This window comes from Microcoleus sp. D3_18_C2, from assembly GCF_036702395.1.
GTDB lineage: Bacteria > Cyanobacteriota > Cyanobacteriia > Cyanobacteriales > Microcoleaceae > Microcoleus.
Genome location: NZ_JAUBTG010000056.1, coordinates 1 through 40,440, shown reverse-complemented (window position 1 = coordinate 40,440; position 40,440 = coordinate 1). Strand labels below are relative to the sequence as shown.

At 45.7% G+C, this 40,440-nt stretch carries 36 protein-coding genes and 1 pseudogene; 22 read left to right on the top strand and 15 right to left on the bottom strand.

The window, feature by feature from the left end; all coding sequences use genetic code 11:
• Positions 1 to 77: 77 nt before the first annotated feature.
• The 6 genes from QUA88_RS24395 to QUA88_RS24370 all read left to right on the top strand — a co-directional run bounded on the left by QUA88_RS24395 (position 78) and on the right by QUA88_RS24370 (position 4,573).
• Positions 78 to 362, top strand: coding sequence for a hypothetical protein (locus QUA88_RS24395; RefSeq protein WP_333263622.1), 285 nt, complete (start codon positions 78 to 80; stop codon positions 360 to 362).
• Between the two features lie 72 nt (positions 363 to 434).
• Positions 435 to 1,142 (top strand): hypothetical protein, encoded by a 708-nt coding sequence (locus QUA88_RS24390; protein WP_333274265.1) that lies wholly within the window; start codon positions 435 to 437, stop codon positions 1,140 to 1,142.
• Complete coding sequence (locus QUA88_RS24385) at positions 1,143 to 1,670, top strand: hypothetical protein (protein ID WP_333263617.1); 528 nt, start codon at positions 1,143 to 1,145, stop codon at positions 1,668 to 1,670.
• 142 nt (positions 1,671 to 1,812) lie between these two features.
• Positions 1,813 to 2,685, top strand: coding sequence for a ParA family protein (locus tag QUA88_RS24380; protein WP_333263615.1), 873 nt, complete (start codon positions 1,813 to 1,815; stop codon positions 2,683 to 2,685).
• A complete protein-coding gene (locus QUA88_RS24375; RefSeq protein WP_333209002.1) occupies positions 2,682 to 3,128 on the top strand; it encodes a hypothetical protein in 447 nt (148 codons plus the stop codon). The genes QUA88_RS24380 and QUA88_RS24375 overlap by 4 nt, the downstream gene beginning before the upstream one ends.
• A 68-nt stretch (positions 3,129 to 3,196) precedes the next feature.
• Complete coding sequence (locus QUA88_RS24370; protein ID WP_333209000.1) at positions 3,197 to 4,573, top strand: DPP IV N-terminal domain-containing protein; 1,377 nt, start codon at positions 3,197 to 3,199, stop codon at positions 4,571 to 4,573.
• A 141-nt stretch (positions 4,574 to 4,714) separates the two neighbouring features.
• On the opposite strand, the gene hpsL is transcribed toward QUA88_RS24370, so the two are convergent.
• Positions 4,715 to 6,379 (bottom strand): hormogonium polysaccharide biosynthesis protein HpsL, encoded by a 1,665-nt coding sequence (hpsL, locus tag QUA88_RS24365; RefSeq protein ID WP_333208999.1) that lies wholly within the window; start codon positions 6,377 to 6,379, stop codon positions 4,715 to 4,717.
• Positions 6,380 to 6,791: 412 nt separating this feature from the next.
• On the opposite strand from hpsL, the gene QUA88_RS24360 reads away from it, so the two are divergent.
• Positions 6,792 to 7,493, top strand: coding sequence for an alpha/beta hydrolase (locus QUA88_RS24360; protein WP_333274261.1), 702 nt, complete (start codon positions 6,792 to 6,794; stop codon positions 7,491 to 7,493).
• A 282-nt stretch (positions 7,494 to 7,775) separates the two neighbouring features.
• On the opposite strand, the gene QUA88_RS24355 is transcribed toward QUA88_RS24360, so the two are convergent.
• From QUA88_RS24355 to QUA88_RS24340, 4 genes and pseudogenes are all read right to left on the bottom strand, one after another.
• Positions 7,776 to 8,672 carry a CoA-binding protein gene (locus QUA88_RS24355; protein WP_333055462.1) on the bottom strand — a complete coding sequence of 299 codons (897 nt, stop codon included), beginning with the start codon at positions 8,670 to 8,672 and terminating at the stop codon, positions 7,776 to 7,778.
• Between the two features lie 72 nt (positions 8,673 to 8,744).
• Positions 8,745 to 10,017: pseudogene (gene iscB / locus QUA88_RS24350) on the bottom strand (RNA-guided endonuclease IscB).
• A 331-nt stretch (positions 10,018 to 10,348) separates the two neighbouring features.
• Positions 10,349 to 11,578: a succinate--CoA ligase subunit beta gene (locus tag QUA88_RS24345; protein WP_333055463.1), complete on the bottom strand. Its 1,230-nt coding sequence runs from the start codon at positions 11,576 to 11,578 to the stop codon at positions 10,349 to 10,351.
• 338 nt (positions 11,579 to 11,916) lie between these two features.
• Positions 11,917 to 13,434, bottom strand: a complete 1,518-nt coding sequence (locus tag QUA88_RS24340) for a glycosyltransferase family 2 protein (RefSeq protein ID WP_333055464.1) — start codon at positions 13,432 to 13,434, stop codon at positions 11,917 to 11,919.
• Between the two features lie 246 nt (positions 13,435 to 13,680).
• Here QUA88_RS24340 and ebsA point away from each other — a divergent pair, with 246 nt between their 5' ends.
• The 5 genes from ebsA (at position 13,681) to QUA88_RS24315 (ending at position 18,619) form a co-directional block, all read left to right on the top strand.
• Positions 13,681 to 14,055: a type IV pilus biogenesis protein EbsA gene (gene ebsA, locus QUA88_RS24335; protein ID WP_190737140.1), complete on the top strand. Its 375-nt coding sequence runs from the start codon at positions 13,681 to 13,683 to the stop codon at positions 14,053 to 14,055.
• A gap of 1,655 nt (positions 14,056 to 15,710) precedes the next feature.
• A complete protein-coding gene (locus QUA88_RS24330) occupies positions 15,711 to 16,808 on the top strand; it encodes a phosphotransacetylase family protein (RefSeq protein WP_333055465.1) in 1,098 nt (365 codons plus the stop codon).
• Between the two features lie 245 nt (positions 16,809 to 17,053).
• Complete coding sequence (locus tag QUA88_RS24325) at positions 17,054 to 17,557, top strand: DNA recombination-mediator protein A (protein WP_190744281.1); 504 nt, start codon at positions 17,054 to 17,056, stop codon at positions 17,555 to 17,557.
• Between the two features lie 15 nt (positions 17,558 to 17,572).
• Positions 17,573 to 17,989 carry an MAPEG family protein gene (locus QUA88_RS24320; RefSeq protein WP_333055489.1) on the top strand — a complete coding sequence of 139 codons (417 nt, stop codon included), beginning with the start codon at positions 17,573 to 17,575 and terminating at the stop codon, positions 17,987 to 17,989.
• 138 nt (positions 17,990 to 18,127) lie between these two features.
• Positions 18,128 to 18,619, top strand: coding sequence for a YajQ family cyclic di-GMP-binding protein (locus tag QUA88_RS24315; protein ID WP_333208994.1), 492 nt, complete (start codon positions 18,128 to 18,130; stop codon positions 18,617 to 18,619).
• 91 nt (positions 18,620 to 18,710) lie between these two features.
• On the opposite strand, the gene QUA88_RS24310 is transcribed toward QUA88_RS24315, so the two are convergent.
• From QUA88_RS24310 to QUA88_RS24290, 5 genes are all read right to left on the bottom strand, one after another.
• Positions 18,711 to 20,357 (bottom strand): mucoidy inhibitor MuiA family protein, encoded by a 1,647-nt coding sequence (locus QUA88_RS24310; protein WP_333208992.1) that lies wholly within the window; start codon positions 20,355 to 20,357, stop codon positions 18,711 to 18,713.
• Positions 20,358 to 20,420: 63 nt separating this feature from the next.
• Positions 20,421 to 21,020: a Uma2 family endonuclease gene (locus tag QUA88_RS24305; protein WP_333263609.1), complete on the bottom strand. Its 600-nt coding sequence runs from the start codon at positions 21,018 to 21,020 to the stop codon at positions 20,421 to 20,423.
• 103 nt (positions 21,021 to 21,123) lie between these two features.
• Positions 21,124 to 22,014 carry a methylenetetrahydrofolate reductase gene (locus tag QUA88_RS24300; RefSeq protein WP_333263606.1) on the bottom strand — a complete coding sequence of 297 codons (891 nt, stop codon included), beginning with the start codon at positions 22,012 to 22,014 and terminating at the stop codon, positions 21,124 to 21,126.
• A 110-nt stretch (positions 22,015 to 22,124) separates the two neighbouring features.
• Positions 22,125 to 23,135: a tryptophan--tRNA ligase gene (trpS, locus tag QUA88_RS24295; RefSeq protein WP_333234038.1), complete on the bottom strand. Its 1,011-nt coding sequence runs from the start codon at positions 23,133 to 23,135 to the stop codon at positions 22,125 to 22,127.
• A 152-nt stretch (positions 23,136 to 23,287) separates the two neighbouring features.
• The gene (locus tag QUA88_RS24290; protein WP_333055471.1) at positions 23,288 to 24,487 is read right to left on the bottom strand and encodes an HlyD family efflux transporter periplasmic adaptor subunit; all 1,200 of its coding nucleotides are present in this window, start codon (positions 24,485 to 24,487) and stop codon (positions 23,288 to 23,290) included.
• A 387-nt stretch (positions 24,488 to 24,874) separates the two neighbouring features.
• Between QUA88_RS24290 and QUA88_RS24285 the strand changes: the two genes are divergently transcribed.
• The 3 genes from QUA88_RS24285 (at position 24,875) to QUA88_RS24275 (ending at position 27,800) form a co-directional block, all read left to right on the top strand.
• Positions 24,875 to 25,102 carry a secretion protein HlyD gene (locus tag QUA88_RS24285; protein ID WP_333055472.1) on the top strand — a complete coding sequence of 76 codons (228 nt, stop codon included), beginning with the start codon at positions 24,875 to 24,877 and terminating at the stop codon, positions 25,100 to 25,102.
• A gap of 169 nt (positions 25,103 to 25,271) precedes the next feature.
• A complete protein-coding gene (locus QUA88_RS24280) occupies positions 25,272 to 25,454 on the top strand; it encodes a hypothetical protein (protein ID WP_333055473.1) in 183 nt (60 codons plus the stop codon).
• A gap of 135 nt (positions 25,455 to 25,589) precedes the next feature.
• Positions 25,590 to 27,800 carry a peptidase domain-containing ABC transporter gene (locus QUA88_RS24275; protein ID WP_333263603.1) on the top strand — a complete coding sequence of 737 codons (2,211 nt, stop codon included), beginning with the start codon at positions 25,590 to 25,592 and terminating at the stop codon, positions 27,798 to 27,800.
• A gap of 439 nt (positions 27,801 to 28,239) precedes the next feature.
• On the opposite strand, the gene QUA88_RS24270 is transcribed toward QUA88_RS24275, so the two are convergent.
• On the bottom strand, positions 28,240 to 28,632 hold the full coding sequence (locus tag QUA88_RS24270; protein WP_333055475.1) for a Fur family transcriptional regulator: 393 nt from the start codon (positions 28,630 to 28,632) through the stop codon (positions 28,240 to 28,242).
• Between the two features lie 143 nt (positions 28,633 to 28,775).
• On the opposite strand from QUA88_RS24270, the gene purS reads away from it, so the two are divergent.
• The 3 genes from purS to QUA88_RS24255 all read left to right on the top strand — a co-directional run bounded on the left by purS (position 28,776) and on the right by QUA88_RS24255 (position 31,076).
• A complete protein-coding gene (purS, locus tag QUA88_RS24265) occupies positions 28,776 to 29,060 on the top strand; it encodes a phosphoribosylformylglycinamidine synthase subunit PurS (RefSeq protein WP_333055476.1) in 285 nt (94 codons plus the stop codon).
• 318 nt (positions 29,061 to 29,378) lie between these two features.
• Positions 29,379 to 30,080 carry a phosphoribosylformylglycinamidine synthase subunit PurQ gene (purQ, locus tag QUA88_RS24260; RefSeq protein WP_333055477.1) on the top strand — a complete coding sequence of 234 codons (702 nt, stop codon included), beginning with the start codon at positions 29,379 to 29,381 and terminating at the stop codon, positions 30,078 to 30,080.
• Positions 30,081 to 30,272: 192 nt separating this feature from the next.
• A complete protein-coding gene (locus QUA88_RS24255) occupies positions 30,273 to 31,076 on the top strand; it encodes a DUF4058 family protein (protein WP_333055478.1) in 804 nt (267 codons plus the stop codon).
• Positions 31,077 to 31,177: 101 nt separating this feature from the next.
• Here QUA88_RS24255 and QUA88_RS24250 read toward each other — a convergent pair whose 3' ends face one another.
• Positions 31,178 to 31,744: a hypothetical protein gene (locus QUA88_RS24250; RefSeq protein WP_333055479.1), complete on the bottom strand. Its 567-nt coding sequence runs from the start codon at positions 31,742 to 31,744 to the stop codon at positions 31,178 to 31,180.
• A 130-nt stretch (positions 31,745 to 31,874) separates the two neighbouring features.
• Between QUA88_RS24250 and QUA88_RS24245 the strand changes: the two genes are divergently transcribed.
• Positions 31,875 to 34,274: a calcium-binding protein gene (locus QUA88_RS24245; protein WP_333055480.1), complete on the top strand. Its 2,400-nt coding sequence runs from the start codon at positions 31,875 to 31,877 to the stop codon at positions 34,272 to 34,274.
• 336 nt (positions 34,275 to 34,610) lie between these two features.
• Positions 34,611 to 34,784, top strand: a complete 174-nt coding sequence (locus tag QUA88_RS24240) for a hypothetical protein (RefSeq protein WP_333208985.1) — start codon at positions 34,611 to 34,613, stop codon at positions 34,782 to 34,784.
• 298 nt (positions 34,785 to 35,082) lie between these two features.
• On the opposite strand, the gene QUA88_RS24235 is transcribed toward QUA88_RS24240, so the two are convergent.
• Complete coding sequence (locus QUA88_RS24235; RefSeq protein WP_333274252.1) at positions 35,083 to 35,997, bottom strand: M23 family metallopeptidase; 915 nt, start codon at positions 35,995 to 35,997, stop codon at positions 35,083 to 35,085.
• Positions 35,998 to 36,310: 313 nt separating this feature from the next.
• Between QUA88_RS24235 and QUA88_RS24230 the strand changes: the two genes are divergently transcribed.
• Positions 36,311 to 37,531 (top strand): HhoA/HhoB/HtrA family serine endopeptidase, encoded by a 1,221-nt coding sequence (locus tag QUA88_RS24230; protein ID WP_333055483.1) that lies wholly within the window; start codon positions 36,311 to 36,313, stop codon positions 37,529 to 37,531.
• A gap of 325 nt (positions 37,532 to 37,856) precedes the next feature.
• On the opposite strand, the gene QUA88_RS24225 is transcribed toward QUA88_RS24230, so the two are convergent.
• Together QUA88_RS24225 and scpB are read right to left on the bottom strand one after the other, a co-directional pair.
• On the bottom strand, positions 37,857 to 38,204 hold the full coding sequence (locus QUA88_RS24225; protein ID WP_015177249.1) for a DUF760 domain-containing protein: 348 nt from the start codon (positions 38,202 to 38,204) through the stop codon (positions 37,857 to 37,859).
• Positions 38,205 to 38,246: 42 nt separating this feature from the next.
• Positions 38,247 to 38,762 (bottom strand): SMC-Scp complex subunit ScpB, encoded by a 516-nt coding sequence (scpB, locus tag QUA88_RS24220; protein WP_333055484.1) that lies wholly within the window; start codon positions 38,760 to 38,762, stop codon positions 38,247 to 38,249.
• 886 nt (positions 38,763 to 39,648) lie between these two features.
• Here scpB and QUA88_RS24215 point away from each other — a divergent pair.
• Positions 39,649 to 39,867 carry a hypothetical protein gene (locus QUA88_RS24215; RefSeq protein ID WP_333055486.1) on the top strand — a complete coding sequence of 73 codons (219 nt, stop codon included), beginning with the start codon at positions 39,649 to 39,651 and terminating at the stop codon, positions 39,865 to 39,867.
• Positions 39,868 to 40,440 lie beyond the last annotated feature (573 nt).

Genomic DNA, 40,440 nt, shown 5'->3' with positions numbered 1-40,440 from the left:
CTTGAGGATTTACAGAAAGCCGCACAATTGTTTAAAGCACAAGGCCAAATGGCTTACTATGAAAAGGCAATGGAACTATGGTACAAGGTGATAGTCACAACAGGGTAAGGATTAAAGTTGTTGATGTTGGTCGTTCTGGTAATCCTGAGTATGATGAATATACCCAGGCACAGATTGAAGAGTTCCGCTCCACAATCGTCACAGTGCTGACAAGAAACTTGATGCCTACTGCTGATGATTTTATTGAGACAGTTTTAGGTGCTTTTCTTGCGTGTCATTACTGGCGCAAAGATTTAAGTTTTGTTGGTGCTGTTGAACAAGTTGTACAAGATATAGAAAGAACTATGGGAAGAGGATATTGACATGGGAAAGGCAAAACGCCTCAAGCAACTTGATCCTAAAAGCCAACCTTAGATGCTAGAAAGAGATTACACATGAAGAAACCTATGCAACCACCCCCAGGATTTATTATAGACTCCGATTATTTATTTGAAATTGCAAAAGATGGATACCAGAAAGCAAGTAAAGGTAATGAAAAGCATAAACAGAGGGATGCAATGGTCGCAATTGTTTTTTCTGCTCTGGCACTTGAGGCATTTATTAATGAGTTGCTAGCCATTGCAAAGATGGAAAAGCTGTCTGGATTTAGTGAGAATTGGCTTGATAAGTTAATCGATGCAATAGAGGAATCTAGCACAGACGGTATACCTGCCAAAAAGCCTAATGGTAAGTGGAAAAGTACAGGGGAAAAGTTTATGTTAGCCAGCGAGGCATTGGGAAGCAAGTTTGACAAAGGAAGTTCCCCTTACCAAGACTTTGCAGACTTATTCAAATTACGTGATTGCTTAGTCCATCTTAAGCCCGAAGATCTGATAGAGCCTGATGAAGATAAAATATATAAGTATGTAGGACGGAAACTCATAGAAAAGCTCCGAAGTAAGGGAATTTTTCAACAGCATACAAGTGTTCAGTCAATAACATTGCTAGTTAGCAATGCTAAGGCTGCTAAATGGGCTTGTGAAACTACTTCAAACATGGTTATTGCAATATTGGATAAATTGGATAAAACTGCCACATCAGATTTTACTCAAAATAATCAAGTATTGGCATTGTATAGGAAAACTTTTCAGTCTCCTACTTAGATGGCGTGGATATTCAGTTTATCGGCAGAGTGTGGCTCTGATGAAGCCAATGTTAATAAATTTGCTCAACACTTTGAGGGCATAGAATGGATGCTGTCAAATAATCGCAAATGTCTATGTCGAACAGATACTTTTCAAGATATGGATCGAAACTGGTGGTGTCGGGTTTATCCCAATAATGTTAGTGAAGCGGGAATAGATAGCCCTGAAAGTGCTTATGTGATGACTGAGTTAGGTATTTTATTTTATCTAAATCTACGGTTTGCTCCTTGCTTTCGCTATGCTTTGGTTGGGGTTGAAGTTGATGAATTCAGAACCTATAGTGAACTTATGGAGGATTTATCTAATTTATCTATTCCGGGATTAGTTTTGGCAAAGGAACTTACTCATGGGCTAGAAATATTACCAGTTTTTCGACCATTTAGTCCTAGTTATATATGGCAACCATATGAGGGGGAAGTCTATAATCCATTAATGGCATCCCCAGAGTTAAAAAATAAGCTGAATGAGCTTCTGGCTGTGAGTTGAATTTAATTCGTCTATCTAAGCCAACATAGGAGGAACTATTCGATATTTCATGTCAATTGACACATCAGGCCGATCGCCCTCTCCGCTAACCGCCACAATATGTTTTAATTTATATTTGAGCAAAATCTAAACAAAGCCAGCCATGAGTCCAAAATCCATAGCCGTAATCAACTTTAAAGGCGGTGTCGGAAAGACCACCGTCACCTGGAGCCTGGGAAATATTATATCCCAAAGCACAGACCTAGAAGTTCTAATGTTAGACTTAGACCCGCAAATGTCGCTCACAGAGGCGATCGGACTTAACGAAAATACAGGTCATTTAGATGACAAATTTGGTAAGTGGTACGAAAAATCTCTCAAGCATAGACTTACAATTTACGACGCCCTAGAAGTCTTTAAAAAAGCCGGACAGAATTTTAAATTTCCCGTTGGTTTCGACACCATTTATCAGATTGACGAACAGTTGCATTTTGTCCCTTCAGTTGAAGAATTGTATTGGTTGGATATCGATGGATTTGAGGGGAAAAGTGTTAAAGACTTCATCCGCCGATTCATCGGCAAAATCGCCAACTCTGCCAATCTCCCCAAATACGACTTGATGCTTTTTGACTGTTCGCCTTCCTTCAGTCTCCTCACCTACAGCGTACTCTCTTGCTGCGACTTAATATTAATTCCCGTCAATCCCGATTATTTTGGTTCTAGGGGATTGAGTTTAGTTTTAAACTCGCTTCAGAAACGGATTGAGCCTTATCCGTTTCCCAAGATAGCAGTCTTTATGAATAAAGCTAAAACCTATGGAGGATTGCTGACAAATGAAGTTCAGTTTTACATGAGAGAAGTAAAGAGACTTTGCGATGAGATATCCAAAGATAATAACATAGAAGTTAGATTTTTAGAATCGACGATTCGGGAAAGCGTCGGGCTAAAACGGGCGATTAATGAGGGAGAACTGCCGCGAGAATTAGTTAGAGAATTTGAAAAACTCTGGCGCGAGTGTGAGGAGTATCTGAAATGAGTAAAAAAGAAAGTTTGGCTGCTTCCGAACAAGAAAGCGGGGGGTTAGTTGAGGAAATTGGCGAACTTAAGGAAATCTTGCGGGACGTTGCTCGAAAATTAACCCGGCTTGAGACTCAAGTCAAGCGGGGAGTGATGTCTGCTGGCTCAAAAGCTTCGGATATCCCTAGGGGTGCTGATGTTAATAAACCTGCTAATTTATCGGCGGCTAATGTTCTAGAAGTTTATGAAGAACTGCGTTTACAAGCTAAGAATGGTAATGAAGAAGAGGTGAGGCAAAAGTTGTTGGCCATGAGTGCAACTGACTTGAACTTAATGTGTTGCGAGTTAGGGATGCCACCCAGCAGCAAGAATCCGTCCCGCAAAAAAATGTTTGAGCTAATTATTGGCAGAATTAAACAGAGTTTGAGGCTGTCGCGGCATATAGACCGACAAACACTTTGAAAATTAGCAGAGGAATCGATAAAATGCGTTTTAACTTGCATTTCCCTCTGCGATATGGAACAGGCAAGATGCCCGTTCCACAAAAGCTTGTTCCACAAGATTTTCAGTTGAGTGTGGGGACTAGGGGTTGGGAATCTTGGCCGCCCCTGAAAAGCTTGTGGCAAATTCTGCAACTTTTCAGCTTCCATAAATTATGGCCGATAAGTGCGATCGCCCTCATCTCCCTAACAGTCTTAATCAGCTTGTTTTTGAGCCTTCACAGCCCTCCCCCAACCGCAGCCCAAAAACCAAGGATACTAGCGTTTACCGCCCTCCAGATGCGGGGCAGCGAGCCCAGAAACAGTTTATTTGCCCTCAATGCTACCAGTTCCGGTCGCCGCGAACTTACACCTAATATAGATGTTAACAGTCCCCTCGTGTGGTCGCCCAACGGCCAGCGACTGGCTTTCGTTGGCGGATACAGCGACATCTATACAGTCAATGCTGACGGTTCTCGACTAACTAAACAGTTTGCTGAGGGTGGTTGCAAAGCACCTAATTTTGAAATAGCTTGGTTTTCCAACAGCCAGAAATTTATTTTTGCCCGTTCTTGCGACGGGTTTACCTCTGATACTCCCGGCAGTCAATCACTTTATACAAGCGACACTTCTGGCATCCAAGGAACTAAATTAGTTAGGAATTTGGAAGTAGGAGGAGAGCCGCCTAAAACAGAAATTTCATCAGAATTTTACCTTTCGCCGGACGGTCAGCAAGTAGCATTTGTCAAGGATAAAAATATCTACAAAATGAATGCCGACGGTTCGGTAATGACCAAACTAACTAAAAGTCCCGGCGAATATATATCCGGCGGCAGTCAACTTTTTTGGTCGCCCGATCGCACAAAAATTGCTTTCCTGTTCGGCGCTTATCCGAAACAGCAAATTTACACAATTAATGCCGATGGAACCAACCTCAAAAATTTGACAAACAACCCGCAACATCAGGTTTACAACGTCAAATTATTTTGGTCGCCAGACAGCAGCCGAATTGCTTACTATTACAATAAACTCGGCGATTTATCAGGCGAACAGCAAGATATTTACCTGATCGACATTAACCGGGGGACAGCCAAGAACCTCACCCAAAAACCCAGAAACTACGACGAAATTTCGTGGTCGCCGGATGGCAAATTTATTGCTTTCGTCGCCGGAGAGTTCAACAATCAAAAACTCTACACAATCAATGCTGACGGCAACCAGCTAAATCAACTAGCCACCAGGCTAAAACCGTCAAAAATTTCAGAATTAGCTTGGTATTCTGACAGCAATCAAATTGCTTTTATATATAATGAAACCGAAGGCGAAAAAAGCCACTTGTATGTAATTAACCTGGACGGTTCAGGATTGAATAAATTGACAAATGACAAAGATTTGTATCCTAGCAATCCGGTTTGGCAACCGCAGTAAACTTAAGAGCAACAATATGCTGTAGGGGTGAGTTTTAGCACAGATAAACCCAGCAGGGCGGGCTATATTGGCATTCCCCCGCAGCGAAAGCGGGTTACTTAACAAGAAAAAATCCACCAAACTCAACACTCAGAATAATTCTCAAATTGGGGAAGATGAAAGAATTTTTTTCTCCTTTAATGGCTGGTGAACTTGCAATTCATTTGACTCAACTTCCTGCTGTTTTTCATCCTGTACCTGTTTATCAATTTTGGGCAACTTTAAAATCGCTCCAGCTAAAACCCAATAATACACCGACACTGGATCTACATCCAGCGGATAGTATTGAGTATTGATCGTAATAAAGGCAACAAACACCCAAAAACTAGCTCCGTAACTCCGCAAACTTTTGTCCTTGACAGATCGGTAAGCTCTAAAAGTTAGAAAAGCTAAGTGTAAAAGCATCATCTGAAAACTAATCATTCCCGGATAACCTAGTTCGTATATCAACTTAGGTTGAAAAGTTTCAATTAGCTGCGTTGCACCAAATATTCGCGTTGAATTAGTTGCTCGTCCCACACCTCTGCCCAGAGGTCTATCAATGATAAAATTGTTGCTCTGCTCGAACTGATTAAAGAGAAACTGTTGGGGCGGTGCAGCATTCCAGCGACTAACAAAACTATCCCACCGCTGCTCGATAATTCCCGGGTTAATAGCTGCACCGACAAATAGCAGAATCGCCAGTCCTGCACCAATGGGAATAAATCGTTTTAAATTAACTAATTGACCGGTGAGAACTAGCAGGATTGCTGTAGCAACTGGAACCATAACTAAAGCAGCTCTTTGACCGGAAATAACTGCATTGGCAAATACTAATGCCATGCCAAATAAACCGATAACGCGCCACCAGAATGAAGGATCGCAAAAGGCAGAGGCAAAGGTTAAAAAAGCATTAGAAATTAAAAACCACGCCCACTGCCAAGGCGCGACAAAAGTTCCCGGCAAGCGGACAAACTTGACTTCTGGACTGAACACTAAAGAACCGCCGACAAAACATCTAGCTTCCAGCGTTGCTTTATATAATTCTGCTCCGATCATGCCTCTGGTTCCCGCACACTTTCCACTTTGCAGCAACAGGTACTGAATCAAACCGAGAAGGCAGCAAACGATCGCCAAAACGATGTGCATTCGACTAAAAAACACCAAATCCTTCTTAGTGCGGAGCAGATAATAGGTACAAGCAATCAGCGGTATATAACCTATCAATACTTTTAAGCCGAGAATTCCTTGCAGAATTGGTTTGTCGCCCCCCCTAGGGTTGAGCTGCATCTCCCCGTTGACAAAAATTAAAGTCAGCATTGCCATCATCAACAGGATGCTGAAGGTAGAAAGCATTTGTTTGGGAATGAACAGGGGCAACTGTTTCTTTTTGCAGCTTTGAATTAGGGCGATGAGAGCTGGTATGTAGAAAGCATCTTTGGCTACTTGAAATGCAGCATTCCCGCCGCCAATTGCGTAGGTAATTGTACCGCTGAAAGGCAGGTAAATTAGAAAAGTCCACAAAGCTTGACGGGGGTATTTGTAGGAAAGCAGCAAGATGGCTGCGGCTGCGCCTCCTGCAATAGCAATCTTAGGGCCGGCTACGAAAAACAGGGGAATGCTGAGAGCAACGGTGATTAAGCAGCTTATGGCGATCGCCTGCACCACTTCATTGCGCTTTTGGGAAATTTTGCGTTTTTGTGCAGTTACTTCTTTTTTGCTGAGCGCTGTGGTTTTTTCGCTGTGCTTGTGTTTGGATTTCTTGGATTTGCGCTTGGTTTTCAACATAATTTCTAAAAGGCACTTATGTAGAAGGCTGAAGGCACTCTGATGTAGAAGGCACTCTGATGTAAAAGGTAGAAGGCAGAATGAAGAGAATCAAAAATAGGTCGGCAGATATGGTTAGGGATGAGAATTAAATAAAATCCACTTTTCATGACTGTTGTGGGATGGGCCTAAGAGCCCGTCCTTTCTGGGCGGGCTCTTAGGCCCATCCCACAAGAAAAAAGGGAAATGATTTAATTGACGATCGTTACTTATTCTTAAAGTCAAGATAAGAAAAAGTCTCGGTCGAGATTGTCGGTGTGACGCGGGCACAAATTAGACTGGCGACCTTGTAGAATATAACTGCTGCATCTATACTGTACAATGTACAAAAATGTACAAATCTCGAAAAAATAATTTTAATGTTGCGGTGAATATGAAATTAACAAAATTTGTATCGATCGGCATTGCCCTACTTTTAGGAGCAAGCGGGAGCATATTATCTAGCAGCAGTAGAGCATTAGGGGCCGAAAAAGTTGTCCTCACATTTGGCCCGATCAGACAAGCCATCAACATCAGCGACTTAGAAGAATTTGCTAAAAACGGCACGACGACGCCAACCCTCCAACAAATTATCCGGTTCTCCAAAATGGACGCGCAATTACTGCGGGGGTTCATGGGTTTAGAAATTGGTTTAAAGCCTGCTAATCTGGCGAGGGTAGTTTACAGCACCCCAGGAGAAAAGATCACTGACGACATCGGTCAAGCAATTCGGACTCAGCGCCGCACAGAAAGCGGGAAAGCTTTGCGGGCAGCGGTGATCCTGGCATCCGGGGATGACGGTAAGGTATCGCTGCTAGAAATCCTGAAAAAGTATCCTCTCAAGGAGGTTTACGTAGATGTTGCCAGCCTTCGCACCGCTGTTGGGAAAGTTCAGAGTATAGCTGGAACTCTGCGAAGCCTGCTTGAAGATGTGACGCGATCGACAACTCGCACAACTGAAACAAATCCCACCGAAAGGCCGATCGAACCTCGCCCCAGCGTGCAGCCAACAACTCCGCCTCCAGCGCCGCGCCGCGCCGCGCCATTGCCAGCACCCCAACCGCAGCCTGTGATGCCGGTCAGAGGGCTTTGGTAAAAAAATCCTAAATTTGTCCTAAAGGCGGGTTGAAGCCGCTGTTGTGGCATTCTGCAGACACTTTTGATATCAAATCCACTCTTCATCGGAATAGTAAATCCGAGTTCACTGTTCACTGTTCACTGTTGACGGTTCACGGTTCACGGCGTCAACAGTCAACCGTCAACCGTCAACATCATGTATGAGTGTTACCGGAAATGATATGAGACCAAACCCGCCCCCGCCCTACCCTTATCCCAACCCCCAAGAGGGTTAGGACTTGTGTGAAAACTCCCAAAGCAATCAATTTTTCTTGAGCAATTTTTTGAGCAACTTAGGAATCTCGGAAGGTCGAGCCGCCACAGGTATGTCCGCCTCTTCAAAGGCAGCCATTTTGTTTGGGGCCGAAACTCCAAAGGCTTTCTGGGCAGCAGCCCTAGAACTGATCAGGATGCCGGCGTGGCCCAAAGACGGCCCCTTGGGAGCGTAGCGGCCGGCTAGATAAGCAACCACGGGTTTGTCGATCGCCGAGGCGATGTAAGAAGCTGCAGCTTGTTCACTCCACCCGCCAACTTCCCCCACCAAAACTATCGCTTCCGTACTGTCGTCTTCGTCCAAAATTTGCAGCCACTGCATAAAAGAAGAACCGACAATCGCGTCGCAACCAATACAAACCGCCATCGACTGTCCCAACCGGGCCTCCGTCAGTTCTAGGGCAACTTCGTAAGTCAAAGTGCTGCTGCGACTGATCACTCCCACCGGGCCGGGAGTGTAAAATTCCTTGGGGTGAGTTCCCAGCAGCAGTTTGTCGGGCACAATAATCCCCGGACTGTTGGGCCCGATTACCAAAGTTTCGGTGGCTTCTGCTTTTCTGACTAAGTGCACCATATCCAGAGGAGGCACTCCCCCTGTGACGATCGCGATTTGCCGAATTCCTCCGGCGATCGCTTCTAGAGCAGCATCCAGCACGGAGTAAGCGTCTACCAAAATTACCGCAGTGTCAACCTGACCCACTGCCGCCACTGCTTGTTCTACCAAATCAAAAATCGGAATTCCCTCCACTTCCTGCCCCCCCCGACCGGGACTAACACCGGCGACTACATTCGTGCCGTATGCTTTCATCATCAGGGCGGCGCGGGTGGACGCGGGAGATTCTGTAATGCCCTGTACTAGGACTTTGCTTTCAGGAGTTAAATTCATCTTTCTTCCCCCTTGGAGACTCCCGCTGTACCTGTACCCAGGTCAGCGGCGAGAGGAAAAGGGGGGCAAGGTTTATGCTGCATACGAATAACCATCTTTTCTGTGAATAACTGAACAATACTTGTGGCTAATCCCTGACACTAATTCGCTCGGCGGAAATATTGAATGAGCCACTGGTTCTTACGGCAACACGTCCAACGTATGTACCAATTTTCTTGCCAGAGGTTACAATCGCTTTGACAATATCTCCCGTTTGAAAACCTTTAACAAACTTAAACCGGGGAACATAGCGAGATGGAAAGCCGAATTTGCCAGTGCGGCACATTTGACGTGTCCCGTGACCAGTTGCTTTGATCGATAGTGGCTTGCTTGTTAAAATCTTCAATGACTCAACCTTTCCGACACAAGCTGCATCTAGCCAATGAGTTTTAGGTAAATTTAATTGAATGCGGTTGAACTTCGTTAAGCCACCACTACCTGTAGAAACAGGCAAGCCAGTTGTACGGAGTCGATTAAATAATGTCCAACGAGTCGAATTGACGGCTGCTGCGTCTTTTAACGGACGTTTTGCTTGAGATAGAATCCGCTTCAAAATCTCTGGCTTTTTAGACAAGAATTGCTCAACATCTTGAGTACCTTTCTTTTTGTTGCAAGCATCGCAAGCAAGGCAAAGATTAGAAATGCGATTAGCTCCGCCTTTGGCTTTGGGATGAATGTGCTCGACTTGTAATGGTGTATTTATTTCACCACAGTAAGCGCATTTTCTCTCCCATTTGTTCAACAAATACTCGCGGATATCATAGCCATGCAAAACGCCTTGTTGGTACTCGATTCCAGAAATTTCTGGGTTTTCTAATTGCTGTAAGTCAAATCGGACAAGCTCTTGAGCAATAGAAGCAATGGGGGCGAGTTTCATCAATCTAGTCACCCATGTCAGTGTTGTTTCGACGCGGTGCTGCAAACTTGGGGCTAGCCAACCTTTAGGGCGAGTCCTGTTTGAGAATCTAGCCCGACGATAGCGGGTATGGCGATTTCTCCTGACTCTACGCAATGAAAGGCGAGATTCAAGGCTGGCTTTAATAGCTTGTCCTCGGTGTGTTAGCTCTGCACCAAAGATTACGTTTTCTCCTTGTATTAACGCAATTCCAGTAGTTCGAGAGCCAGGATCTATTTTGAGAGTGATTGGTTTTTGCGGTACTGTTACCTCTACTTTCAAAATTAGCGTAAATGGATACCTTTTGAAGACAGCAGCTTTGCCAATAGTTAGCAATTTACGTGCCAATCCTGGGCGGATTGGATTGAGCGGTCGTTTTTTGGTATCAAGTACAAAAACCAAATTAGACATTTAAGTCCTCCCTTACGGGGTAATGTTTGCTTCGTCAATGTTTAAGGTCGGTAACTATCTTAAAAGCACTGGCTTAACCCTTACACCTGTTTAACTTTTAAGTTCTAGAGCGGAAGACTAGCACGCATCCTCCGGTAGGTACTTCAACACTTACCTTAAACGTAGTGGGCGAACCACTTAGACTGGTCAACTAGGCAATTTCTGTGCCCGCGCTGTCTCGGTACTCCGAGCAGCGCCGGGTGATTGACTTTTTCCCACTTGACACTCGATCTGTAAAAAGCAGAAGGCCTTCATCTGTAAAGAAATCTCATTTTTTGCCGATCGACTGCCCCTACTTGGCGGAGGATACAGAAGCGGCCGCAGCCTCATCCAAAGTGCTAGCTAGCTGCACCGGCAACTGTCCCAAACGCTTTTTAACAGCATCAGCATCGATCTCTACCAGTCGCAGCACAACTTGGATGTGGCGGTTAGCGCGAGCTTTCCGTTCCAAATAGCCGGCTACTGCAGCGATTATTTCCTCAGTCTTGGAGGCGCTGCCCAAAATATTTACAAGTATCACCTTAACGCTTTTATCCTGAGCGACTAACTCCAGACCCAACTCCACGCGATCGCGCAGGGCATTTGCTGCATAGTAGCGGTCTAGGGAACCAATATTCACAAAATTAGCTGGTTTTCCTCCTTGGTGGGTTACAGCATCTAGAGTTGCCATTGTCAGGCCCACTCCGTTGCACAAAATCGCAATATTCCCGTCTAGTTCGATTAATTGCAGGGATTCGGAATTCGAGATTGGGGATTTAGATTTGGGGTCAAACTCCGGCGACTGCTGAACCTTGGACTGGGAATGGGAGCGATCGCCCCCAGCATGGGGACTTCTTCTTTCCCGTGCCAACCCGCCCAAGAGCTTCTTCTCCGAGAGTGCTGCCAAATCTGGATGTCGTCCCAAGGCATCGTCGTTGGCGGTGACTTTACCGTCTAAAGCCATTACCTCTCCCCTTGGACTGATGCCGAGAGGATTGATTTCTACTAAATCTAAATCTTTTTCGACAAACAGTCGGTACATTTTTTCGACAATAGTGCTCACCGATTGAATCAAGTCTCCCTGCAATCCCATTTTCAGCGTGAGACGCCTCGCGTAGAATGGGGAAAATTCTTGATCTACGGCAACTTGCTGCATTTGGTCGATCGACCCTTCGACATCCATACCTCCTTGGCTCGACCCCAGAAGCACCGGGCGTCGCGCTACGGGGTCTAGGAGTACCGCTAAGTACAATTCTTGGTCGGCGTTGTACTTTGCTTCTGCCAGCAGGACTTGGGGATATTCATCCTCGATCGGCAAATTAAAAATTGTTTGGGCTGCTGCTACTGCATCGATCGTATTTTCTACAAACTTGATACCGCCGGCCCTGCCCCGTCCCCCAGCCCGCACTTGCGATTTGAGTACAACGGGGTAAGGAATTTTCAGTCCTTTGAGGTCAGCGGGATTGTCAATCCGCTGCGACGGCAAAATCGGAATTGCCATCTGGCGAAATAATGATTTAGCTTGGTACTCTAACAAATCCATTTATCAATTACGGGTGACGGGTAGTTGGCAACAAGCAATTCGTCCTAATTGGCAATTCATAATTAATAGATAGTAATTGGTTTTTTGTCAAGTTAAAAGTTAAAAATTCTCGCTTTTATCTTTTAATTTTAGACTTTTGTATGGCCGATTACTTATTCGCTATTACCGCTCGCCGATTACCTATTACCTAAGCTGTTTCAAAGTGTTTTTTTCTCGAAATTGCCAAATTTTACTCTTAGGATCTGGCAGGGAGATATTTGGCGAGCGTTGGTGTTTTTTTGTCTCGCAAAATCTTCGGACTTTCGGCCATACTGTGCCGAGATATTTCTGCGAATTGTTTACTTGAGGCTATTAACAGCGCCTTGATGGACGGTTTTGACCCATTTGAGCCGCTTGGGCCGTACCGCAATCCGAGCCGTTACAGTCCCTACCAGCAGCCAGTGGAACATATACACAGTACCCCGCAGCGTTTGCAGCCCGGTGAGAAAAACTCGCCTTACGTCAAATTTGGTTTCTTTGCGAGTGCGGCGCAAACCGACAAACATTCCCACCACCGACAATGTAAGGGTCATAAAAGTTATGGGACTGGCGATCGGCATCCGGCGCAGCGCAATTGACATCACAAAGTCGGGTAGGGCTACTGTGGGTAAGAAATATTGAGATACCCAAAATCCAAATAAATCCCAAGTTTTCCCAGTTCCCATGCGGTTCCGCAAAATTAGCCGCCAGTAGTCAAGATAACGCTGATAGCCACCTTCTGCCCAGCGATTGCGCTGATGCCACAGAGCGCGAGCGTTAGTGACTCCTTCTTCTGACACGGCTGGGAAAGAGAGAAATTCAATGTCCCAGCGGTCTAGGTGCAGCCTCACCGTCAAATCCAGGTCGTCGGTAATCGTCTCCTCGTTCCAGCCTCCGCAGCCTTCCAAGGCGGTGCGGCGCATGAATTGGCCGTTACCGCGCAATTCTCCAATGCCGCCGATCGCAATCCGCTGCTGCTGGAAAAAACTGTCGAGAGCCATTTCTGCTTCTTGGCCGCGAGTCCAAAAATTTACCGAAGCATTGGCGATGGCTTTTCTGACTTGCACAGCCCCTACCTTTTCTGCATCGAACACCGGCAGTACCAGGCGCAGCAAGTCTGGCGTTACCGTCGCGTCGGCGTCAAATATTCCCACAAATTCCCCGCGAGTCAGCGGTAACACTTGATTCAGTGCTCCCGACTTGCCGCCGCTGGCATTTGCTCCTCTGCGAAATACTTTGAGCTGGGGGTACTTTTTGGTTAGCTGTTCCAATACTAGCGGCGTGGCGTCGCTGCTGTGATCGTCGATCGCCCAAACTTCGTAGCGGTCGATCGGATAATCTACATTGCAGATGGATTCTACGAATCGGGCAATCACCGCTTCCTCATTTTTCGCCGCTACCAGCAGCGACACATAGGGCCAATCCTCTCGACTTTCATCCGCAAGAGGCGGCAGTGCGGGCTTGGGCTGGGCAAACAAAACTCGAAATGCTTGCATCCACAGCAGTCCCGTCAACCCCCACACTACCCACGCACCCCAAGAAATCAAGTGCAGGGCGATCGTGCCGGCCCAAATCGCAGCCAGCACTGCGGCAGCTTTTCCGCGCCTTCCCCGGTACAGATTTTGAGGAAAGGAGGGAGTTCCCGGCACAGACACCGCCACCGGGAGCTCTGCTTTTGTTTCCGCGTCAAACACCCTGTCGCCAATGTCTGATATAGCAAATACTTTGCTGAGCTTCGAGTTCGAGGTCAAACTCTTGAGCTCTTCTTGAGCTAAATCAGAGATGTCCAAGTTAAGCTCGCTGCGAGCGTCGTTTTCTGGCCAAGAACTCTCCTGCATAGGTTACTTGATTCAACCACCAATAGTTTTTGATTTTAGATATAAGCATCTACTGTATCAGTTTCTGGGCTTTTGTCGAAAGCGGACGGGAGGACAACCAGCGGGTTCGGTGATTGTACGGCCCTGGTAAACAGGTACTGCATAGAGTATTTAGCTTGACTTTTGCTTGCGATCGACCTGGAATATCTGCTAGTTTTTTCAGGGGATCTAAACTATCTGTTAGTAATAATTGTCTGAGGTGGAAATATGTCTATTCCTCAACTCAAGCCAGCCGATGACAAAGAAGTGAAAGTCTACGCGCCTTTCTGTCAAGAGCCCAGGCGTAAGTTTTTACCGCACGCTATTGGCCTCTACAAGCTCAAAACCTTGGAGGGAGCAAGAAAAATTGACGGCGGGGAGAGCGTGCCGTTTGTCGCTAGTTGGAATATCTCGTCGCTGCCGATCGACTTAACCCGCTGTCGGGTGTTGTTTGACGGCAATGCTGAACTCAGCTACGAAGTGACTATGCAAAGCTCTGAGTTTGTTAGTTGCTTAATTGAGGTTCTCCTGACTTTTCAGCGAACTCGTACTGTCGATTTTTCTAAAACGTTTTACCGCAAGCTGATGCGAATGGATGAATAACTTTCACCGCAGTCGCACTCCCGAAAGTCCGCAATTGACAATCAAGCAATTTAATCCGGGGCCCCCGGATTGATTCGTGGATCGAGAAAAAAGCTCCTCGCTCCCGATCGCCAGCCCCCGGATTTATCAGTGGGCTTGCTTTCTTCAATCTAAAATCTCAAATCTAAAATCTAAAATCGATAGTCGCACTCCCGAAAGTCCGCAATTGACAATCAAGCAATTTAATCCGGGGCCCCCGGATTGATTCGGGGATCGAGAAAAAAGCTCAGAATCCCGATCGCCAGCCCCCGGATTTATCAGTGGGCTTGCTTTCTTCAATCTAAAATCTCAAATCTCAAATCTCAAATCGATTGACGGGCGCTATAACTGACCCACCAATAGTGTAAAGCCACGACGGCAACATTACATGATTGGGGAGCCAATTTTATTTGAGAAGCGGAAATAGTAAGTGAGTTGTTGGATCGTTCTCAATAATCCCTTTGGGGGTCAGCACTTATCCCCATTGCTAAAGTAAATCTACCGCAGTTTTCAGTTGAGCGTGATACAGAGTTCGCTACCTGTATTTCATCCAATTGAAAACTACTGTACTTTGTTCTGGTAAAAGTCCAAAAGTCTATTTCGGACATGGGTGCTGTGCGAGTAAGCGCGAGCGAAGCTATCGCCGTTAGGCGAATCGCGCCGTCCGATTTCGTTCAAATTTTGCGACTCGGTAGCTGAGAGGAAAGCGCTGTAGATCCGCCCAAGGAAAATTAATCTACAGCCCTTGACGGCGATCTGCCTAGCATCGCAATCAGCCCAAAGGCTGCCGAAATTCCAGCCCGCGCCGCCCGACAATTTATGTGTTTAGAAGCTAGAATCCCGATTATAAGGAGCTTATTGCTCGCATTGCCAGTGTTCAGCTTTAACGCGGGCGATCGCACTAATAATGAATAACTAATAATACATATAGCAACCCTAAATCATTCGCGTAATTATTGTAGGGGCAATCCCACGCCCAGTTGCCCCGATAGATAGGGGGTAGGCACTCTTAGCACTACCCCTACAAATTTACATGAATTATTTATGATTGCTATATCGATTGTCGATTATATGCAAGAATGATCGGGCAAGCACCGGGCTTGATTCCTACAAAATACCTGTATTATAACAATCCTTGCAGGAGTCGTATTTTTTTTACCCCACCCCAACCCTCCCTTACGAAGCGGAGGGGGTAAGAAATTCACAAATGATGCGAGGATTGGTATATACCCAACAAAAACTGCACCAAGCCCTATTAATAGGTTATTCCTAGTCAAATTCCCACTTATACCCTGTTATATTTATTTGATAAAAGTCGGTATTAATATCTAATTATAGCAAGAAACATGACTAAAAATTTATAATTTAAAATTTTTGATTAAAAAAATATCAGCGATAAATAATTATCAAAAACTGCTGGCAAAACAAACAATTTAAAAACTGGTTTTCCAAAATCAAGTAAAAAGAATGGGAAGAAAATGGTTGCGAACAGGTAAATAAAAAATTTTCGCCAAAAAACAATCTGCCCAAAAGCGACAAAATCGAGTATAATCGAGTATAATATATTATTTCTAAATTGAGGCTCAGTTCAGAAATACTGTTGAAAAACTAAATTTATTGAAATAGACAGGTGCACATTGAGGATTGAAGGCGTACCCAAATTGACTAAATATTTGCTGATCGGTTCCACAAAAGCTTACAGTGGCAAGTCTGCCATCGCCCTAGGGATGGCACTCGGACTCCGGGGAAAAGGACTGGCAGTCGCCTACGGCAAACCTCTGGGAACCTGTTTGAGCTCGCCCGGAGCTGGGATAGAGGACGAAGACGTGCGGTTCGCCGTAGAGACGCTGAATCTCTCAGAAAGTCAGATGCCGTCAACACTGCTGTATTTGGATGAAGAGACGGTTCACAAGCGTTTGCGGGGAGAAGACAAGACAGATTACCGCCAGTCTTTAGCGCAATATTTGCAAGCTCCCAGCGGAGACTTGGCGCTGTTAGAAGGCCCAGCTAATTTGGAGGAAGGCAGTCTGTTTGACTTGTCTTTGGCTCAAATCGCTGAGACAGTTGATGCCTCTGTGCTGTTGGTAGCTCGCCCGATCGATCTGTATATAGACGATTTGCTGTCGGCTAAACAGCGTTTGGGTTCGCGGTTGCTGGGCGTGGTACTCAATGACGTTCCCTCGGACAAACTCGAATCGGTAACGGCGACTGTGCGGCCTTTTCTGGAGGCTGCGGGTATTCCAGTTTTGGGAATGCTGCCGAGAAGTGCTTTGCTGCGAAGTGTCAGCGTCAAAGAATTGGTGCACCAATTAAAAGCTGATGTGCTGTGCCGTCGAGACCGTTTGGACTTGATGGTGGAAACCTTGACAATTGGCGCGATGAATGTTAGTTCGGCTATGAAGTATTTCCGCAAAGCGAGAAATATGGCGGTGGTGACGGGGGGCGATCGCACGGACATTCAGCTAGCTGCTCTGGAGAGCTCGACTCAGTGCTTAATTTTGACAGGCCACTTGCCTCCTTCTCCCCTAGTGATTGGCAGGGCAGAAGAAATGGAAATTCCGGTTTTGTCTGTTGATTTGGATACCTTAACCACGGTAGAAATTATCGACAGCACCTTTGGCAGCGTGCGCCTGCACGAACCGATCAAGGTGGAATGCGTTACTCAGCTAATGGCAGAACATTTTGACCTTGATGGCATGATGGCATCCTTGGGCCTGGGCGATCGAGTCCATTAAGAAGAGAGCCGGAGCTGAGAGAAGAAGGTATTCGGCAGAGAGAACTTTTTGTTTAAATAAATAAAAAGGTAAAATTCTTAAATTCTCAATTTTTCTTGAATTCTACCTTGATCTCTGGCTTCCTCAACTCTCCCGCTCCTCTAGTCTGATCCCGTAAATCAGCAATTCTTAACTTCTTTTTGGCGGCAATGGCTAGTGAGTCTGCTAAAATCCACAACGTAGTTTTATTTAATTTAATAAATTCTTTGAGTCAATCAATTGAGCTACCCAGAGTAGATGATTTTTTACAAGAACTTGCGGCGATCCAGCAAACCGGCTCCAAGCGGATTGCTCTTTTGGGTTCTCGCCACGTTCCTATTACCCACCAGCAGCTAATTGAGATGCTGAGCTACGCCATAGTTCTGGGAGGCAATCAGCTCATCACTTCTGGCGCTACAGGCACCAATTCAGCCGCAATTCGGGGGGCAATGCGAGCAGATCCTAATCTGCTGACGGTGATTTTGCCACAAAGCATGAGTCGCCAGCCTCGGGAGTCTCGCGACCAACTCGAACAAGTGATACATTTGGTAGAAAATCCCAAAAATGATAGCTTGTCTCTCCCGGAAGCAAGCGCCATGTGCAATCAGGAGATTATTTCTCGCTGCCAGCAACTGATATGTTTTGCTTTTCACGAAAGCCACACTTTGCTGAAAACTTGCCAGGATGCGGAGGAACAGCGCAAGGTGGTTACTCTGTTCTATTTTGATTGAACTGCGAGGCGGATGATGCTGTTGGGATTACCTGTGTCGGTTATTCTGCTTGATTGTATTGCTGCTGCGGCTGCGCTGGTGTACGCACCGTTTTTGGTGGTGGCGTTCGCCCGCTTGCAGCTAGGCTATGACCAAGCAGCCCCCCGCGCTATGTTTGAGAGGTTGCCTGCTTACGCTCAGCGGGCAACTTGGGCTCACCAAAATTCGTTTGAGACGTTTATGCTGTTTTCAGCGGCGGCTTTGATGGCTTTTGTGACGGGGGTAGATTCGGAACCGGCGGGTTGGGCTGCGATCGCTTTTACGATCGCCCGGTTGTTGTTTTCGGTTTTCTATATTCTCAATGTGCCACTGGGGCGATCGCTCATGTTTGCGATTAGTTCTTCTTGCACTGTTTCTTTATTCTATTTCAGTTTAATGGCTGTTAACGGCTAATTTTCAGTAGTCATTGGTTATTGGTTATTGGTTATTGGTTATTGGTTATTGGTTAGTTGTTAATGCCCAATGCCCTGTTTGGCCAATGCCCAATGCCCAATGCCCAATGCCCAATGCCCCATTACCAATTACTAATTTATGGCTGCTAGTTATTCCTTTGATATTGTCAGCGAGTTCGATCGGCAAGAATTAGTCAATGCTGTTGACCAAACTGTGCGGGAAATTCAAAGCCGCTACGATTTGAAAGATACAAAAACCACTCTAGAATTGGGCGCTGAAGCAATTACTGTCAATACGGACAGCGAATTTACTCTCGACGCAATTCACACTGTTTTGCAAACTAAAGCCGCCAAGCGCAATTTGTCTCTGAAAATTTTTGATTATGGGAAAATTGAAGCTGCTAGTGGTACTAGAGTACGCCAAGAAATCAAACTGAAAAAAGGGATTGACCAGGAAATTGCCAAGAAAATCACTAAATTAATTCGAGATGAGTTTAAAAAGATTCAAGGCTCGATTCAAGGTGATGCAGTGCGGGTTTCGGCTAAGGATAAGGATGAGTTGCAGTTGGTGATTCAACGCTTGAAGCAAGAAGACTATCCGATGGCTTTGCAGTTTACCAATTACAGGTAAATTTGATAGTTTATCGGGACTTCAGTCCTCATACGTGGTGACGAATCAGGACTTTAGTCCTGATTAGAAACAACTTTTTACCTACTTAATATTAAATATCTAAACCCGTGACAGTTAAGTCGGGAGGATGTTCGACAACAAACTGGTAATATAACTCTTGCTTTGCTTGCGGCGGCAGAGACATTATCCATTCTAGCAGTCCCATTTCACCTGCTACTATCTTCGGATTAGTGAGAGTCGATCGCACTTTAATTTGTTCATTGCGGCTGACTGGCAATTGCTCTTGTAGTGTCAGGTGTACCTGCACCTGCTGCAAGTTTGTCACATTTAAGCGATAAGCGTAACTCGTGCGCCTCTGCTGACCGATCAGTTTTTTATCTACTTGTCTTTCTACTAATTCCCGCTCTATTTTTAACCGTTCATCTATTCCTAAATTCAGTTTATATTCTTGGCCGGGGGAAACATTTTCTAACTGCAAACTGCCGACAAAAGTGTTATCGCGAAAGATATTTGCTTTACCGGGAAGCAGAGTTGCACCTGTCAGCGGATTCACAACAACTGCTTGCAAATAGGCAAAACTGACTAATCGCGGGACGGCTATATATTCAGGTTTAAACGGATAATTTTCGCCGAAAATAGTAACTTTGTGCGGTGTGCCGTCGCTGGGAATCTTGGTATTTCCGCCTACTTGAAATGAGACGGTGCCGCCTTCTTTCGATATTTGGGCTGTGGCGGTTTGAGCTTCTATGGGTTCGGGTGCTGCAGAAACACTAGGCTCAGTCATCATGGCTAATGCTACTTCGTTTGCACCTGATTTAGAATCGTATGATGCCATACTTCTTGTCATTCCCGCTCTGTGAAATTCTGCTGGAGGCGATTTTGAGCGAAGAATATCGATATACCAGGATTCTAATTTGGGGGGTAGCATTCCCATTCCGGGTTTTGCTGTAGATAAAGTCAGCGCTACTCCCGTCCAATCTTCGCCTGTATTTTGATTGACTTCGGCTAGGTAATTGAGATTAATTTGGTTGTTGTTAGTGTTGACTCGCAAGTCGTAAAGGGGAGTCCAACGGGCTCGCATGACTACATAGGAAACTTCTAGTTCAAAATTGCCGATGCCGCTGGGTTCAATGGCAACAATGATGTTAAAGCTTTGCTGAGAATGGGGAGTTTGTACTTGGCGCAACTGTTGCTGCAAAGCTTCTATTTGCTTGTCTAATTCGCGCTGCTGTTTTTCGTGTTGGGCGATCGCACTTATGTATTTTAGGTAATTAGTTCCTAAAAAGTTGAGCAATTCGCCAGTTTCGTTTAAACCTACCTGCTGTTTGGCGATGCTGCTGGAAAAGAATCCGACGCTTTTTTCGCTCAAACCTTCCACAAATTTGAGCTGAATTTTTCTGGCGGTTATTTTGTCGTTAATTCCCCGTCTTTGGGTTTGTAACTCCTGAATTTGTTGGGTTAATTCGGCGGTGCGATCGCCCACTGGTTCGCTGCTAAACACTGTTTCGGTTCGCACTCCCAGCAATCGCACTGCAACTGTACCCGCACCCGTGGCCCTGACTGACTCTGTGTCGAGGGTTGCGGGTACAGAGGCGATCGCCAATTCTCGCTCGTTTCCCGTCAGAGATACCGTACCGCGGCGCGTCACCAAAGCGCGATCGGTGTAAACTGTAACTTCGGATATGCTAGTATTTAGTGTTTTAATGGTATCAGAATTAAGTATTTCTGAGTCAGTCATTGCCAGTTGCTCCTATTTAATAACCGTTTAGTCGATCGAGCTATTTCAAAAGTAGTTGGTCGATTAATTTTCCCGATCGCCCATTCCTCTAGAAAATTCCTCAAGCGCATCCAAAGGCGAAGCAAACAAAATACAGCGCTTCAGCAAAGACAACTCTAACTCCGGCAGTATTTCGCTGCTAGCAATGCGATCGTAACCTTCCTCTCGCAGATGGTAAAGCTCTAGAGTGCCATCTTCCCAAAACCAGACTTCCGGGACTCCCATCAGTCGATATTTCTGAAGTTTAATCGGACTACCGCTAGTAATGACTACCTCAATACACAAATCGGGAACATCTTTATCTGTTCCGAAACAATAAGACAAATCTGCCTGATACTCGACTTTCCCCTCAACAATTTGACTGTAACTGCCACTCGGAAAAAATTGTATTCTATTAAATTGAAAAAAATTGCTCAGTAGCGCTGCAATCAGACATCTAATTGCCTCGTGAGGTTTACTGATTCCCACAATTTCTAGAACTCCATCACAATAAAATAAGCGTACATTCGGCACGTCTTCAAAACTAGCTTGAATTGCTTTGAATTGATGCCATGTCAAACCGCGCCAAGTAAAACGCTGTTCGGCCGCAGGAGAAATTGTTGGATTGTCTACAGTTTGAAGCATGATTTTTTTATTGATGTTCAAAATGGTAGCGGGGTGGGCGGGTTTACGAGATCGTTAGTTTTAGAACATTGATGGTTGCTCAAACCCGCCCCGTGGGTTAATTTTAGCTTAGTGGCTCGATTCCCGCCAAATCCAAAATTTGAGGAATTAAATCTTCTCGTTTGACGGCCATCATGTGAACTCCTTGACAAATCTGCCGCGCTAGCTTGACTTGTTCGGCAGCAATTTTTATGCCTTCCTGCAAGGGTTCTGGAGATTTTGCTAAACGATCGATCGTCTCTTGTGGGATGTGAACTCCCGGCACGTATTTTTTAATAAATTCAGCATTTTTAGCTGATTTAAACAAAAATATTCCTGCTAAAACTGGCTTGTTGCAGCCCGCAGCAATATTGTGCATAAACTTATCTAAAAGTTCAAAATCTGTTATTAATTGACTCTGAAAAAACTGTGCTCCAGCCTCTACTTTTTTCTCAAATCTACTTTGTAAACCAGACCAACTGGGGCATTGCGGATCGACGGCAGCACCGACAAATAAATCGGTAAATCCGTCTGTTAAAGGTTTGTCATTCCAGTCTTTGCCGCCATTCATTTTTTGAATGACTTGCAACAGTCGTACTGATTCCAAGTCGAATACACTTTTTGCTTTAGGATGGTCGCCCGCTTTGACGGGATCGCCTGTCAGTGCTAATACATTGCGTATGCCTAAAGCGTGGGCTCCCATGAGATCGGCTTGCAGGCCAATTTGATTGCGATCGCGACAAGCAACTTGACAAATTGGCTCAATTCCGTGCTGCACTAAAATTGCCGAAACTGCTAGGGGGCACATTCGCATCACTGCGCGACTCCCGTCGGTGATATTAATGGCGTGCACTCTGTTTTTGAGGCGTTGGGCCATTTGAATTGTGTGAGTCATGTCGCCACCTTTTGGCGGGGCCACTTCGGCGGTAATTATAAATTCTCCGGGGGTGGTGCAGGCTGTGCGAAAACGGTTCATGATTATTTTTCTGTTATTGGTTATTTGTTATTTGACAGTTGACAGTTGTTAGTTGACAGTTGGCAGTTGTTATTCTTAACCAGTAACCAATAACAACTAACCACAAACCACTAAACAGGTAAAGAATAACCGAAAGCTGTCTTAACCTTAGTTAGAGTTTGATTAGCAATAGCTTCTGCTTGTTCTCTTCCACGACGTAGTACAGACTCTAAATATCCCGGATCGTCGATTATTTCCTTGTATTTATCCTGAATTGGTTTGAGGGCATTAATTGTCGTCTCTGTCAGCAAGGGTTTAAAATCTCCCCAACCCATGTTTTCACATTCTGTGGCTACTTCTTCCTTAGATTTGCCGGAAAGCAGGAGATAAAGTGTCAGCAAATTTCTAGCTTCGGGGCGATCGGGGTCGTCAAAAGTCAAACCGCGCACGGCATCGGTTTTGCAGCGCTTGATTTTTTTAGCGATCGCATCTGGCGAATCCAATAAATTAATTCGACTTTGTTCGGAAGGGTCAGATTTCGACATTTTGCGCGTGCCATCTGTCAAACTCATCACCCTCGCACCGTCAGTCCGAATTAAGGGTTCGGGAAGTTTCAATACGGGCTTTTCGGGTGTGCCGAATTGGTGATTTAATCTGATGACAATATCGCGGGTGAGTTCCAAATGCTGTTTTTGGTCTTCTCCCACTGGCACTTTGTCGGCATCGTAAAGCAAAATGTCTGCTGCCATTAACACCGGATAATTTAGCAAACCAGCGTTGACATTTTCGCCTTGTTTAACTGCTTTTTCTTTAAACTGAATCATATCTTCGAGCCAGTTAATCGGCGTAATACAGTTGAGCAGCCATGCTAGTTCTGTGTGCGCCGAGACGTGGGATTGCACGAAAATAGTAGAATATTCTAAATCGATGCCGCAAGCTAAATAGAGTGCGGCGATCGTGTAAGTGTCGGAGGCTAGAGTTGCTGGATTGTGCGGTGCGGTAATGGCGTGCAAATCGACTACGCAGAAGTAATTTTCGTACTGACTTTGATTTTCTACCCAGTTGCGAATGGCACCGAGATAATTGCCGAGGTGAAGATTGCCGGTTGGCTGAACTCCTGAAAGAACGCGCTGTTTGCCCATGAGGAAAGAATAGAATTGAACTCACATTTCTATATTGACACGTTATTTCAATTTCAGAGCCACTAATTTTCTGGCGGTTGACTGCTGACTGCTGACTGCTGACTGTTGACTGACAACTAACAACTGACGACTGACAACTGACAACTGACTAATTACCAATCTGTCAGCAACCTTGCTTTCCGCAAAACAAATGTCAGAATAGTTTCTTCGCCGGTAATAATATCGGCTCTGCCTTCCATTCCCGATTGAATCGAATACTGGCGGGGGACATTAGCCTGGGGGTTGCCGAAGAATTGGCCGTTGGCGGATTTGAGTTTTGTTAAATAAGTTTGTTCGGGCTTAATTGCCACTTCGTAATAAGCTGTACCTAAATTATTAGTGGGATTTTGAGGGGCGATCGCATCTGGGGCGATTTCGCTGACAGTGCCTTTTAATGTGCCGTAATCGGGGAAAGGTAAAGCCGAAATCCTGATCTGTACGGGTTGACCGATTTGGATGCGGGCGATGTCTTGGGATGTCACCTTGGCTTTGACTACCAGGGGTACGTCGCTGGGGACGATTTGGGCGATCGCACTGCCGGCTTGTACGGTTTGACCAGTATTTCGTACTTCCAATCTGAGAATTGTACCATCCGTGGGCGTGCGGATCACGCTATTTTCGAGTTTTAACTCAATTTGATTTAGTTCTTTTTTAGCTTGAATTAATTGTTGTTGAATGGACGATCGCTTGACGAGCAAAACCCGCCGACTTCGGCCCAGTCTCTCGGCGACATCCGGCAGCGGTGTGGCGATTTTTACTAAAGCGGATTCGATTAATTCCTGTTGGGCGGAAGTTTCACTTTGGATGCTTTTAAATTGGGCGCTGGCCAAAATTTGATTTTCTAAGTCGCGAAGTTGCTGGTTGATTTGCTGTGCTGTGGTTTGAGACTGATTAATTATTTCTTGTAACTGCTGTTGTTGAGCGCCCAAACGCGAAGCATCTACAACTGCGATCGCATCTCCTTCTTGTACTCTCTGATTCTCGCTGACAGCAATGCTTTCGACGGTTCCTTCGGTGGCTGCTTGCACGACGCGCACTTCTCCGGCTGGACGGACGATCGCGTCTGCTTTGACTGTAGCGCTGTATTTGGTGACGCTAGCAAGGGCGATCGCCCCGCCAAAGGTCGCCACCATCAAAATGCCCCCCAAAGTCGTCCAGCGGCTGACAGGGGGCAAAAACTGGTCGTTATCAAAGGTTTCAGCGGGTGTGGCTTCGGGAGTCAGAGACATGGCGGCAAGGGGGAGAGGGGAATAGTTTGGAGTTTGGAGTTTTGAGTTGGGGAAGAGGGAGAGATCGCTGATTTCTTTTGTCACTTTTACTCTCACCTTTCCGGAAACCAAGAATAGGTTTAGAAGTCTAAATCAAAATTCACAGGGTAAAGGTAAAAATCCGCACAGCTTTGCCGTTCCCACCCACAAAGTTCGCCAAATATCAAGAGGAGTGAAGCCAGCGGGCTACTGTCATTCGATTTTAGATTTTAGATTTTAGATTTTGGATTGACTTGCGCGAGATAAATGCTCTTTCTTGAGGATTTTCGATTTGGGATTGATTGCACGGATAAATCACGTGGCGGGTATCACATGAAGAAATTCGCGGTCATGAAAATACGGCGTTTCCGCCATAACTTTTGGCGCTGTTACCGGGTTTTTACTGTATGCGTAGGTAGTAAGTAAGTACATAGGTATCAATAGGAGTTATTTATGCCAGAAAACCAACAAGGTTCACTCTTCATCGAACTAACCGATGGAGAATCTGCTACTGTCAACGGTGGCTGCATTACCAGCGGTGTTAGTAGCGCTAATAACAACAGCGAGACGGATAACAGCAGCAGCTATGGCCTGAATATGCTGTTTTTCCTGCCACCGCCTAGGCAGTTTTATCTGTACGATCCGAGCCGCGATCGCCCTTACCCAACCCTAGTGGTTTAGATAGCTGAGTCAAGTTGTGCGATCGAGTAAATTTTGAAATTTTATCAGTAGTATTCCGGAGGTCGTACAGAACCACAAGAAGTATTACTCAGTATTTACACTAGGGTCTAGAAATTAAATAATATTTCTAGTTTTCCTTCAATTTTATTAAGTTAAACGGAGTCCAATCATGAAAGAAACAAAGGACAATTCACTGTTTGCTGAACTTACATCTGAAGAATCAGCTAGCGTCAACGGCGGTCACTATTATGCCAATCGATACAATTGTCACCGGCAGCGGCGCAGTTGGGTCGTGTACCGCCGGAATTACGACGGTTCATACAGAAGAGTAGTCCGCTACGCCTACTACTAAAGTTTAGTGCTAGTCAATTCAGATTTATAACTGTGGAATCGAGAAAGCACCCATAACTTTATGGGTGCTTTTTGCTGATTGGGTAGTTGGTGATGAGTAATCTTCTTTATGCTCTACCATTATTCATTTTGCAAAATGTTAAAGAACATCCCTTTGATCGGCAAAGTGCCATTATTCGGACAAGTTAACAGGTTTAAGAAATATCAGGTTGTTCTCCAGCAGAGCGAAGAAGATTGCGGGGCGGCTTGTTTGGCTTCGATCGCGAAATTTTACGGACAAAATTTTACTATTAGCCGCTTGCGAGAATGTGCGGGCACCGACCAAAAAGGGACGAGTTTACTTGGCTTGAAACAAGGTGCTGAGGCGATCGGCTTTAATGCTCGATCGGTGCGAGCAGCCGCTGCAATTTTAGACAAGCTCGATGATGCCCCTCTACCGATGATTATTCACTGGAGCGGCTCTCACTGGGTTGTTTTGTACGGAAAACAGGGCAACCAATATGCGATCGGCGATCCGGCTGTTGGTATGCGCTATGTTTCCAAAGAAGAATTAGCAGCAGGTTGGACAGATTGGCTGTGCTTGCTAGTAGAACCCGATGCTGAGCGTTTTTTTGCGGCCGCAGAGGGCCAACCGCCCGCCAATTCCTTACAAAAATGGATGCGCCGGATTGGGATTTATCGCCCGATTTTAATGGAAGCATTTTTGCTGAATGTGGTGTTGGGTTTGCTGTCGATTTCTTCGCCTTTTCTAGTTCAAATGCTCACCGACGACATCCTGGTGCGGGGAGACAGACAACTCCTGGCAAGCGTGGCGATCGCAGTTATAGTTATGAACCTTTTTAGCAGCAGTTTAGGATTGGTACAATCGAACTTAATTGCTCAGTTTTCCCAGCGTTTAGAATTGGGATTGGTGATGGAATTCGCGCGCAAATTCCTGCGATTGCCTTTGAGTTTTTACGAAACTAGACGCAGTGGCGAAATTGTCAGTAGATTACAAGATATCCAAGAAATCAATAAATTAGTTTCTCAAGTCGCTATCAGCTTGCCTAGTCAATTTTTTATAGCTGTAGTTTCTTTTATTTTTATGTTATTTTACAGCAAGGAGCTGACGTTAGCCGCTACAGCTATAGCTCTGTTAATGACTGCCTCTACAGTGGTATTTCTGCCCGCATTGCAGCAAAAAACGCGCAGTTTATTGGTGTTGGAAGCCGAAACTCAAGGCGTTTTAGTAGAAACTTTTAAAGGCGCGCTGACGGTCAAAACTACTAGCAGCGGCCAGCAACTTTGGGAAGAATTTCAAACCCGCTTCGGTCGCTTAGCAAAGCTGACTTTCCGCACTACACAAATTGGCATTCTCAACAATATATTTTCGAGTTTTGTTGCCTCTGCTGGCAGCATTACTCTGCTGTGGCTTGGTAGCGGTTTAGTGATTGACAAGGTATTGAGTATCGGTCAGTTGCTAGCGTTTATTAGTATGAATCAAAACGTTACTAATTGGGTAAATTCGCTAGTAGGATTTACTGATGAAATGACTCGCGTGCAGACAGCAACTCAAAGGCTGTCGGAAGTGATCGATGCTGAACCGGAAACTAAAGACAATACGAATAAACCTTTTGTAACTATTCAAGACCGCGACGGTATTGTTTGCAAGAGTGTTAATTTTCACTACCCCGGCAGACTTGATTTGCTGGAAAATTTTTCTGTCACATTTCCCGGCGGTCAAGCAATTGCTTTAATCGGCCATTCCGGCTGCGGAAAAAGTACGCTAGCCAAAGTAATTGCTGGTCTGTACCCGCTGCAAGCTGGTAATATTAGAATAGGCGGTTACAACTTGCAGGATTTGTCTCTTGACAGTCTCAGACAGCAGGTAGTATTGGTTCCCCAAGAAGCGCATTTTTGGAGCCGTTCGATTCTAGAAAATTTTCGATTGGGCAGTCCAGATATCAGCTTTGAACAGATTGTGAAAGCGTGTAAAATTGCGGGCGCGGATGAATTTATTAGCCAATTGCCGGATAAATATCAAACTGTTTTAGGGGAGTTTGGAGCGAATATTTCTGGCGGACAAAGACAGAGATTGGCGATCGCCCGCGCCATTCTCAACAACCCACCCGTATTGATTTTAGACGAATCTACCGCAGGGCTTGACCCCGCAAGCGAAGCGGAAGTTTTAGAACAGTTGTTGATGTATCGGCACGGGAAAACGACGATTTTTATCAGTCACAGGCCGCGAGTGATCGATCGCGCCGATTGGATTATCATGTTAGAACGGGGTAGGTTGAAAATGCAAGGCTCGGCTGCAAAATTGCGATCGATTCCAGGAGACCATTTAGAGTTTTTGCATCCTTGAGCTAGTTAATAAAACAACAGGTTGAAATCTGTCCCTACACAAACAAAACCAGCCTCGGCGGTTTAACACCCAGTCAATCGATTTTAGATTTTAGATTTTAGATTAAAGAATTGAAGCATTGACCCCACCGATAAATTCGGGGGCTCCTTTATCGGATACAGGTTTTTTATTTCACCGGTCCTGAGTCTGCTTTCGGAATGAATCACGTGGCGGGTATCCTGGATGCTTTCGGTCAACACTCAGCAATCAACAGTCAACAATCATTTCGCTCGTGCAACCGGAATTGATATCACTCATGACTAATAACTTCTCTAAGGAATGAGAATTAAATAACTTCCACTCTTGAAAGTGGGATGGGCGTCCCGCCCGTCATGAGTGGACGGGCGGGACGCCCATCCCACAATAACAATTAAAATTGTAAGTTATTTAATTCGCGCTCCTAAGATTCTTGAGCCAAAGTACATCGATCGCACAATCCAAAAAACTCCAAAGTGTGATAATAAATCTTGAAAGAATGAGATTGTTGTAGTTGGCTTTCTAAGTGGTGGACGGGGCATTCGTCGATCGTAATGGACGCGCCACATTCCAGACAAGTTAGGTGGTGTTGGTCTTGGTGGGCGGCACCGTAGAGAGACTCGCCACTAGCGAGAGTTCTGACGTGAACGAACCCCTCTCGCTTTAAACCGTCGAGGGAACGGTAAACGGTTGCTAGGCCCATGCTTTGGTCGCTGTTACGCAGTTCTAAGTAGATATCTTGCGCTGAGAGCGATCGATTCAAGTGCTTGAGCAAGTGTAAAATACGCTCCTGACTGCGGGTGCGGTTGGTTCTCATAATTTTTTTGTGTAATCTGCTGGAATCACATCTGTCCCTGTTTCTAGGCTATCTTACTTGGGCGAACCAAATGGCGATCGGCGCGCAGCTCGGTTGTAGAATACAATGGGGCTAACTTTCACATCACCTACCGCAACATTCCCGTGACTCAGAAATATCTTGCCCAAATCTATGTTACCCTCCGCCCTTCTGTTTTAGATCCCGCCGGCACTGCCGTACAGTCTGGTTTGCAACACATGGGATACGACAATGTTGAGCGTGTGCGAATCGGGAAATACGTTGAATTGACGCTGACTGCTGCTGGTGAGTCCCAGGCCCGCGAACAACTCGATCGCGTTTGCGACCAACTTTTGGCCAATCCAGTGATTGAAAATTATCGCTTTGATTTGACTGAAATTCCTGTTGCTGTGGAGACAGCGGCGGCCTAAATTCGATCGCCCGTAGCTCTTCGATCCCCCCTAACCCCCCTTAATAAGGGGGGGACAAGAGGGTTCTGAAAGTCTTTGCTAAAAAGCGGGGACAAGAGCATTCACAGTCTTCGTTAAAAAGCGGGGATTCGGAACACTCAAAGTCCCCCTTCTTAAGGGGGATTTAGGGGGATCGAGACTTAGATACAAGCGAGAGAAACATAAGATTTCAGTCTTAAGTTTACACCTCTTCCCTCTTCCTTCTTCCCTCTTCCTTCTTCCTTCTTCCTTCTTCCTTCTTCCCTCTTCCTTCTTCCTTCTTCCTTCTTCCTTGAGCTTATGAAATTTGGAGTTATTGTTTTTCCGGGTTCAAATTGCGATCGCGATGTGGTGTGGGTGACTCAAGGGTTACTGCACCAACCAACTCGCATGATTTGGCACGAAGATACCGATATTTCGGATATTGATATCATTGTAATTCCCGGTGGTTTCAGTTACGGAGATTATTTGCGGTGCGGCGCGATCGCCCGTTTTTCTCCGGCGATGCGGGCTACGGCGGAACACGCTAAACAAGGAAAGCTTGTATTAGGCATCTGCAACGGTTTTCAGGTGTTGACTGAAGCTGGTTTGTTGCCCGGTGCTCTGGTGCGGAATGCGGGATTGAATTTTATTTGCGATCGCGCTTCTTTGAAAGTCGAACGCGGTAATACTCGTTGGACTGCGGCTTATACTACGGGTGAAATCATCGATTTGCCGATCGCCCACGGTGAAGGCAATTATTATGCTGATGCGGATACATTAGCAGAACTAGAAGAGCACGAGCAAGTGCTGTTTCGCTACTGCACAGAGGCGGGCAAAATTAGCGATGCTGGGAATCCCAACGGTTCGTTAAATAATATTGCCGGTATTTGCAATCGCCAAGGCAATGTATTAGGAATGATGCCGCATCCTGAGAGGGCTTCCGATCCGATGTTGGGCGAAACTGATGGGGTCAAATTGTTTCAAGGGTTGCTGATGGCTACTGTGGCGGCTGTTTTGTAGTTGATATTTACGACATTGTTGTAGATACCGTAGGGTGCGTCGCTCTTGTAGGGACACGGCATTGCTTTTGGAGGGACACGGCATTGCCGTGTCCCTACTTTTGAGGGACACTCGAAAATCTCGCAGCGACGCACCCTACAAAATTTAAAATGCTAAAATGATTTGAGAGTCAATACATCGGAGAACAGTCCTATGCCTTCACCTTTTCCTGGAATGGACCCCTACTTAGAACACCCCGATTTCTGGCAGGAAACTCACAATCGATTGATTATCGCGATCGCTGATACCATCATGCCTCAAATTCGGCCTAAATATGAGGTTGCAATCGACAAACGAATCTATGAAATTACCGATCCAAATGACAGTAACAGCGACTCCCTTTTAGTAGGTATCCCCGATGTCGCGATTAAGCGTCAATCTAATAACCCGAATATTCCTACAGGTTCAGTTGCCACTGTAAGTATAACACTTCCGACTACTGTTAAAGTGCCTGCTCCTGAAAAAATTAAACAGACTTACTTGGAAGTGCGAGAAATGGCAACGAAACAAGTTGTCACTGCAATTGAGATTCTTTCTCCTGTCAACAAACGTAGTGGAGAAGGAAGAATTACTTATCTGAAAAAACGCCAGAGTATTTTAGGTAGTTTAACCAATTTAGTCGAAATCGATTTACTACGAAAATGGGAATCTATGCCCATTCTTAATAATTCTATTCAAAGCGATTATCGGGTTTTGGTCAGTCCCAGTAATCGCCGTCCGTTTGCCGAACTTTATGCTTTTAATCTTCGCGATTCTCTACCTATATTTCCGCTTCCCTTGCGCGAGGAAGATGTAGAACCTATTGTTAACTTACCAGAATTATTTGCAGGTGTTTACGATCGCGCTGGCTATGATTATCGGATCGATTACGAGCGAGAACCCGTACCGTCTCTATCGGAAGAAGATCGGGTTTGGGCTACCCAACTTTTGCAAGAAAAAGAACTTCGAGATAATTAATTATATTTTACTTTATATCCTAGGGTTAGTCGCGATCGACAATCTCTAAATCAACTAGAAAATCTCCCAGCGACGCACCCTACAAATATCTCGCATCTTAGCTATGATAATTCACGCAATATTGTTTCTATCGTCACATCTGGCAGACCAAGCAACTGAGCGATTTTGCAGGGTTCGATACCTTGACTGTGCAACTTACAAACGACATCAGCTACATCAATTTCGAGCCGTTCGATCTGAGTTGTGAATCTGCTGGATTCAGTGGCGTATTCGTTGTTAGATTTGCTAGGCAAAGAAGGACAGGGGTTGAGATTGAGGGTGTGGACGTATTCGACGTATTGAATATAATCTCTGCCGAAGTTTGAGGTATTGCTAATATTTCTGCGATCGATCGCAGCTTTGAGATTGCCTTTTTGCATCTCTTCATTCATCACTGCGGAGAGACTTTTGAGTAGCTTGTAGCCGACTTCTCGGACATATTTTGTAGTGTAGCGGGTGTCGCGGGCGATCGCTTCGTAGGTTTTGCCATCATACATTCCCTGCAACACTAACTGCTGTAGCGTGTTGAGATGTTTACCTGTTTTTTCAAATATTAGACCATCGACCAATTTCAGCAATTCGTTATCGTCAGGGACGGCTTGCAACGGGCGATCGTCGTTGGGCTGCATGGGTTAAGTGAAGAAATATAAAGTTAAGGAAACTTCGGGCTTTTTCAGTCTTTTTCGGGCTTTTTCAGCCATGACATAGATGAGACAGGTGAGGTAGATTTCTTAAATCACCAACACAAAGCAACAGTATATGCCTGACAATTTAGCTTTGCTGGACAAGAACGATGACATATTGAACGGTAGCAGCGCCAAGAATCAAGCGGATTGCGGCTGTGGCTCGAAAAAAGCCACCACTCAAGAGACGGTATCGAATGCTCAGAATATCCAGAATATCTTTAGCTTGGGAAGCAACGATACGCTAGAAAGTTCGATCGCGCCAGACTTTTTGAATGGTAACACGGGAAAGGACTTTATCTCCGGTAGTGTTGATGGGGATATCGGGCGATCGGCTTCTCAAGTCAGCGATGGTCGGGCTTTTCGCTTATCTGAGAGTGGCGACCTGTTTACGGCGACACCCGATCTGTCAGGTCAGTATATCCAAGGTATCCTCGGCCTGGGGGGTAACGATACCCTAGAAGGCTCTGCCGCACAAGACTTTTTGAATGGTAACGCAGGAAACGACTTCATCTCCGGTCGTGCTGGTGACGATTTGCTCTCCGGCGGTGTCGGTGCGGATACGATCGCGGGCGACGAAGGCGATGACGCTATTAGCGGTAGCGAGGGCAACGACATATTGCGCGGTGGAACGGGCGTAGACGCTCTAAATGGCAATCAGGGAGACGACACGCTATTTGGCGACGAAGGTAACGATGTTTTGCGGGGCGGTCTTGGGAATGACCTTCTCAACGGTGAAACTGGTAACGATCTGCTCATAGGCGATTTTGGCATTGATACACTAACGGGTGGCTCTGGAAACGATGCCTTCGTGCTGCGCTCTAATACGGCTACGTCTGTCGTGAGCGAGGCAGACATTCTGACAGACTTTAATAAAAGCGAAGATTTCATTGGTATCGATCTCGATCTCACCGAGGCAGATTTAGTTCTCCAACCAACGGTCGCCAACAATCGATCGAGTACGATTATTCGTGTTGCTGCCACCAATTCAGTATTGGGAGTTGTTCAGGGAGCGGCACCTGACGATTTACGCGGTCGCTTCGTTAATCTGGATGCTAATCCCGCCCTCCCAGGAGAGACTGTTACCTATGAAGCACCAGTTGTCCGCAGTACCGGGCCGAATACCTATGATTTCATTTTGAACGGCAGCGATGGCAGTCAATATGTTGTCAATATTAAGCGATCAAGTGATGAAATCAGCGCTCGTGAGTTGCGCTACCAACCAGGTCCTCAAAGCAGTATGCCCGCTCACACCCTTACCATGAGTGCTGACGGTAAGCGCATTGAGAGTCAAATTCAAGGATCGACCAGCAAATCAATTTTCGATCGGCAAGATGACGGCTCGATTATTCTCAAGCAGCAAGATGCCAGCGGTCGTGAGGAAACAATCGATACCGTAGTCAACCCAAGTGGCACGCCCAATCAAATACCAACCACGCCGACAACCACATCAAATCAAAAAACACCCTGTGAACGTGGTGAGGAATTCTGTAACATTCTGGAAAAAAATGATGTCTCTGACAGACTTGCTCTAGCAGCTACGATCTCTACAGGAGTTGGTTTCGCAATAGCTCCAGTGTCATTAGGTGCTAGTGCACTAATAGGAGGATCGGTAGGTGGTGTTTTAGGAGCGCTTGCCCTTGGTGTGAAAGTGTTAGACCTTGCTTGCGTCGCCCTGTATGGTGAAGACAAAGATCTAGCAGAAGCAGTCTATGGTCAGATTCCTTTCAACAAACTACTTAAACCACTTAACGCTCTTCGTCCTCTGCAAGCAGGTGCATTAAAGGTAACACGACAAGCAGTTCGGTCTGCAATCAATAGCACGGTGGGTCGTCGGATAACCCAAAAAATAGGAGAAGGATATGTCAACGAGCTATTCGGCAAAGTAGAGGATTTCGCAAAAGATACTGCTTATAACTTTACCTCTGGGCTTTACAACAATGTTGCTAATATAACTGGAGCTAAGAGTGGCGAAATAATGAAGACGTTCAGAAAGAATCTGGGGCTAGACTTCTGCGATGAACCTTCGACTACTCCTGTAACGCCTCCACCAACACCATCCACTCCCTTCTTAAAAATAGAGGTAAAACCTTCTGCTATCCCTTATCAGGGGACTGCTAACCTGAATGTCAAATACTCGAATCCAGACAACAATAGCAGAAATATAGATATCACGGGTGCTGCTCAAAAAGGTCTTGGACTTAACAGTTTTCTAATTCCAGAAGATAAAAAAGGTCAAGGCGAGTTTAATTTCATTTTAACCAATATCGGCACAGAGCTAGGAGGGCCGGGTAGTGCAAGCCGGGAGGATTTATTAGAAGTTTCGATTGGGAATGGAGCGGGAGGAGAACTATTTGATACTGTTAATTATCGTCCACAATCATTCGATCTTCTAGGAGCTTCAGGTCCAAATGTTGACTTTTTACCTAATGTCTATACGGTTAGTTCTGTAGAGGGTTTGACACGGCGGCGATAATGGATATAGTCGGGCGGGCACGGGGGCACCGCCCCTACAGTCATCATTTGGAATTTCAGTGTGATGTGGAGTTGGTTTAAGGGCGATCGGATTTTTGGTTGATGGGCGATCAGATTTTTGGTTGATGGGCGATCGGGTTTTTTGTGGATGGGCGATCGAATTTGATTTGTTAGTCCCTTAGTTTTTCCGCGCCTGGGGCTAGTTGGTTCGTTGCCGAGTCCGCCAGGGGTTGAAACCCCTGTCTCATAGCGAAAGTCCTCTGAAAGAGGACTGAAGAGTTAGTTGATGTGTATCGGTTTCATGCGAATTTTCAGTCGGTTTCAACCGACTTTAGCTATGAGACGGGGGTTTCAACCCCCGGCGGGCTGTGTCACAAAGCAGACAAATTTTCACTCGGTTTCAGGGCGATCGAATTTGAGAGAAATGTGCGATCGGATTTTTGGTTTATGGGCGATCGACTTTTTGGGAAACGGGCGATCGAGTTTTTGGTTGATGGGCGATCGAATTTGAGAGAAATGTGCGATCGGGCAATAAGTTGTTCACCAATAAGTGATTAATGGAAACCCGATTAGTGCGATCGTTACTTGTTTCTCAGATTGTATCAGGTTCAAAAAGATTGTGAGTAAAATAAACGGGGTTTGCGTCAGTTGTTTTTGTAATTGAGCCTGGTAAAATGTTGGTAAAATATTTTTTGGGATAGGCAATCGTGTAATAATTCTGCTGCCTATCTTTTTTAACCACAACACAAATCAATCCTTATCCAGTCTGGATTTGGGGCGGGTTGTCACCCCCCAGCACACTAACAATCCTATTTTTTAATAGTCGCTTGCAAATAAAGCAGCGGGTCTTCAGCAACCCAACCCAAACCCGAATTGTACCGAACTTCAAAATGCAAATGAGATGGCGGAATGTCCCGTTTTCCCGTCGTCCCGACAGTTCCCAAAACTTCTCCAGACTCCACTTTTTGACCGACTTTGACCGCAATATCTTTCAAATGAGCGTAGCGCGTTTGCTTCCCCGCTTCATGGTTCACCACCACTAAATTCCCGTAATCCCCCTGCGGCCCGGCAAAGGCGACAGTCCCCTCGCCTGCAGCCAAAACCTGCGTACCCTCCGACGCCAAAAAATCTACGCCGCTGTGGAAAAAAAATTCGCGCCGCGCCGGATGCAATTGCCGCCCGTAACGCAAAGCTGCTACTGCTGGGGCAGGCAGCGGAAATCCTTGCACCGATGGCGTTGCATCGGGATTGATAGAAGGCCCGATCGACCTATTCACCGCAGGCACAAACACCGTTTTCCCCAACGGCCTGCACCCGTTCGCCTCAAATAGCAAATCTGCGGGCACTTTGTAAGCTTCTGCCAGTTTTTGCCAATTCGAGCCTGCAGGCACTTCTACCTCGATGCCACTGTACGGAGGAATGATGATCGCACTTCCAGCAGATACTCCACCGCCCCGCAACGTCGGATTTATCCCGATCAGCGCCGCAGGAATCACATTGTACTGCCGCGCGATGCTTTCTATTGTCTCGCCCTGGGCCACAGTGTGGCGACGCAACCGAGACATAGCCGGACTCGGGCAATCGCGGGCGGGGTCGGGGTTTTCTACAGGTGTACCTAAAGGAAGATTTGCAGGTGGGATTTCGGTATTTGCCGCCGTTTTCTCAACGGGTGCGATCGACCAAATTAGTGCAAAAATCAGCGGAAATAAGCGTTTAAAAGTCATTATGTACATAAAAAAGTATTCATTTCGGACAGTTGACAATTTTAAAATCCTGTAAAATTGCATATTTACAAGCTCTAGCCACCCCCCAGACTGTAAATCCCAGGCTAAGCCAAGTTAGGATGAGAATTATTAGTTTGATTCGCTCTTGGCAAATCCGGCAAAATTGCCTGTGATGCCGATGGGCGCCTGCCTGTTAACAGCTATGTTCTTGAGGAAGCGGTACGCCCCGCCCCGCTTCCTTCCCGTCGCCAAGACAAAAATGCTTGATTCGGAACCTGTCTGCGGGGATGAGGTATTTAGCGGGAGTTATTAAATGAGTTTATCTTTTAAGCAAGCGACCCTTTATGTGACTCTGCTGTCAATCGGCGGAGGTATGGGATGGTTGGGAAATCGCTATCTGCAAGGCTCAAACAATCTGGAAACCGGATTGGTTTTGCCAGTAGTACGCCAGCAAATCCCCCCGTATCCCTCTCCTTCAGTTCAGGAAAATCGGGCAGTCGATCGCAGCAATCCCAATTTTATTGCTGAAGCAGCGGAAAAAGTCGGCCCGGCTGTAGTGCGGATTGACGCATCAAGCAAGGTGGCGAATCAAGTGCCGGAAGCATTCAAAAATCCTTTGTTTCGTCGGTTTTTTGGGGAGAATTTGCCACAGCCGGAAGAACGAGTCAAGAGAGGTACCGGTTCCGGGTTTATTCTCACTTCTGACGGCCGCATCGTTACTAATGCTCACGTTGTCTCCGGGACTGATACTGTTAAGGTGACGCTCAAAGACGGCCGCGAGTTTGAGGGTAAGGTGCAGGGAGTCGATCCGCTGACGGATGTGGCTGTGGTTAAGATTAATGCTAAGGAACTGCCGCAGGTGGCTTTGGGTCGATCGGACAATATTGTACCGGGACAGTGGGCGATCGCGATCGGCAATCCTTTAGGTCTCGACAATACCGTGACTGTGGGCATTATCAGCGCTACGGGTCGATCGAGTTCCCAAGTCGGCATCCCCGACAAGCGAGTCCGCTTCATCCAAACCGATGCTGCCATCAACCCCGGCAATTCTGGTGGCCCGCTGCTGAATGACCAAGGCGAAGTAATTGGCATCAATACCGCTATCCGCGCGGACGCTCAAGGCTTGGGATTTGCAATTCCGATCGAAACCGCCAAACGAGTTTCCGATCAGCTATTCGCCAAAGGTAAAGCCGAACATCCCTATCTCGGCATTCAAATGGTCAGCTTGACTGCCGCCACCAAGGCAGAACTCAACAAACAGCTCGATAATAATAAAATTACCCTCGATCAAGGCGTAGCCGTGGCGCGAGTCGTGGAAAATTCCCCCGCTCAAAAAGCAGACTTGCGTCCCGGAGATGTCATTCAAAAAGTTGACGGAATTGCGGTTAACACTCCCGGTGACGTGCAAGAACGGGTGGAAAACACGGTTGTGGGCAAAGAACTCGAACTGGAAATTAACCGTTTGGGTCAAGTTCAGAATATTAAAGTACGTCCGGGTGCTTTTCCCCTATCGGGTAGCTCCGCCGGTGGGTAATACCATTTTCGATTTTCGATTTTCGATTTTCGATTTTCGATTAAATAATTAAGAATGACTTACTGCATAAGGATTTGGAGCTTATCAGCAGTTGCATTCTTTTTTTAAATTGGTATTAGTTGCAAGGGTGGAGGATGGAAGATGAATCTGATGCTTTATAGTCCTAGAAGCAGTAACCGGGTTTTTTTACCAAAATCCTCGGTGTAGCGCGAGGGATAGCCGGTTAACAGCCCGGTTTCTTAATTCCCTGTGCCTCCATGATTCAGGATTATGGATTTTTCTGAACAACTTTCATCTTTCTTGCTTCCCCAACCCGTTGATTTTTTTACTTGTCTTTGGGTGAGTTTGGTTTAATCGAGCTGGTGCTTGCTAAATTTTCTTCTAGGTGCATCCTTTGCTCCATTTGCCTCAAAAAATAGCCTGTCATCATCGCTGAAGCTAGCAAACCTGCTAAGTTTTCGCGATCCGTGGTAATTTCGACGTTAAAATTTTCGGAAGGCAAAACGCCGACAAGTCCTTGAACGTTATGAGAGATTATTTCTCTGATGTCGGGGCTCACAGACTTGGCGACGCGGGCTAGAACCTCCGGGGATTGGTGTTGGAGGTACTTCAGCAGTGGATTGACTGCGGTTTGTTGGGCATTGGATGTGTCAAAGTCAGGGTGAAAAACCATTTGGCGATTCTTAATTTCTGGCTGGTTACATTCTACTTCAAACTACTCGTCATTGCTTGGGTACAAATTTGCCTGAAAGTCAAGTTGCAATTGTTTTGGCAGTTGGTCTACTTGAAAGTACCGATGAAATTTCTCGGTAACTTGTAACCAATATGACCGCCCCTCACTCGGTCGCCGTTTGCGGACGAAACCCATCTCTACAAGTTCCTGCACTTGTTGGTAAGCGCCTGAACCTCGCAAGTTAACTAAGTCTGGCTGAGCGATGCCGCCTTTGAGGGCGATCGCAGCCAGCGTTCGCAAAGCTCCCACACCTAATTCTGGAGGTATTAAAGTTTGCATTAAACTGGCAAACTCTTCTCTGAGTTGCAGGCTGTATCCTGTGGGGGTTTCGACGACTTCTAATGCACTGTCGCGGTGGGACGAGTCAGACATGAGTTCGATGATGGCGTCTTCGGCTTCGGCTCGATCGCACTTGGCAATCTCGGCAATTTCTGCGATCGACACTGGCTGACCTTTTAGGTAAAGTATGGCTTCTATTGTTGTGGCTAAGCGAGTCATTTGGGAATTAGTAACGAGGAATTGGGAGGTTGAAAGAAGAAGGAATAAGCAAAAAAGAAGAAGGAATCAGGAAAACAACAGTTATCCGTATTTCCGTAACTTCCGTGTCGTGAAGAATGAGAGTTAGGAATAAACATTCCCCTTACACAAATTATTAATAGTGTAGGTTAGGTTGAGAAACAAAACCTACACTATTAATTTTCTTTTTTTATATCAATCCGAGACGCAGGAATATATAACGTTTCTAGCTCTCCTGAGCTTATGGTAAAATATATCAACCAATACAGATGACGGGGCTAGAACCGATTTTTGGTAAAAAAATATGGGGTCAGTCTTGTTAAGAAGCCCCATCAGTTAAAAATGTTACCTCAATCATACCAAATTTGTTTCCAACAGCAGCTCAAAAACACCGAATACTTGACTGTGACTATTTGAGTTTTTCTGCTCCCAACCCATAAACAAGTGAGTATGGAGTTATTGGCGAAATTGATGCCATACCCAATCATGTTTGAGAGCCGACGACGTTCTATTCAACGGTTTCTCAAGCTACCTATCCTCAAGATTGAAAAGCTTTGGTTTCCTGTGCTTAAATATATCTGGAGAACTCAATTTAAAAAGAAACAAGAGTTGAATGTCGCCATTGATAGAACGCAGTGGCGAGATAAAATATGTTGATGATTAGCCTGATTGGGGACAAGAGAGCTTTACCGTTGTAGTAGCAGATATTGCCTTCGCTGTGGCTGTAGCAACATCCGAGAACAACAAAGCTTAATCTGCCCCATTCTTGGTCTGCTAAAAAAATATAAAATGGTCCTTTTAGGAAACGCCTGAATTTGCGATCGTTAAGCTGGCAAGTGGGCTGTGTGAAAAGAACATAAGGTGTGTTTTGAGAGTAAAACAGGGACGCTATATTCAAGAAGAAGGAGAAGAATTTAAGCGGTTGAGTGAGGGTGGTTTAGTCGCAGGTACGAGCTTTTATGTGACAGGAGTTAAAATCAGCAGCAAGGATTGGGCTGTTTTGATGTCGCTGGTTATGGGCAACGAAAATATCGAAATAGTGGCGAAGATGAAGACTGGTATTGACTCACCAATATCGCCAAATTGAAACAAGCTGTAACAGCGTTTAAATGTCGCAGTGGTATCGAAGCAATGTTTAAGGACTGTAAAACAGGAGGCTATAATCTTGAAAAAAGTTACCCTTGTGACGACCGCCTCAAAACTTTCTCAAAACTTTAATATTATAAAACTTTAATATTTTTAATAGCTTTAGCTTAGAGTTGCTGATAGTTGTGCGATTTTACAAGGACACAAGCTCAAGCTTATGGGAATTCCGAAATAGATCGGTAGCCTTACGGTCGTCGAGGCGATCGCAACGCCGTCATAGTAGCTTTTGAATGATTATACGGTAAATCGTGGGCGCAGCGAAGCGGAGGGAGTAGGGAGGGAGCTTTGCCATGCACCTATTGCGGAATTGATGAAAATTAGACGCAATCAGCTCCTATTCCCTCAGATTAGCAACCCGGAGTTTTAACAACGGAAAAAGGAATAGTATCCCAGTGATCCCACTGCGTCTTTGTAGAGACGGAAAAAAAATAAGGGTAAAAAACCCTGAAGACTGCAGAGAATTAAGTCATCATCATCACCATGTAGAAAGAGAGGTCAAGCCCTCGGTCTATTA

Coding starts and splice junctions, on each gene's coding strand:
- QUA88_RS24395 (WP_333263622.1), top strand. CDS start 78: ATGGTACAAGGTGATAGTCACAACAGGGTAAGGATTAAAGTTGTTGAT.
- QUA88_RS24390 (WP_333274265.1), top strand. CDS start 435: ATGAAGAAACCTATGCAACCACCCCCAGGATTTATTATAGACTCCGAT.
- QUA88_RS24385 (WP_333263617.1), top strand. CDS start 1,143: ATGGCGTGGATATTCAGTTTATCGGCAGAGTGTGGCTCTGATGAAGCC.
- QUA88_RS24380 (WP_333263615.1), top strand. CDS start 1,813: ATGAGTCCAAAATCCATAGCCGTAATCAACTTTAAAGGCGGTGTCGGA.
- QUA88_RS24375 (WP_333209002.1), top strand. CDS start 2,682: ATGAGTAAAAAAGAAAGTTTGGCTGCTTCCGAACAAGAAAGCGGGGGG.
- QUA88_RS24370 (WP_333209000.1), top strand. CDS start 3,197: ATGCCCGTTCCACAAAAGCTTGTTCCACAAGATTTTCAGTTGAGTGTG.
- hpsL (WP_333208999.1), bottom strand. CDS start 6,379: ATGTTGAAAACCAAGCGCAAATCCAAGAAATCCAAACACAAGCACAGC.
- QUA88_RS24360 (WP_333274261.1), top strand. CDS start 6,792: ATGAAATTAACAAAATTTGTATCGATCGGCATTGCCCTACTTTTAGGA.
- QUA88_RS24355 (WP_333055462.1), bottom strand. CDS start 8,672: ATGAATTTAACTCCTGAAAGCAAAGTCCTAGTACAGGGCATTACAGAA.
- QUA88_RS24345 (WP_333055463.1), bottom strand. CDS start 11,578: ATGGATTTGTTAGAGTACCAAGCTAAATCATTATTTCGCCAGATGGCA.
- QUA88_RS24340 (WP_333055464.1), bottom strand. CDS start 13,434: ATGCAGGAGAGTTCTTGGCCAGAAAACGACGCTCGCAGCGAGCTTAAC.
- ebsA (WP_190737140.1), top strand. CDS start 13,681: ATGTCTATTCCTCAACTCAAGCCAGCCGATGACAAAGAAGTGAAAGTC.
- QUA88_RS24320 (WP_333055489.1), top strand. CDS start 17,573: ATGCTGTTGGGATTACCTGTGTCGGTTATTCTGCTTGATTGTATTGCT.
- QUA88_RS24315 (WP_333208994.1), top strand. CDS start 18,128: ATGGCTGCTAGTTATTCCTTTGATATTGTCAGCGAGTTCGATCGGCAA.
- QUA88_RS24310 (WP_333208992.1), bottom strand. CDS start 20,357: ATGACTGACTCAGAAATACTTAATTCTGATACCATTAAAACACTAAAT.
- QUA88_RS24305 (WP_333263609.1), bottom strand. CDS start 21,020: ATGCTTCAAACTGTAGACAATCCAACAATTTCTCCTGCGGCCGAACAG.
- QUA88_RS24300 (WP_333263606.1), bottom strand. CDS start 22,014: ATGAACCGTTTTCGCACAGCCTGCACCACCCCCGGAGAATTTATAATT.
- trpS (WP_333234038.1), bottom strand. CDS start 23,135: ATGGGCAAACAGCGCGTTCTTTCAGGAGTTCAGCCAACCGGCAATCTT.
- QUA88_RS24285 (WP_333055472.1), top strand. CDS start 24,875: ATGCCAGAAAACCAACAAGGTTCACTCTTCATCGAACTAACCGATGGA.
- QUA88_RS24280 (WP_333055473.1), top strand. CDS start 25,272: ATGAAAGAAACAAAGGACAATTCACTGTTTGCTGAACTTACATCTGAA.
- QUA88_RS24275 (WP_333263603.1), top strand. CDS start 25,590: ATGTTAAAGAACATCCCTTTGATCGGCAAAGTGCCATTATTCGGACAA.
- QUA88_RS24270 (WP_333055475.1), bottom strand. CDS start 28,632: ATGAGAACCAACCGCACCCGCAGTCAGGAGCGTATTTTACACTTGCTC.
- purQ (WP_333055477.1), top strand. CDS start 29,379: ATGAAATTTGGAGTTATTGTTTTTCCGGGTTCAAATTGCGATCGCGAT.
- QUA88_RS24255 (WP_333055478.1), top strand. CDS start 30,273: ATGCCTTCACCTTTTCCTGGAATGGACCCCTACTTAGAACACCCCGAT.
- QUA88_RS24250 (WP_333055479.1), bottom strand. CDS start 31,744: ATGCAGCCCAACGACGATCGCCCGTTGCAAGCCGTCCCTGACGATAAC.
- QUA88_RS24245 (WP_333055480.1), top strand. CDS start 31,875: ATGCCTGACAATTTAGCTTTGCTGGACAAGAACGATGACATATTGAAC.
- QUA88_RS24240 (WP_333208985.1), top strand. CDS start 34,611: ATGAGACGGGGGTTTCAACCCCCGGCGGGCTGTGTCACAAAGCAGACA.
- QUA88_RS24235 (WP_333274252.1), bottom strand. CDS start 35,997: ATGACTTTTAAACGCTTATTTCCGCTGATTTTTGCACTAATTTGGTCG.
- QUA88_RS24230 (WP_333055483.1), top strand. CDS start 36,311: ATGAGTTTATCTTTTAAGCAAGCGACCCTTTATGTGACTCTGCTGTCA.
- QUA88_RS24225 (WP_015177249.1), bottom strand. CDS start 38,204: ATGGTTTTTCACCCTGACTTTGACACATCCAATGCCCAACAAACCGCA.
- scpB (WP_333055484.1), bottom strand. CDS start 38,762: ATGACTCGCTTAGCCACAACAATAGAAGCCATACTTTACCTAAAAGGT.